Raw genomic sequence first — 57,671 nt, forward strand, 5'->3', positions numbered from 1 at the left:
CACCAGGTCCCGGCCGGGCACGGCTCCGCAGTGCAGGCGGAGCCCGGTGTCGGGCGTACGGTCGAGCCCGCAGCCGAAGCAGTCCACGGCCCCCTCCGGCGGTGCCGCGCGATAGGCCTCGGCCGCCTTCGCTCCGGGCGACTCGAACGCGGTGACCACGGCGTCGGCGTCCAGTCCGGCGTCCTCGGCGATCTTCCGGTAGGTCGCCGGGTCGGAGAGGCTGAGGCCGTCGACGTAGAACACGCGCTGGAGTTCGACGGCCAGTTCCGCCGCCCGGTCGGGGGCGGCGGTCCGCAGGGCGGCCAGACCGCGGGCGGCGGCCTCGGAGTCCATCACGAACGAGCCGTCCGCGATGAGCCGCTCGTACGCCTCGCCGAACTCGGCGCCGGTCAGCTCGGCGATCTGGGCGTTGGCCCCCTGGACGTAGCCGAACTGACGGATCGGCACCCGGCGCGATCCGGTGAACAGCCCGCCGGAGACGACCTCGGCCGGCAGCTCGGGGTGGCGGGCGACGACCTCGCTCAGGGTGCCGGAGAACCCGTGCGACCAGCCGCAGTAGGCATCGAAGACATAGACCAGCTTCATGGAGATCCTCGGCGAGGGTGTGGCGCCCGCCGGTTGCGAGCGACTCACCTGAGAGAACAGTAGCTGACGCGTCAGATATTTCTGGGGGCGCGTGACGCCCGCCACATCACCCCTTCCCTTCCCCTTTCGCCCTTCGCCCTTCGTCCTTCGTCCTTCGCCCAGGGCCGCGGGCGGGCCCGTGCGCGTGGCGCAAGGCGGCGCGTCCGCCAACTGCTCCGCGCAGCAGAGGTGTTGCCGTGTCACGGCCGCGCTACGGCGGTGTCCTGAGGGCGCGACGGGCGTGACCTGCGGGTTCCGCGGCTCCTCATAGTCAGCACAGAGCGGGAGACGAAGGACGCACGCACGCCGTCGGCTCCCCGCCACGCCACCCCGGAAGGAACCTCCCGTGATCAACCGCCACCTGCGCAAGGCCGTCGTCGTCACCGCCGCGCTCACCGCCGGACTGCTGATGACGGCGTGCCAGAACGGCACCGACGGCGCGTCCGGTTCCTCGGGCTCGTCCGGCACGTCCGGCACGGGCGGCTCGGACTCGGCGGCGGTCGCGGAGAAGTCGTCGGGCTCCAAGGGATCGAAGGGATCCAAGGACTCGCAGGGTTCCCAGGGCTCCCAGGGCTCCGAGAAGTCCAAGAACGGCGGAGGGGTCAGCGGCTCGTTCGAGAACGGCGAGGTCACCTATCTCGCCCCGGGCAAGTACGTCGTGTCCGTGCCGGGCAAGGGCGACCAGCAGTTCTGGGTCGCCGACGACACCGAGGTCTACGGCGCCGGCACGATCTGCGGCGCGGCCGGGGCCAAGGTGGACGCGCCCTGCACCCTCGACCAGCTGGAGGCGGCCACCAAGAAGGGCGCCGTCGACGCCGACGTGGAGATGAAGAACGGCGTGGCGACCCTGGTGACCGAGCGGCGCACCGCCCAGGACTCCGGCTCCGGGTCCCGTGAGACCGTCGTCGAGGGCCTCGGCAAGGGCAAGGGTGTCGACGGAACGTGGTTCGGCAACGTCTCGTACCTGGCGCCCGGCAAGTACACGGTCTCCGCCCAGAAGGGCACCGGACAGCAGTTCTTCGTCGCCGAGGACACCAAGATCTGGGGCTACGGCGACATCTGCGGGGACGAGAACACCGGTGAGGGCGGCCAGGGCGGCACCCAGTGCACCGAGGCGGAGCTGGAGGCGGCCGCCAAGAACGGTGTCAGCGCCGAGGTCGTCATCAGCAACGGCATCGCGACCACCATCCGCGACGACCACTGAGCCCTACGCGGCAGCGCCGGGTCTCCCGTCGGAGGGCGGGGGGCCTTCCCGGTCCCGGTCCGACGTCGGCCAGACGTACGGCAGGTCGTCCGGCTCGCCGGGGAAGGACAGGGCGTAGACGTCCGGGTCCTTGCGCAGCAGCGCCGACCGGTGGCTGCGGTGGAAGGCCTCGTCGCCGAGCCAGGGCGGGAGTTCTCCCGCGGCGGCCAGTCCTGCCTGGTCACGCGTCCGCGCGTCGGGGCGGAACGCGGCGAAGTCGGCGACCAGGGTGGCCGCGCAGCTGTCCGGACGGCCCTGCTCGCACCACACCGCGCAGACCTCCAGGCCGTACCGGACCAGCGCCTCCTCGTACCCCGCCCACATGCGCACGGCGGGATGCCGTCGCCACCCGTACCCCGGCACGATGAGGCCGCGGAGCACCTGCAGCGCCTCGACCCGCTGTTTGCCGAGGCGGCGACGGTCCAGGACCAGCGCGGAGGCCCGGAAGTCGGGATAGGGCAGGAAGGTCTGCATGCCGTCGCCCCCAGTGCGGATCGGAGACGCTCACGGGGTTCTCCCGGGCGCGGTCGTCGCGCCCGGCACCGGGTACCCCCGTTCCGCGGGGTGAAGACCACGGGTGCTGACGCCTCGGCGGCGGGCGAGGTACAGGACGACCGCCGCGTAGAGGACGACCAGCGGGACGTCGACGGCCAGCATCAGCCCGTCCATGTCGGCGGCCGTCTCGTCGCTTTCCAGGCCTCCGGCGATCGCGGCCATGAAACCCATGGCGAGGAGGTTGTTCAGGACGTGCAGGGCGATCGCGGCTTCGAGGCCGCCCGTGTGGATGGTCAGCAGGCCCGCGACGAGACCGAACACCACCAGGTCGACGAAGCCCCAGGGCGTCCCCCAGCCGTGCGCGGCGGCGAAGAGCACCGCCTGCGGGGTCACCGCGACCCACGGTGAGCGGAACCAGGCGCCGACCGCCTGGGACAGCCAGCCGCGGAAGACGTACTCCTCGGCCGCGGCCTGGAACGGCACGAGCAGACAGAGGGTCGCGAGGGCGATCAGGAACGGGGACAGCCCGGCCCAGGTCATCTCCTGCCCGCCGCCCTCGGGGGCGGGCAGGAGCAGGGAGCCGCCCAGGACCGCCCCGGACACGGGCAGCGCCACGGCGAGGCACAGCCCCAGCCAGCGCCACCGCAGCGCGCCCGTCACCGACGACACCGTGCCGGCGGGGCGGCGCTGCACCCATCGCGCGGCCAGCAGCACCACGGGGATGCACAGGGCGAGGGAGAGCAGGGCCAGGGCGGTGTCGCCGGTCCCGCCCCAGACGGGGTTTCCGGCGGCGTCGCGGGGACGGTCGAGGACCGCTCCGGCGATCTCGCCGCCGACGAGCACGGCCACGGCGGCGATGATCGCGCCGCCGAGCACCACGGCGGTCCCCAGCAGCGGCCGCCACCACCCGTCGGCCCCGGCCGCCCTCGCCATCCGGTGGTACGGGACGGGCCGCGCCGGGGGCGTGGGTGCCGGGGGCGGATACCAGAGTGAGGTGGGGAGCGGGGGCCCGTGCGGGGCGGGAGGCCGGGACGGATCGTCGACTCCGTAGGTGTGACTCGTCGTCATGTCCCTCAGCATCCCGGTGGGGAACGGCCCCCCGCGTCGGCCGTGGGCACGACCCCCGTCTCCAACCTGGGATAGGGGCCACCCCGACAGCGGGTCGAAAGTATGATCGACGCCATCATGGGGCACCTACGGAACTGGCTGCTGCCCGCGCTGTTGGCGGTCGCACAGCTGTCCTTCTGGCCGGGACACGCGCTCTCGCGCGGCCAGGCGGTGGAGGCGGCGTCGCTCGTCGTGGGCCCGGCCGTGACCGTGGTGGCCGTCGCCGTACTGGGGGTGCGCCGGCGTTTCCCGGTCGCCGCCGCGTTCATCATCGACTCCCTGCTGACCGCCGGGTTCGTCGTGCCGGACCGGGCGCTGGTGGCCACCGCGGTGGCGGGGGTGGTCGCGCTGTACTCGGTGGCGGTGCTGCGTCCCGCCCGCACGGCCGTCCTCGTCGCGTCCGCACTGGTCGCCACGGGAGTGGTCAGGGCCTTGCTGGAGTACGACTCCCCGGTCGACGTGGGCGGCGAGGGCCTGGCGAGTCTCGCGGTCTACGCCGGAACCGTGGGGGCCGGCCGCAGCCGCCGCCGGTGGCTCGCCGGGCGGCGGGCCGCCGAACGGGAGCTGGCGCGGGCCGAGGCCGTCCGGGTCACCGCGGCCACCACGGAACGCCACCGGCTCGCCCGTGAACTGCACGACGTCAGCGCGCACCACCTCACGTCCGTCGTGGTCACCGCGAACGCCGCCCGCCACGTCGGTGACCGCAACCCCCGACTGACCGCCGAGGCACTGCGGTTGGCGGCGGAGGCCGGGCGCGAGACCGTGGCCACGCTCCAGCGGCTGGTCACGATGATGCAGACCTCGGCGGCCGACGAGGAGAGCCCGCTCGCGGAGCGCGTCGCCGAACTCGCGGCGGGATGCGTACGCCTGGGCCAGCGCGTCGACGTGGACGTCGCCCCCGGCGCGGCCGACCTGACGGGTCCGGTGGCCGAGGCCGCCTTCGGCATCGCGCGCGAGGCCCTGACCAACACGCTGCGCTACGCCCCCGGCGCGGCCGTGCGCGTCGTGATCCGTGACGCGGGCGGAACACTGGACGTCCTCGTGGAGGACGACGGAACACCACCGACACACGCCGCCACGACGGCGGGCCCCGGCGCCACGGCGGCATCCGACACCACCACGGTTCCGGGCACGATCGCGGCCTCGGCCACGGTCGCGTCCCCCGGTGCGGGGACGCGGGCGGTGCGAGGGCTCGGGGGAGGGCGGGGCACCGCGGGTATGCGGGACCGGGCCGACGGGCTCGGTGGGACGCTCGTGGCGGGGCCCCGTGCGGACGTTCCCGGATGGTCGGTGCGGGCGCGGCTGCCGCGCCCTCCGTCGGGAGCCGGGGCCGACGCGTCGTCGCCGCACCGGAGCCGGGCCGACGTGGCGACCGTGCTGGCTCTGACGGCGCTCCCGGTCGTCGCCGTGCTCTTCGAGCGGCCCTCCGCCACCGCGATGGCCTGTCTGCCCGCCGTCCTGCACGCGCTGCCGTTGCTGTGGCGGCGCCGGGCCCCCTGGACCGTCCTCTTCGCGGTGCTGGCCACCGCCTGGATCCCGCCGGTCTCCCTGGCGTCGGGTCTGCTGCCGTCGGACGTGGCCTGGACGCTGACCGTGGCGGGGGTCTGCGCGGACGGTGTCGCCCTGCACGCGGTGGCGGTCTTCGCGGGGCCCGCCGGTCGCACCTGGCCGGCGATCGGGCTGGTGGCGGCCGGTCTCGCGTCGACGACGGTCGCACTGGGCGCGCTGGACGGCCCCGAAGCGGCCGGGGCGGACGACCCTGGCCCCTGGTTCCGCGTCTTCTTCGCCGTCTTCCTCACGCTGCCCCTGGCGCTGCTGACGGCCGGGGTATGGGGCTCGGGCGTGCTCGTCCGCAGGCGTCGCGAGTACGTCACCCGGCGGGAGGACAGCGCGTTGTCGGCGGTGGTGTGGTCCGCCGTCGTCGAGGCGCACGCCGAGCGGCAGCGGATCGCCGCCGAGTTGCGTCAGGCCGTGCTGCACCACGCGCACGAGGTGACGGCGCACGCCGAACGCCAGGACCTCGACGGCGCCGCGGACCAGGCCAGAGCGGGCCTGGCCGCCATGCGCGAGCTCCTGGCCGTACTGAAGGGGACGACCGGCCCCTGACGGGGAGCGAGGTGTCAGGGGCGCCCGGTTCAGCCGGCCTGTTCAGCCGGCCTGTTCGGCGAGCGTGTGGGCGACGAGCGCGTTGGCGTGGCCGTGCCCGAGGCCGTGTTCGCTCTTGAGCCAGGCGACGAGTTCCATGTGCCTGCTCAACGGCGACGACCGGATCAGTTCCTTCCACTCCGCTGTCGGACGGCCGTACTTCTTCTCGATCGAGGGGAAGTAACTGGCGGGGCCCTTCACAGATGCGGTCATGGCGGTCGCGTCCCTTCCTGTCCTGTCCTGGCCTGGCCTGTCCGGGCCAGGCCCGCGGTCGTTCTTCGTCCGTCATGACCGGCGCGGGCAGAGGAAGTCATCGACCCCCGAGAGTGATCCGGGCCACACCGGTCACTTCAGGTCTTCGGCCGTGTAGTAGTCGCTGCCGAGCAGGATGTACTCGTAGTTGGACTTGTCGACGCTGATCGGCTGGAGCAGGTAGGCGGGCACGGCCTTGACGCCGTTCTTGTAGGCGCGCCTGTTGTTCAGCTCGGGGGTCTCGTCGTTGAGGATGTCGTCGGCCATGGTCGCGGCCCTCTCGGCGAGTTGCCGGAGATCCTTGTAGACGGTCTGCGACTGCTCGCCCGCGATGATCGACTTCACCGAGGCCAGTTCCGCGTCCTGGCCCGTGATGACGGGCAAGGGGTTGCCGGCGGTGCCGTAGCCGTCCGCCTTCAGCGCGTTGAGGACACCGATGGAGATGCCGTCGTACGGCGACAGGACCGCGTCGACCTTCTCGCTCCCGTACGACTCGGCGAGGACCTTGGCCATCCGCTTCTGCGCGGTGGGCCCGTCCCAGCGCAGCGTGGTGATCTGGTCCATCTCGGTCTCGCCGGAGCGGACCACCAACTGCTTGTTGTCCAGGTACGGCTGGAGCAGGTGCATCGCGCCGTCGAAGAAGAACTTGGTGTTGTTGTCGTCGGGGGAGCCGGCGAACAGCTCGATGTTGAACGGGCCCTTGCCGTCCTCCAGGCCGAGCTTGTCGATGATGTGACGAGCCTGGAGCCGGCCGACCTGCTCGTTGTCGAAGGAGACGTAGTAGTCGACGTCCTTGGTGCCGAGGATGAGCCGGTCGTAGGAGATCACCGGGATGTCCGCGGCGGAGGCCTTCCTGAGCACGCCGTTGAGCGCCTTGTTGTCGATGGCCGCGACGATGAGCGCGTCGACCCGCTGCTCGACCAGCTTCTCGATCTGCGCGACCTGCTTCTTCGGGTCGTCGTCGCCGTAGACCAGTTCGGTCTTGTACCCCTTGGTCTTCAGGTCCTCGACGACGCTCTTGCCGTCGGTGAGCCAGCGCTCGGAGGCCCGGGTCGGCATCGCGATACCGATCGTGCCGCCCTCGTCAGCTGCCACGCCTTCCTCGCCGCCGCAGGCGGACACGGTGAGAGCGAGGGAGGTCGCTCCGGCGAGGGCCGCGAGGACGGCTCTTCGGTTGCGCATGGTGATCTTTTCCAGTTCTGGTCGTCGTGGGCGGGATGACGGCGCGCCGGATGACCGTGGAAGGGCGGCTGAGCGGACCTGGTGGCCCAGGGGGACATCCGCTCGGCTGCCTGGCGGACCGCGCGGGGCCGCCGAGGTCGTCGTGGCTCGCCGCGCACCGGCTTTTCCGACCCCGCCGCCGGAGCACGCCGCCCTGCGGGTCGGGCCGTGTCACGGCACGCCGACCACGTGGGGGGCTGATTCCGGTGATACGCGGGCACGTGCCTTTCAACCGTTCGAAATCTCGTCACATGGTCGGAATGTTGGCGAGACATTAGGAGGGGATGTGCGGGGTGTCAACGGAACGAACACGAATGGTTGCAGAGACGTGAGATGCGGGTGGTGCGGGAGTGCGGTGCGCCGTCGGGACGGCGCACCGGGGCCGTGCTGCTGCCCTGCTGTGAAGGCGCTGGTCAGGGGCGGTAGGCGGCACGGTTGTGGTAGGTGACCTTGCCGACGGGGAGCTTGGTGGGGGCGAAGAGCTGGTCGACCGTGACGAAGTGGAACCCGCGGGCCTTGAGGGCCTTGATGATGCCCGGCACCGCGTCGACCGTCGTCCGGTGGATGTCGTGCATGAGGACGATGTCTCCGGGCCTGGTCTCCGCGTTGACGTACTTGATGAGCCGGGCCGTGTCGCGGTACTTCCAGTCGAGGGTGTCGACGCTCCAGTGCACCAGCGGCCGCCCGGCGGCCGAGCGGACGGTGGCGTTGTGGGCGCCGTAGGGGGCGCGGAAGGTGGTGGGCTTCGTGCCGGTCGCCTGCTTGATCACCGTGTCCGTACGGGAGAGCTGCGACTTGACCTTCGCGGCGCTGAGCTTGGTCAGGTTCGCGTGGTCCCAGCTGTGGTTGCCTATCTGGTGGCCGGCCTGCGACGCGGCACGCACCGTCGCCGGGTTCTTCTGGACGTTCGTGCCGACGGCGTAGAACGTCGCTCTGACGTTCCGGTCGTTCAGGAGGCCCAGCAGCCGCTGGGTGTCCTTGACCGGTCCGTCGTCGAAGGTCAGGGCGACGCACTTCACCTTGCGGCAGTCGACGGCCTGCGGGGCGGCGGAGGCGGACGTGACGGTGCCGACGAGCGAGGTGGCGCACAGGGCTGTGGTGACGGCCGAGATGACGAGGCGACGTTGCATCGGGTCCTCCGGTGGCGGGTGATCTTCCCTCTGAACTCCCCTTGCGGGCAGCGGACTTCCCTGTAAGACGCATGTGGCGGGGGCTTGGATGTACGCGAGGGACAGCACGATTCGGAGGGGTTCGCACCGCTTCGGGCGGGCGGACTCCCGGCCCCTGATCCACCCCCTCGCGATCCGGCCCGGGGCCGCGCCCGCCGCCCCCGGCGCACCCGCCCGGGAGTGGGCCAACCGGCTCTGGTCCGGGGGGATTTGGCAGGGGGGCGAAAGGGTCGGGACAGGGGCGAGGCGGTCGCGCGAAGTGGCGCCGTCGGCCGAAGTCCGGCGCCTCTGCGAACGGTCGGCCGTGAGCCCCCCCAACCCGCGCACCGCACGGGCCCGGCCGCCGAGGACGCCGACGCCGATCTTCGAAGGCACGTGGGCGAGCTGTTCCCCGAGGCGCAGGCGCGGATGCCCGAAGGGCGGCCCGCCGAGGCCGTGCCGCTCCCGCAGGAGGCCCGGCGGATGCTCGGCACCCGCCGTACGGCCTGGGCAGCAGGGCCGCCGACCGGCGTACAGCGGCGCCGGGCCCCCTACGGCCGTACAGCGGGACGAGGCGGCCAGGGGGCGGCCCGCGCGGCACAGCCGTGCACGTGCGGTCGCCACGGCCGTGCACGTGCGGTCGCCACGTCCGTACACGTGCGGCCGGCACGTCCGTACACGTGCGGCCGGCACGTCCGTATACGTGCAGGGCACACCCTTGCCGGGAACTTAGGTAAGCCTTACTATGTTCAATCGCACCACTCAGGGCCTCGGCCGCCACACCGGTCCGCCCGCGGCGAGCGCTTCACCGACGCAGCCTGGCCGTTCCTCCTTCAGCGCCTCAAGGGCCTGGGAGGTACCCCCAGCCGGAACACGCTCATGGGACCCGCCCTTGAATCACGTACCTTCCTCACCCGTCGGTCTCCACGACCCCGCCCTCGACCACAGTGACTGCGGCGTCGGCTTCCTCACCCGCCTCGACGGGACGCCCAGCCACGACGTCATCCGCAAGGGCGACGAGGCGCTCCGCGCCATCCCGCACCGCGGCGGCACCTCCGCGGAGGGCGTCGGCGACGGCGCGGGCGTCAGCGTCGACCTGTCGGTGGAGTTCTTCGGCGCGCTCACCGGCGAGGACCTGCGCGCCGGGCACTTCGGCGTCGCCAACTGCTTCGTGCCGACCGACCCGGACCGCCGCGCCCCCGCGGTCGACCTCGTCGGCCGGTGCGTCGCCGAGCAGGGCTTCGAGACACTGCTCGTACGGGACGTGCCGGTCGATCACAGCGTGGCCCGGCCCGCCGCCGAGAAGTACCAACTGCCCATCGTGCAATGGGTGTTCCGGGCCCCCGAAGGATGGGAGCGGCGGGACGTCGACGCGGCCGCCCACCGCGCGCTGCTCGCCGTCGAGGCCGTCGCCTACGCCGACGACACCCACGCCGGGCTCTATCCCCTGTCGCTGAGCGCGCGCACCCAGGTCCTCAAGGGCCGCCTCAACTCCGGTGAACTGGTGGGGTACTTCCGGGACCTCACCGACCCCCGCCACTCCGTCCGGTCCCTGTACTTCCACACCCGGTTCTCCACGAACACCGAGCCCCACCCGACCATGGCGCAGCCGTTCCGGCTGATGGCGCACAACGGCGAGCTGAACACCGACCGCAAGAACCGGCTCAGCGACGAGGCCCTCGCGCGCGCCCGGACCCGCAGCATCGTGCGCCCGCCGGGGCAGTCCGACTCCAGCCGGCTCGACCAGACCCTGCAGAGCCGGGTGTTCGACGACGGCCTGGACCTCGTCGAGGCCGTCGTGTCGCTGATGCCGCCGGCCTGGGAGAACGACCGCACCCTGCCCGTCCCCGTCCGCGCCATGCTGGAGTACTTCTCGCTCTACGAGGAGAAGAACGACGGCCCCGCCGCCCTCATCTTCAGCGACGGCGACGTCGTCGGCGCCCGCCTCGACCGGCTCGGGCTGCGCCCGCTGCGCACGGTCGAGACCGCCGAGTACCTGATGGTGGCCTCGGAGGCCGGCCAGGTCGCGTTCCCGGACGACGAGGTCGTGCACCGCGGCCGGATCGAGGCCGGCGGCATGCTCGTCGTCGACCACCGCACCTCACGCGTGCTGCGCACCCGCGAGGTGCTCGACGCCCTCGCCGCGCGCCGCCCGTACGGCGAACTGCTCGACGCGGCCCGGGTGAACCTCGACGACCTGCCCGCCCCCGACTACTACCGGGGCACCACGACCCTCGGCTACGACGGCGACCTGAGCCTCGCCGGCCGGTACGTGGCCTACGCGCTGAACCAGGAGAGCTTCCGGTTCATGCTCGACCCGATGCTCGCCACCGGGTCGGAGCGGATCTCGGCGATGGGCTACGGCAACGCCATCAACGCGCTCAGCGACACCGAGGGCGGCATGGCGAAGTACTTCTCGCAGCGCTTCGCCCAGGTCACCAACCCGCCGCTGGACAGCATCCGCGAGGCCGACGGCATGAGCATGCGGGTGGCGCTCGGCCCGAAGCCCGACGGCACCCAGCGGACCAGCGGCCGCCAACTGGTCGTCTCCTCGCCGGTACTCGGCCATCTCGACATGGTGCGCCTGCGGGACCAGCGGATCGTGCCGCTGGAGCGGTTCGCCATGCTCTACGAGCCGGTGGCCGGGGACGAGACCGCCAACGCCGACGCCCTGCGGACCGCGCTCCGGCAGCTCTGCGACGACGTCGAACGGTTCGCCTCGCAAGGGGGCGGCATCGCCGTCCTCACCGACCGGGCCGTCTCCTCCACGCGCGCCCCGCTGCCCGTGATCCTCGCCGTCGCCGCCGTCAACCAGCGGCTCATCGAGACCGGGCTGCGGCTGCGCGTCTCGGTCGTCGCGGAGAGCGGCCAGCTGGCGTCCTCCCACCACGTCGCGACCGCGCTCGGCTTCGGCGCCTCCGCCGTCTACAGCCTGAGCGCGCGGCTGCGCGCCGAGGAGAAGTTCCCGAGCGCGCCCGCCCCCGCGGGTGAGGTGACCGAGACCGACCGGGCGCTCGCCAAGTTCCGCAAGGCGGCCGAGAAGTCCCTCGCCAAGACGATGGGCCGCGTCGGTCTGTGCACCGCGGAGAGCTACATCGGCGGCGAGTTCTTCGAGCCCAACTACCTCGACACCCGCGACGACGTCTTCGCGCGAACCTTCCCGCACATGGACGCCCCGGTCGGCGGTGTCGGGTTCGCCCGGATCGCCCAGGCCGCCACGGACTGGCACGAGCGGGCCCGTACGGTCGAGACGGAGCAGCAGATCCCGCTGCTCGGGCTGTTCAAGGAACGGTCGGACGGCGCCGGGCACTCCTTCGGTGTCACGGCCGTGCGCGGCTTCGGCGACATGGTCGAGGAACGGCCGGGGTTCGCGCGGCCCGACGACTCCGACGCCCTGCGCCTGCTCACCCTCGGCCAGCTCGACGACGCGTTCGGCATCACCGACGCCGCGTACCGGAACACCGGCTACGACGCGCTCAGCGACGCCGAGATCAACGCGTTCCGGATCACCCCCGGCTACCGCGCCTTCCTGCGGACCACGCACGAGGAGCGCTCGCGCCGCCCGGCCGCGCTGCGGGACGTGCTCGCGCTGCCCGCGGACGTCACCGGGCTGCGCACGGTGGAGGACTTCGCCCGGGAGCTGGGACGGTTCTCCACGGACGGGAACGCGAACGTCACGGTGCGCGGGGTGGTCACCACGGTCACGGCCGAGGGCATCCACCTGCGTCTCACCTCCCCGGGCGCCGACGCGGCCGAGCGGCACACCGCCCTCGCCGACGGCCTCGCCCTCGCGCACCCCGGCGAGGTCGGGACCCTCCGGGCGGACGCCGAGGGGGCCGTCGTCACCGCCACCGGCACCGCCGCCCGGCTCCTCGCCCTCCTCGACCAGGCCCCCGACAGCGTCCCGCTCGACGAGGTCCAGCCCGCGCACGAGATCACCCGCTCGCTCGCCTCCGGCGCGATGAGCCACGGCGCGCTCGTGGCGACCGCGCACGAGGCCGTCGCGCACGGCACCAACATGGTCGGCGCCCTGTCGAACAGCGGTGAGGGCGGCGAGCACCACACCCGGTACGGCACCATCCGGGGCTCCCGGATCAAGCAGTTCGCCTCCGGCCGGTTCGGCATCTGGGCGGGCTATCTCGCCGACCCGATGCTCCAGGAGCTGGAGATCAAGATCGGGCAGGGGGCGAAGCCCGGTGAGGGCGGCCAACTGCCCGCGCCGAAGGTCACCGTGGACATCGCGGCGGCGCGCGGCGGCACCCCCGGCATCGAGCTGATCTCCCCTCCCCCGCACCACGACACGTACTCCATCGAGGACCTCGCCCAGCTCATCCACGACTGCAAGGCCGCCCGCGTCCGCGTCATCGTCAAGCTGGTCTCCTCGGAGGGCATCGGCACCATCGCGGTCGGCGTCGCCAAGGCCGGAGCGGACGTCATCAACGTCGCCGGGAACACCGGCGGCACGGGCGCGGCGGCCGTCACCAGCCTGAAGTACGCCGGGCGTTCGGCGGAGATCGGCGTCGCCGAGGTCCACCAGGCGCTGGTCGCCAACGGGCTGCGGCAGAAGGTCGTCCTGCGCTGCTCCGGCGCCCACCAGACCGGCGGCGACGTCGTCACCTCGGCCCTGCTCGGCGCCGACAGCTTCGAGTTCGGCACGACCGCGCTGATGATGCTCGGCTGCGTCATGGCGAAGAACTGCAACGTCAAGTGTCCCGCGGGCCTCACCACCAACCCCGAGGTCTTCGAGGGCGACCCGCGCGCGCTGGCGCAGTACCTGCTCAACATCGCGCACGACGTCCGGCAGATCCTCGCCCGCCTCGGCCTCCGCTCGCTGCGCGAGGCCCGGGGCCGTACGGACCTGCTGCAGCTCCTCGACCACCCGGCGAGCGTCGGCCGCCTCGACGTGCGGCGCCTGCTGGCCCGCGTGCCCGAGAAGGTCGTCGAGAACCCGGAGTACCTGGAGAAGGACTTCACCACCGACGACGCCCTGATCGAGCGGGTCCGCGAGGCGCTCCTCGACCGGCGCGAGCCGTCGCTGCTCGTCGAGGGCGTCCGCCTCGGCAACAGCGACAAGTCGGTGGGCGGGCAGCTCGGCATCGACGTGGAACGCCTCCTGAACCATGAGCTGTCCGATCTCTCGGACGTGCCCTCCGTCACCACCGACGACCGGGGCCGCCGCCGGCTGGTCGACGGCGCCGTGACCGTCCGCACCACCGGCTCGGCCGGACAGTCGTACGGCGTCTTCTGCAACGACGGCATCATCCTCGAACACACCGGCACCGCCAACGACGGCGTCGGCAAGAGCCAGAGCGGCGGCCGGATCGTCGTCCGCGCACCCGGCGGCGGCAGCACCGAACGCGGCGGCAACGTCCTCGTCGGCAACTTCGCGCTGTTCGGCGCGACCGGCGGCCGGACCTTCGTGCAGGGCGAGGCGGGTGACCGCTTCGCCGTGCGCAACTCCGGTGCGACGGCGGTCGTCGAGGGCGTCGGCGACTTCGGCTGTGAGTACATGACCGGCGGCACGGTCCTCAACCTCGGCGGCTTCGGCAAGGGCCTCGGCAACGGCATGAGCGGCGGGTTCCTCTACCAGTACGACCCCTCCGGCGAGCTGCCGGGCCGGGTGAGCGCCGACTCGCTCCTCGTCTTCCCCGTGACCGACACCGCGCACGGCGCCTTCCACGAGGAGGCCGTACGGCTGCTGCTGACCTGGCACGTGGAGGCCACCGGCTCGCCGCTCGCGGCCCGGCTGCTGGAGAACTGGCCGAGCGAACGGGAACACATGTACTGCGGGATGCCCCGCGCGCTGCTCCTCTACCAGGACGCCGGCGAGATCCTCGCCGCGGCGACCCGAGGCGAACTCCTCGACGAGCTGGCCACCTCGATCGCGACGGACAAGCTGCGCGCGTTCAAGGTCGACTACCGTGACCGCCGCACCGTCCTCGGCGGCCGCGCCCCGGCCTTCGGCGACCAGGGCGGCGACGACATGTTCTCCCTGCTGTCGTCGTACACCGTGCTCGGTGTCGCGCAGGACCTCGCGCTCCAGCGGGTGCCCGGCGCGAGCGGCCCGGACGACCCGAAGGGCGCCGAGGCCGTCCGGAACCTGATCCTGACCGAGGACTTCTTCGTCAAGCAGCGGGTCGTGAAGTACCTGCGCGGCACGCTGGACCGCTTCGACGACGGCGAACTCGCCACGCTCATCGCGATCAAGCGGCTCGACGACTACAAGCGCGCACTGAAGCAGCGCAACAACCTCAGCGTGGACGCGCCCGGCACGTACGGCTGGATCGTCCACCAGACCACGAAGAACGCGGGCCGTGCGCGCGCCGCCCGGTTCGACGAACTGCTCGCGAACGCCGCGCTCGACGACCTCGCCGCGCGCCTCGCCCCGCAGGCCCCGACCGAGACGGTGACCGCGTGACCCTCATGCCCCCCGCGCCTCCCTCCGCGCTTCCCCCGGCACTCCCCCCGACCGGCTCCCTCATCCCGGCCGACGCGCCGTTCTCCGCCCAGCAGGAGGCCTGGCTCGCCGGGTTCCTCGCGGGCGTCGCCGCCGCCGGACGCCGGGACGGCGCGAAGAACGCGGCACCCGCCGCGACGATCGACGTGTTGATCGGCACCCAGACCGGCAACGCCGAGCTGGTGGCCGAGGACGTCGTCGCCGGCGCCCGCGCCCGCGGCCTCGGCGGGCGGACCACCGCGCTCGACGACGTCACCCCCGAGGCGCTCGCCGCGATGTCGCACGTCCTCGTCGTCACCTCGACGTACGGCGAGGGCGAGATGCCCGACAACGCCGGGCTGTTCTGGGAGGCGCTGCAGTCCGACACCGCCCCCCGCCTGGAGGGCGTGCGGTACGCGGTCCTCGGCCTCGGCGACCGGGGCTACGACGACTTCTGCCAGGCCGCGAAGGTCATCGACACGCGGCTGGAGCAGCTGGGGGCGACCCGGCTGCACGACCGCGTCGACTGCGACGTGGACTTCGAGGAGCCGGCGGCGCAGTGGACGGCGGCGGTACTGGAGCGCCTGGTCGCGGAGACCGGCGCGACGGGCGGCGCGGACACGGGCGCCCCCGTGTCGAAGGCGTCGGAGGCGCCGGTGGCACCCGCGCGCCCCCGCTCCCCGTGGAACAAGCGCACCCCGTACCCCTCCCGACTCACCACGAACCGGCTCCTGTCCTCCCCGCACAGCGCGAAGGAGATCCGCCACTACGAGTTCGACCTCGGCGACAGCGGCATCACCTACGAGGCGGGCGACGCGCTGGCGGTCGTACCGGTGAACGACGCGACGCTGGTGGGGGACCTCCTGACGTATCTGGACGCGGGCGGCGACGCGGAGACGGCCGAACTCCTGCGCACCGAGCGGGAGATCCGCACCCCGTCGAAGGAACTGATCGCCGACCTCGTGGAACGGGTCCCCACGAGCGAGCTGGCCTCGGTCGTCGCCCACGGCGACCGCTCTGACCTGGACTCCTGGCTCTGGGGCCGGGACGTACTGGACCTGCTGCGCGACGCCGGCCCCAAGGCACCGTCCCTGGCCGAACTCCTGCCCCTCCTCCGGCCGTTGCAGGCCCGCCAGTACTCGATCTCGTCGAGCCCGCTGGCGCACCCCGGCAGCGTCCACCTCACGGTCGCGTCGGTCCGCTACGACTCCGGGCAGCGGACGTACGGAGGCGTGGCGTCGACGTACCTGGCGGACCGGATCGGCGCGGACGCGACGGCGGGCGTCTACCTCCAGCCGAACGCCTCTTTCAGTGTCCCCTCCGACGACGACTCCCCCATGATCATGATCGGCCCCGGCACGGGCATCGCCCCCTTCCGCGGCTTCCTGCACGAGCGGGCCGCGCGGGGCGCCTCCGGCCGCAACTGGCTGTTCTTCGGCGACCGGCACCGCGAGACGGACTTCGTGTACGAGGACGAGCTGACGGAGCTGCGCCGACGCGGCACACTCACCGAACTCGACCTCGCGTTCTCCCGCGACCAGGCCGAGAAGGTCTACGTGCAGACGCGGATGCGGGAGCGGTCGCGGGAGCTGTACGCGTGGCTGGAGGACGGCGCGCACGTCTACGTCTGCGGCGACGCCTCCCGGATGGCGAAGGACGTCGAGGCGGCGCTGCTGGGCGTGATCGCCGAGCAGCGCGGCCGCGGCGACGACGACGCGGCGGAGTACCTGGCCGCGCTCCGCCGGGCGAAGCGCTACGTACGGGACGTGTACTGACGATGACCGACCACCACGGCTGCGGCTTCGAGGCGTGCCGCGGCCGGCGCACCGGCACCGCCCGCCTGATCGACCCCCGGATGCCGGAACTGGCCCGCAGCCTGACCCTCTTCCGCCACGTCCAGGCGCTCACCGGCGGCCCGGCCGCCCGCCTCGACCAGGCGGGCAGCTACGCGGTACCGAGCCTGCGCGGCGAGGCCTTCGCCGTCCGTCCGGGCTCGGGTTCGATCGCGCTGCGCCTGGACGCCGACGGGGTGGACGCGGCCGTGCTCGCCCGCGACGCCGAGGACGCGGTCTCCGTACGCCTGCTCGACCGGTCCGGCCGGACCGTGCACGAGGGCCGGCTCCTGTCGGAGGGCGACCGCCTGCTGGCGGGCCTGGCGGACACGGTCGAGGCGGGGGTGGGGGCGGGGGCCGCCGACGTACGGGAACGCCCCGAGGCCCCCTCCTGGGAGAACGGCGACCAACTGGCCCAGCTCGACGCGATCCTGGCGGACGGCGGGGCGGCCCGGCGCGCGGCGCTCACCCGTCACCGGGGCGAACACCGCGCGGTGGACGTCGCCGTCCTCCCGTCCGTCCTCGACCACGTCTGCTCGGTGGGCCTGCCCATCGGCGTGGCGGTCTTCGCCCCCTCGGCGATGCAGGCCTGCGCGGGCCCCGTCCACGTCACCGACCACACGGCCGGCGGCCGCGTGTACGCGGCGGTGGCGAACGCCTCCCTGGAGCTGGACCTCCCCGCCGTCCACTCCTGCCACCTGGTCCGCGCGCCCGCCGCCCACGGCCCCACCTCGTCCCTCGAACTCGACGACGAGAACGGCGACTGCGTCGCGGTCCTCACCCAGTTCGGCATCGTGGGGGAACGGGTGCACGGGGCGTGGGAGCACTTGGCGGCATCACTGCCGGGCGCATAAGGGCCCGGCAGTGATGATGGTGCTCAGTACAGCTTGTTGACGGCCGTGGTCGTGGTCTTCTTGAAGGCGGCCACGGGCACGCCGGTGAAGTCGCCCATCTGCTGCCACTGAACGACGGTGACGGTCCTGCCGTCCCGTCCGACCGACATCAGGGCGACGTCGTTGGCGCCCCCGGACGTCTCGGTGTTCAGACCACGGACATGGGCGCCCTCCTCGACCGCCAGCGTGCCGTAGTCCCGACCCTCGGCGTCGACGTCGGGCGAAGCCGCCTCGAGACGGTCGGCGCAGGTGCGGAACAGGTCGTCGTAGTGCTTCGCCAGGCCCTTGGCCAGAGCGGGTGTGCTCGCCACGACGGTCAGCTGCACGGCGCCAGTGTCCACGTCGGTCCGGAACTCCCGGTTCCGGTAGTCGTAGTCGGGCACGTTCTCTGTGTGGAAGCAGAGGTCGAGCGACGCCGGGACCCCCTCGGTGACCGGCCCGGCGGTCCAGGACGACGACGGGTGCGGCGGGAGCTGCGAGGCCGACAGGAACTTCGGCGCGGCGGCCTTCGGCGCGGCGCCCGCGGCCGGCGCCATGAAGACCGTGCCCGCCGCGAGGGCGGCGACCGTGAGTGCGGTGAGAGCGCTGGTTCGGATGCGCATGGACATGGGTGTTCCCCCGTGGATGAGTGCGTGGACATGGATGCCCCGACGAGGCGCCGGCTGGTCGGCCCGGCTCGGTCGGTGCGACACCAAGAGCATCAGCGGTCACCACGGCCGGAAGCAACAGCCGACGACCCATCGAGCACCCTGGAACCATCCCAGCCCATCTGACCTGCAGATACATGGGTGCCTGGGACACCGCACCGGGGCCGGGTCCGGCTCGTTACGAGGACGGGGAACCTGTGACCTGGGCAGCACATGCTTCCCACCAGCGGCACTGGACGGATGGACGCGACGACCCGCGCCCCCCGCGCAGAGGTGCGGCGGGACCGTTGCCGCAGTCGGCTGCCCGAGCGGCTGCAGGAGCCGGCCGGCCCTGTGGAGGGCACCGTCGGCCTGCCGCCGCGCATCGTCTGGTCCAGGCGGATGTCCCCGCGGCTGAGCCGCGGGACGGAGACGGGAATGTCGTGGCTCGGGACAGGGTCAGCCCGGGGCGATTCGGCTGAGGTGCTCCCAGGACCGGTACAGATCCGCTTGGGCCCGGTCCATCTCCAGGACGTGATCGAAGGACTGGCTGCCGACGATCAGTCGTCGGGGCGGGTCCGGCAGTGCGGCCAGCTCCATGATGACCGGAGCAGCCGTGCCGGGCTCCGGGGTGACGGCGTCGCCCCACATCGCCTCCATCTCGGTGCGCAGGGGCTGATACTGCGTCAGGGGTTCGGTGGTCGTGGTGCCGGTGGTGAACAGGCCGGTGTCATAGCCGCCCATCTGCACGATGGTGACCTTGATGCCGAACCCCTCGACCTCCATCGCCAGGGCCTCGCTCACCGAGTCCAGCGCGGCCTTGCCCGCGCCGTAGAAGCCGACGGTGGCCATGCCACCGCCGCTGCCCATCGAGGTGACCTGGAGGAGCCGTCCCCCGCCTTGGGCGCGCAAGTGGGGAAGGACCGCCTGAGCCACCCACACGGCGCCGAAGAAGTTCACATCCATATGTGCCCGGATCTGCTCCTCCGTGGCTTCCTCCACCATCCCGTAGAGCATTCCGCCGGCGTTGTTGACGACGACGTCCAGCCTGCCGAACGCGGCCGCCGCCCGCTCCACCCCGTCGAACACGGCCCGGCGGTCGGTGACATCCAACGCAAGCGGGACCAGGCGGTCGGGGTACTTCTCGGTCAGTTCCTCCAGAGGCTCGACGTTGCGGGCGGCAGCCACTACGCGGTCGCCGCCCGCCAAGGCGGCCTCGGCGAAAGCCCTGCCCAGGCCACGGGATGCGCCGGTGATGAGCCAGACCCTTGCGTGCGTCACGATTTCTCACTCTCAGTAAACGAAACGGTTCGTCTCGATTCCTTTGCAGCCTAGGACACACTCCTGGTTTAATCAATACGGAGCGTCTCGTTTCATTTCGGGATTAGGCTGACCGCATGTCCAACGAGAAGGGGCCGGACCACTCCCGGCGCAAGGAACGATCCCGGCAGGCAATCCTCGCGGCCACCCGCGCCCTGGTCGCGGAGGAGGCATACGAAAAGGTCACGGTCGAAGCCATCGCTGCCCGTGCCGGCGTCGGCAAGCAGACGATCTACCGGCGGTGGCCGTCGAAGAGCGCGGTCGTCTTCGCCGCCCTTCTGGCGCTGAGTGAGGATGCGGACGGGCAGTCGGTCACGCTGCCGGACACGGGCGACCTCGAGGCCGACCTCAAGCTCGTCATGCGTGCCACGGCGGAGGAGTTCGCCGACCCAGCCTTCGACAGGCTGATCCGGGCCCTCAACACCGAGATCGCCAACGATGCCGCGCTGGCGGCCGAGTACCGGGAGAAGCTGGCCCAGCCGCTGGAAGAAGCGAAGAGGGCGCGTTTGCGCAGCGCCCAGGAAGTCGGCCAGCTCGACGCCGACGCCGACCTCGACCTGGCCCTCGAAGTGCTCTACGCCCCCCTCTTCCAGCGGTGGCTGCACCGCAGCGGTCCGCTGACCGCCGCATACGCCGACTCACTTGTCGACGCGACCCTCAGAGCTTTCGGCCCCTGAACAAGAGCCGATCCACAACCGCAAAGCTCGGCCCGGCCGACTCCTGCTCCTGCCCCTGCCCCTGCCCCTGCCCCTGCCCCTGCCCCTGCATGACGTTGGCAGGGTTGGGATCTGTGTGGCAGAAGGCGTCTCCGGAGAAGAGCGCGAGAGCGGCGGCGGGTGCGTGGTCGCGCAACCGGTGCCCGGCCTCCTTCAGTTGCACACCGTCCGGCGCACGCGGCGCCGACAGCCCACCGAATGCCTGGCCGACGCCCTGCGCGTGGCCGAGTCACGCGGCATGCGGTTGTCCGAGCCGGACACGGACCCACCTGAACGGCATTCATCGCTCCGTTCCTGACCCTGACCTTGGCCGGTACCTCTCCCGACCCGCCCGCCCGTTCGTCAGTGCGTGCGGGCCGGTTCGGGGGCGGCGTCGGTCTGGGCGTCGGCCTCCGCCGCCGCCGCGATGTTCCGCGCCATCCCCCCGAAGACCGCCGCGTGGAAGGGAGCCACGCTCCACCAGTACGCGTGCCCGGCGAGACCGTGCGGGTGGAACAGGGCCCGTTGCCGGTAGACCGTGCGCCCCTCCTCGTCCCGGTCGACGGTCATCTCCAACCAGGCCAGACCCGGCAGTCGCATCTCCGCGCGCAGCCGGAGCAGCCGTCCCGGCTCGATCTCCTCGACCCGCCAGAAGTCGAGGCTGTCGCCGGTCCGCAGGCGGGTGGCGTCGCGGCGGCCCCGGCGCAGACCGACCCCGCCGACCAGCCGGTCCAGCCACCCCCGCAGGGACCAGGCAAGCGGCGAGGAGTACCAGCCGTTCTCGCCGCCGATCGACTCCACCACCCGCCACAGCGCCTGCGGCGACGCCCCCACGGCACGCTCCCGGCGGTCCTCGTACAGGCTGCCGCCCGCCCAGTCGGGGTCGGTCGGCAGCGGGTCGCTGGGCGCGCGGGGCGTCGAGGCCGACGACCACCGGGTCGCCACGTCCGCGTCCCGCACCCGCCGCAGGGCCAGCGCGATCGCCCGGTCCAGGCCGACCGGCCCCTCCGGCGGGTCGGGCACGTACCGGACGATGTCCCGCTCGCCGCACACCACCTCATGCTTCAGCGACTCGACGAGCGGGCGCGCGAGACCGCCCGGCACCGGGGTGACCAGCCCGACCCACAGACTGGACAGCCGAGGGGTGAGCGGCGGCACGGGCACGATCACCCGCTTCGGCAGCTCCGCGACGGCCGCGTACCGCCGCATCATCTGCTCGTACGTCACGACGTCCGGCCCGCCGATGTCGAAGGTCCGGTTCACGTCGTCCGGCAGACGCGCGCACCCCACGAGGAGTCGGAGCACGTCCCGGACGGCGATCGGCTGGATACGGGTGCGCACCCAGCTCGGGGTCACCATGACGGGGAGCCGCTCGGTGAGATGGCGCAGCATCTCGAACGAGGCCGAGCCGGACCCGATGATCACTGCGGCGCGGAGCACGGCGGTCGGCACACCCGAGGCCAGCAGCACGCGGCCCACCTCGGCGCGGGACCGCAGATGCGGCGAAAGCTCGCTCTCGGGCACCCCGACCGGGGTCAGCCCACCGAGATACACGATCCGCCGTACGCCCGCCGCCCGCGCCCGCGCCCCGAAGACCTCGGCCGCCCGCCGGTCGGTCTCCTCGAACCCCCGCCCGGTGCCCAGCGCGTGCACGAGGTAGTAAGCGACGTCCACGCCCTCCATGGCCGCCCCCACAGACTCCCCGTCGGTCACGTCACCCCGCACGACCTCCACCCGCCCGGCCCACGGATGATCCCGCAGCTTCCCGGGCGAACGAGCCAGACACCGCACCGCGTACCCGGCGTCCAGCAGCTCGGGCACCAGCCGGCCGCCGATGTACCCGGTGGCTCCGGTGACCAGACAGCGCAGGGGGCGGTCGTCGTCCGTCATGGGCGTGCCCCTTCGAGAACCGTGGTTGCCCCCGGCCCATGGTTGGACCCGACGCCCCCCACCGCAACCGCGCCGCCCCCCGGGCCACGGTCAGCGGGAGTGGTCCAGCACGTTGCCGTTCACGCAGTGGTTGACCGTGTCGCCTCTCCACGCCCCGCCCACGGGCACGACGGCCGGCTCCTGGAAGCACACGGCGGCGGCGCTGAAGTTCCAGTTGTCGGCGGCGTTGATCCCGGGTCCGAAGTTGCTGTCGCTGTCGGCGTGGGCGGGAGAGGCGAGGGCGAGGGCGGCGGCGGGCAGCAGAGCCAGAGTCATGATCTTCTTCATGCCGGCCCCAACGACCCCGTGGCCCTCAGGCACACGCCGTGCGTCTCCCACCTCGCCTCAGCCGCTGCGCCTGAATATGCCGAAGGGCCGCTTACGAGGAGCAGGCGGCGGTGGATCAGGGGCCCCACGGGAGACGACCGCGGCAACGGCGGCTCGGAGAGCGAGCACCTCCGCGAGAGGGCGGTGGTGCTCGGCACGGGCAAGAAGTTCCCCGGCCGCCTCAGTACGTCCTTCCCTGCGCAGCTCCGTCAGCACATGCCGGAGGACCGGCTCGTCCCGGTGGAGCGCGATGTGCGTCAACAGAACCACCCGCAACTGACTCGCGTCCTCGCGATCCAGCCGCCGCACCGCTTGCACAAGTGTGCCGTCGGGGCAACGGAGGCCGTACGCCTCGACGATCTCGCGCGCCTCCTTCTCCAGCCCGTATCGGAGCAGTCTGGTGGCGTAGTCGGGCAGACGCGCATAGTGCGGCGGACTCTCGACGACGAGCCGACGTGTCCGGTCGGCGAGATCGGTGAGTCCGCGCCGACTGAGTTCGGCGATCAGGGCCGGCTGTGGGAGGTTCGTGCAGGTCAGAGCGCTCAGGAACTGGTCCGTTTCGTCATGCGTCACGGAAGCGTGCATGTCGCTGACGAGCTCAGCCACTCCCCCGACAGTGGCGCGACGCACCAGGAGCGCGACGACCTCCTGCACCCTGTCCTGACGCCCCACCGCACGCAGCTCTCTCAAGAGGTGGGCCAGATCGCCGGCCCCACGGGTGGAACAGAACGCCGACAGCAGATTCTCGTCCAGTGCGGACCTTTTCCCGATCGCGTCGACCAGCGCCGGAATCAACTCCGCGGAGGGACATCCCCGCATCGCCCATTCGGTCCAGTTCGACGCCGGAGCCTCTGCGGCCAGGATCTGCAGCGGTACGCGCCCGATCGCCCTCCGCAACGCCGCTTCGTCCCCCGGGAACTCCGCCGTCCAGGCATCGGCCAGTACCTTCGGACCGCGTCGCAGGACCGCTTGTTCCAGCAGCTCTTGCTCGTCCTCCTCCCAGCGCACCCGTTGCGCCACCTCGAAGAGTCGCGCCAGTTCGGCCGCGGGTCGTGCGACGGCGTCGTGCAGAGCCGCTGCTGCGTCCGCGTCCAGTCCCGCCTCCGCCAGAGCTCGGGCCCAGCGGACGAGGACCGTGGGAAGGAAGTCACGCAACGCGAGAACGATGATCTTCCTCAGGTCTCTGACGGGACGGTAGCCCCGGCTTCGACGATCGGCCTCGGCGACGGCCTCGCCCCCGATGTCCGTCTGCCGCAGCAGCGCGGCCAGGTCATCGTGTCTGCCCTGCTCGAACGCGGCCTTGAGCAGGGCGAGGAGTTCGAGCCCGGAGGACCGCCAGGAGGTGAGTTCTGCTCCCACGATTCCCACCAGGGTCGGGAACGGGCTGTACGCCCCCACGCTCTCCAGCACCTGCTCGCGCATCGAAACGGGCACGCCTCCCACGACGGCCAGCAGATCGGTGCCCGACCGGTGCCGTGCGGCGGATTCGAGGACCAGCTCGCTGTCCCGCATCCGAGTACCGTGCCCGCGATCACGCCGCCCTTCCGTCAGGAACCGTGCGACGACGGCCGGATCACACACGATCCCGATGGCACCGATCGCCGTGTCGGCCTCGTGGGAGAATCCGGCCTGATGCAGGTCCTCGACGAGGTTCAGCGTCGCGTCGAGCGTCCCCAGCCGGGCGACGGCCCGCAGCACCTGCTGTACGACGTCGTCTCGGGCGTCCTCCCGCAGCAGCCGGATCACCTCCAGGGTCGGCCTGACGGGGTGATCGCGTGCCAGGTGCTCCAGCATGCGGTGGGCGGCTGTCTCCGCGCCCGCGTCCAGGAGGGCGACCGCCAGGCCGACCGTCTGGTCCCAGGGGCGGCACTCTGCGGCGAGGTCCGTCAGCGCCAGGGCGGTTTCGGTCTCGCCCTCGTCCGCGAGTTGCTTGACCAGGGCCGCCACCATGTCGATCCTGCGCTGCTCTCCCACGAGGGCGAACACGGACGCGACGTCCTCCGTGCGGGCGACACTTCGCAGCCAGCGGACGAACGCGGAGATGTCCTCGGCGTTTCGTGAGCGGGCCACCATGTTCCGCAGCACGGGCACCGCGTCCTCCGCTCCGCCTTCGTGGAGTGTGGTGATCAGCACTCCGAGGTCGGCGATCGATCGGCGCGCGCCGGCGAGCGCGGCCATTTCCCGCCAGTGCCCCGTGATTTCCGCGGCGTGCATGGCCAGGATCAGCCGGGCCAGTTCAACGACGGAACGCTCGTCCACCAGCACCCGCCACGGGACCAGCGCACCAGCCTGGTAGTCCCCGGGTAACCCTGTGAGAAGCCGGGCCACATCCTCCACATCGCGTTGGACGAAGACGGTCCGGATCGCCGACGCGGAGCCCGGGGCCGTGCCGTCGGCGCCCACCACCAGCATCGAACGCAGCAGCGCCTCCACCGGCCGACGGGGGTCGGCGAACGACGCCGACACCGCCTCCGCGATCTCACTCTCGGCCCCGGCCTCGCGCAGCGCGTCGAACACACCGGCCGTGGAGTCGGGCTGCCGGAGGTCGAGCACGAGTCTCACCAGGTCCCGCGCCCACGCCGACTGTCCGACGTCACGCAGTTCCGTGTACACCGCCCTCACCTCGGCCGGAGAGTGCTCCCGGGCGACGGTCTCCAGCAGGTATCGGCACTCCCTGTCATGGCCGCTTCCCGTCAGGGACGCCAGGAGCGCAGGGAGTTCGGCGTGGGAACGGTGCCGCGGCAACTGGGCGAGGACCGACCTCACCTCGGTGTCGAGCCACCGCGAGCAGAGCGCCCGGACGAGTTCGACGAGTTCCTGGCCGGAGCGGACCCGCACGAGATGGTCCCACGGCATGTGGAGGGTGAGGGACCTGCCCCGTGTGCCCTTCCACCACCGGACAGCCGACGAGGACATGGCGGAGTCCTCGCACTCCAGCCGTACGAGGTCGGCGAAGCATGACATGGACATACCCTCGGCCGCGGCGGACAGCAGCCCTGTCGCATCCTCCTCGTCACCGGCCCGGAGGAGGTCACGAGCCAGCCGGACGACCGCGTCCGGGGACTGGCTCGCGGCCGAGGACAGGGTCGCTGCGGCGACCGGGTCGCGCCCCGCCCCGCGCAAGGCCCGCAGGCACGGCGCGAGATCAGGGGCCGGACGGCGGGCGACGGCTTGCACCACCTGCTCGAGATCCGCCCGTCTCCCCACGCGCCCATCGCTCCCCACCGCGTCCACGAACGCGGGCAGATCGGCGGCCGGGCAGTGGCGGCCGTGGTGGACGAGGACGTGCGTCGCGGCTCGCATCAGCCCGGCCGCGCGCAACGCGCCGAGCAGAGCGGGCAGTTGATCGAAAGAGCGATGGGCCGCGCGGTACAACAGCCGTCCCGCCTCGCTCGCCATGCCGTCACGGTGCAAGGCCTCCAACAGCTCCACCACGTCCGGTGCCGGGCGTATTCGCGCCGTACTGTCCAGGATGTCGCGCGCCTCAGCGGGGTCGAGCGCCTGGAGCACCTCTCGCGGACGGGACGTCAATGCCCGGCCAAGCAGCGACTGTTCCAGCGCCGCGTCCCCGTCGGCCCGCAGCACCCGCCGCAGTTCGTGGAGGGCGACTGCCGGACGCCGTCGCACGCAGGTTTCCCAGATCCGCCCGCGCACATGCTCCGGTACGACGCCCACGAGCTGGACGACGTTCGTCGCCGGTCCGTCGGCGGCGAAGTCGAGCAGGGGCCCCATGTCTCCATGTGCCTGGAAGCGGTACAGCGCCCGGGCGAGCCGCAGCGTGGGCTCGGTCTCCGACCGGGTCCCCGCATAGGCATCGGTGAGGGTCGACATCACGCCGGACCCCGCGGCAGCAGGGGGCGCGGCCTCGTCCACGGACGGCACTGGGGCGGTGAGCACGCCGTCCGTCTCCTCGGTCGGCTCGATCGGAGGCGCGATCGGGAAGTCCGCGGGTTCGCCGCTCGCGTTCATCACCACCCGCATCTGCTGCAGGGCGTTCACCTTGCCGTAGGCCCGGTGGAGTTCCTCGACCCGGTCCTGAACGTGGTCTCGGAGATCCGCCAGATGCAGTGCGCCGGGATGGCTCAGAAACACATCCCGCAAGGCTCGGGAGAAGATGCTGAAGGACTCACCCTCGCGAATACCGCAGTCGAGGCCGTCCTGGATGCGGTCGGCCGGAGTGATGAAGCGGGCCACCTGGCCGGCGGAACAGGCATAGACGTAGGCCAGCTTCCGGCGCAGCTCCCGGTCGGCACGGCGGCGGCTCCAGCCGTTGATCGCGTTCAGGCTCTTGGAGTCCCGTTCGATGCCCTCGCGGCAGGCGTCGACGAGGATCACGATGTGCTCGGCGAGGGACCGTTCCACGTCGCGCTTCCAGTCGATGGCGACGCACCCCTCCTCGAACGGCTCGATCTCGGGGTGGGCGTCCTCGGGAACGAAGTAGTCCTGCCCCTCGGCGTGGACGCCATGACCGCTCAGACAGGCGAGCAGGGTGTCGCCGGAGCGGGCCTTCTTGAGGAACCGCCCCATCTCCACGTTGACGAAGTTGACCCCGACCTGCCGCTTAGCCGTCGGGATGGTCACCTCGAACCCACGACGCTCGAGCGCCTCCCCCAGCGCGGTCATGTCGGCCAGGACGAAGGGCAGGGAGGCGATCCCCGGTGCCTCGTAGTCACTCGCCCCGATCAGGAGCGCCCGTCTGTTCCCCATCCGCGTACGGCGCGGCTACTGCCTGAACACCAGGACGAGACCCCGCGTCCCCTGCATCTGAGTCGTACCGATGAGCTGGACTCCGCCGCTCGCGGTCACCTGGAACTGCAGTTGCGCCTCCTTCAGAGGCAGGGTTCCACTCTGAGCCGCCACATCGGCGAAGACCTGTTGGAGCGCCGCCACGGTCTCGGCGAGGTTCTTGCGCAGCGGGCCGAGGGGGACCTGGCGGAGCACGGCCTCGCTGTCCCGTCCGAAGAGACCCATTGTGCCGCCGTCGTCGTCCTCGTCGCCCAGTACCCAGAACGACAGCTGTCCGGCCTCCTCCCCTTCCGCGGTGACGAGCTCGCCGTGGGATTCGCTCAACTCTGCCTCCACGCTGGAGCTTTGGGGGTGATTACGGATTTCCTGCACTCAGAGTAGCGCCGCGAAGCCGGAGTGCGCCCGGACATGTCCGATCCAGACAGAGGGGACCGCCAGGGGGCCGCATCGGCTCATCCTCCGGAAGGGCACCGCTACGCTGGAGAAAAGACGCCCCAAAACGGATAAGATCGGTCAAATCTCCCTAAGGAACCGAACATGGGTCTCGGCGTCGGCCTTACGGCCGTGAAACGTAGGTCCCTCAGCCGGGCGGGCGCGGCGGTCGTGGTCGCCGTCGGCCTGGTCCTGACCGGGGCGTGTGGCGGGGGCGGGGACAGCGGGAGCGGAGGCGACAGCCTCAGCGTCGGCGTGCTGCTCCCGGGCGGCGGAGCCTCCCGCTTCGGACAGTTCGACCGGCCCCTGATCGAGAAGCGGCTGAAGGAGCTGTGCCCCGACTGCCCGGCGGCCACCGTCGCCGCCACGGCCGAGCCGGCGGTCCAGCGGCAACAGCTCGACGCCATGATCACCAGAGGTGTCGACGTCCTGATCGTCGCCGCCGTCGACCCCAAGGTGCTGCGCTCGTCGGTCGAGGCCGCCGAGCGGGCCGACATCCCCGTCGTCGCCTACGACCGGCTCGCCCAGGGCCCCATCTCCGGTTACGTCACCTTCGACGGCGATGTCGTCGGCAGGCTCCAGGCCGAGGAGCTCCTGAAGGCCATGGGCGACAAGGCGGACGGCGGCCAGATCGTCATGATGAACGGCGCCACCGCCGACCCCAACGCCGGCTGGTACAAGCGCGGAGCGCTCTCCGTCCTGGAGGGCGAGGTGAAGATCGGCAAGTCGTACGACACCGTCGGCTGGCGGCCGGAGAACGGCTACGTCAACATGAGCGGCGCCATCTCCGCCCTCGGCGCGGAGAACATCGACGGCGTGCTGGCCGCCAACGACAGCCTCGCCGGCGCCGTGGTCTCCGCCCTCAACGCCAGCGCGGTGCGGCCGTTGCCCCCGGTCACCGGCCAGGACGCCGACCTCGCGGCCATCCAGCGCATCGTCCAGGGCAGCCAGCACATGACCATCTACAAGCCGTTCGAGCCGGCGGCCGACGCCGCCGCCGAGATGGCCGTCGCGCTGGGGCGCGGCGAGTCGGTCGACTCCATCGCCACCGGCACCGTCGACAGCCCCACCGACGAGGACATCCCGGCGGTCCTCCTCCCGTCGGTCGCGGTGACGGTCGACAACATCGAGGACACTGTGGTCAAGGACGGTATGTACACGATCGACCAGATCTGCACCCCTAAGCTCCGGCCCGCGTGCGACCGGGCCGGGCTCGGCACATGAGCCTCGTCGGCCTCGTGAGCCGCATCAGGCTGATGGGCCGCATCAGGCTGATGAGCCGCACCAGGCTGATGAGCCCCCTCACCCGCGATCAGGAGGTGACCCGGTGGTTCAGCCGCTGCTGGCGTTGCGCGGCGTCTCGAAGCGTTTCGCCGCCGTCCACGCGCTGGTGGACGTCGAACTGGAGATCAGGGCCGGTGAGGTGGTCGCCCTGGTCGGGGACAACGCCGCCGGGAAGTCCACGCTGGTCAAGGTGATCTCGGGGGTCGGTCCCCCGGACAAGGGCGTCATCGAGTGGGAGGGCGAGCCGGTCCAGATCAAACGCCCCCAGGACGCCCAGGACCTCGGGATCGCGGCCGTGTACCAGGACCTCGCGATGTGCGGCCACCTCGACGTCGTCGGCAACCTCTTCCTCGGCCGGGAGATCCACCGCTTCGGCGTCCTCGACGAGGTGGAGATGGAGCGCCGGACCCGTGAGCTGCTGCGCACTCTCTCCATCCGCATCCCCGACGTACGCGTCCCGCTCGCCACGCTGTCCGGCGGGCAGCGGCAGGTCGTCGCGATCACCCGCTCGTTCGTGAGCGCGCCCAGGCTGCTGCTCCTCGACGAGCCGACCGCCTCGCTGGGCCTCGAACAGACCAACCAGCTCCTCGACCTCATCGAGGAACTGCGCGACCGGGGCACCGGAGTGCTTCTCATCAGCCACAACATGGGGGACATCAAGGCCGTCGCCGACCGGATCGCCGTCCTGCGCCTCGGCCGCAACAACGGCCTCTTCGACGTCAGCACGACCTCCCAGGAACAGATCATCTCCTCCGTCACCGGCGCGGTGGACAACACGGCGGGCCACCGCACGACCGACCCGGAGGAGACATGGCCGTGAGGTGGAGACGGTGGGGGAGAGGGGACGACAACGGGAACGGGACGGGGAACAGGACCGGGAGCGGGAGCGGACCGGGGAAGGAGCCGGGTCCGGAACAGCGCGGTAAGGAGGGCGGGCACCGGCGGAAGGACGGCCTCCGGCACAAGGGCGGCAGACCGGGGCGGGAGGGCCGGCCCGGGCGGGACGACGGGACGCGCCGCCGGGAGAACGGGACGCACCGCCGGGACGACGGACACCACTGGCTCGCCGAGTCCCCCCGGTCGTACGCGCACGCCGTGCGCCGCAGGGTGCACGAGGGCGAGCTCGGCCCGGTGCCGGCGCTCCTCGCCCTCGCCGTGACCTGGATCGTCTTCCAGAGCCTCAACGAGAACTTCCTCTCCCCGCGCAACCTCTCCGTCCTCAGCGTCGAGATCGTGGGGACCGGTCTGGTCGCCGTCGGCGTCGTCTTCGTGCTGCTGATCGGCGAGATCGACCTCTCGGTGGGTTCGCTGGCCGGCCTCTCCGGCGCCCTGTTCGCCGCGCTGAACGTGAACCACGGCATGCCGGAGGGGTTCGCCGTGCTCGTCGCGGTGGCCTGCGGCGCGGCGGCCGGGGCGTTCCACGGGTTCGTGTTCACCAAGATCGGCGTGCCCGCGTTCGTCGTCACCCTGGCGGGCCTGCTGGCCTGGAACGGCCTGATGCTCTACCTCCTGGGGCCGGAGAGTTCCATCAGCTTCAGCGACGACGGCATGGTCGCCCAGCTGACCAGCCGCTCCTTCGGCTCCGCCGCCGTCACCTACGGCCTGGCGGCGCTCGGCCCGCTCGCGTACCTCCTCCTCTGCCACCGCGACCGCAGCCGACGTGGCGCGGCGGGGATGCCGTACCGGGCGAGGGGAGAGATCTGGGTCCGGACGGCTCTGCTCGCGCTGGCCTCGTTCGCCACCGTCTACGTCCTGGACCGCTTCGAGGGCCTGCCGCTGGCGCTGCTGATCTTCCTCTGCGTCATCATCGCCTCGGACCTCTTCCTCCGGCGCACGGTCTACGGCCGTCAGGTCCTCGCGCTGGGCAGCGGCGTGGAGGCGGCCCGGCGGTCCGGCGTCGACGTGGCGCACGTACGGATCGCGGTGTTCGTGGTGTCGGGGACCCTGGCGGCGGTGGGCGGTCTGTTCGTCGCGTCCCGGCTCACCTCGGCGACCCAGGTCCCGGGCTCCGGAATGCTGCTGATCAACGCCGTCGCCGCCGCCGTCATCGGCGGCACCAGCCTCTTCGGCGGCCGGGGCTCGACCTGGTCCGCCCTGCTGGGGGTGCTGATCATCCAGTCGATCGCCTCGGGCATGGCCCTGCTGGGCGTCCAGCCCGCCGTCCAGTTCATGATCACCGGTGGGGTGCTGCTCGTCGCCGTGGTCTTCGACTCCCTCGCCCGCCGCGCGGCGGAGACACGGGGGCGGGCCTGACTCACTCCGCCGCCCGGTCACCCATCCGCAGCACGAGCCGCAGGGTCTCGGTCAGGACGGCCGTGGGGACGGTCGGGTCGGCGACGCGCTGGACGCCGAGCCCTATCCCCAGGCTGAGGAGGGCCATCGCGGCGCGGTCGGCGGGCATCGCCGGACGGACGCCCAGCTCCAGGGCCAGCGCGTCGAGCAGCTGGGAGAGGGCCCCGCGGATCACGGCCACGCGGGTCATGATCTCCCGCCGCAGCTCGTCGTCGTGCCGTGCGCTGGTGAGGAACTCGACCTCCAGCGTGGTCCAGGCCTCGTCTCCGATGTGCGCCTCGGCCCAGGTGGCGAAGGCCGCCAGCCGGTCCTCGATCCCGGCCTCGCCCATGACGGCGTCCGTGAGCAGCGCCAGCTGTTCGGCCCGGATGTCGTCGAGGGCCGCGAGGCACAGATGGTCCTTGCTGCGGAAGTTGGAGTAGACGGCGCCCTTGGAGTAGCCGGCCGTCTCGGCCACGTCGCTGAGCGAGGTGGCCGCGTAGCCGTGGGAGAGGAACAGCTGCCGCGCGGTGGCGACCAGCCGCTCACGCGTCCGTTCCTGACTCTCGACGCGGCTGAGGCGGGCCATGTCTCGCTCCCTCTCCAGGTGGTTCGGAGTCCCCGGATCTTATCCCTGCCGGAGGCTGTCCAAGGAATTCGGATACCAGTAGTATCCGGATCTCATCGGTATCTGAATCTGATCGGTATCTGGATCGGTATCCGGATTCTGGTAGTACCCGAGCCCTCGGACTGGATGTGAACGCGATGACCGCCCCGAGCCCGCGCCCCAGCGCTCGCGAGAACACGCCGCCTCCGGCACCCTCCCGAGGACTCGTACTGGGGTGCGGCGGCACGCTCGGCGCGGCCTGGACGGTCGCCGCCCTGCACGCGCTGCGGCAGGCCACCGACTGGGATCCGCGCGAGGCCGACGTCCTCGTGGGCACCTCCGCCGGGGCCGAGGTGGCGGCCCTGCTCGGCTCGGGCGTCGGCGTCGAGGACCTGCTGGCCGCGCAGCTGGGCCGCCCTGACGCCCACCCCGAAGTCCGCCGGCACTTCGCCACCCCGCCCCGGGCGATCCCGCCCCGGCCCGCGGCCTTCCTCGGATCCCCCCGGCTCGCCCGCCACGCCCTGCGCGGCACCGCCCCCGCCGTGGCCGCGCTGTCCGGCCTGCTGCCCCAGGGCCGCGGCGACAACCGCCGGCTGGCCGCCCTCGCCGACTCCCTCGCACCCGCCGGACAGTGGGTCCGGCACCCGGCGACCTGGCTGGTGGCGACCGACTTCGACACGGGCCGCCGTACGGTCTTCGGGCACCCCGACACCCGCCCGGCCGCCCTGCGGGACGCGCTCCGGGCGTCCTGGGCGGTGCCGGGCTGGTTCCCGCCCGTGCGCGTCGGGGGCCGGCGGTACGCCGACGGCGGCATCCTCTCCACCGCCTCCGCCGACCTGCTCGTCCCGAGCGGACTCGACGAGGTGTACGTCGTCGCACCGATGAGCTCCCGCTCCCCCGGCCGGCGCCGAGGGCTCGGCCGGGCGGAGGGGCTGCTGCGCCGGGTGATGACCCGCACGCTCGACGCGGAGTGCGCCGCGCTGCGGGCGACGGGCACCCGGGTCGTCCGGATCGAGCCCGACGCAGCCGACCTGGAGGTGATGGGCGGCAACTTCATGGACCCCCGACGCCGCCTGACGGTCCTGGAGACCGCCCTGCGCACCACACGCGCCCACGTCCGCGAGGCCCTCGGCGAAGCCGCCCGCGCCGCCGCCCCCACCGTCGACGCCCGGACGACAGGAGCCTGAGATGCCGCACTCCGAGAACCCCGAGAACCCTGAGAACCGCGAGAACGGCGAGAACCCCGAGAGCGGCGAGAACGGCGAGAACCGCGAGAACTGCGAGCGTCACGAGATCGCCGAACCGCTCGGGACCTCCGGGACCGCCGAGACCCCCGGGTCAGCCGCGACCGCCGACCGCCCGGCCGGGGCAGTGGTCCGGGAGACCCGCCACGTAGAGGCGCTGATCATCGGCAGCGGCCTCTCCGGCATCGGCGCGGCCGTCAAGCTGCGCGAGGCGGGAGTGCGGGACCTGGTCCTTCTCGAGAAGGCGGACGACCTGGGCGGCACCTGGCGGGACAACACCTACCCGGGCTGCGCCTGCGACGTGCCCTCCGCCCTCTACTCGTACTCCTTCGCCCCCAACCCGGAGTGGACCCGGGCCTTCGCCGGGCAGCCCGAGATCCGCTCCTACCTCCGCGACACCGCCGCCGCGTACGGCATCACACCACTGATCCGCTACGGCACCGAGGTCACCCGGGCGCAGTGGCACCCCGGTGAGGCCCGCTGGCACGTCGAGACCGGCCGCGACACCTATACGGCCCGCTTCCTGATCTCGGCGGCCGGGCCCTGGCACGAACCGCTGCTCCCCGAGATACCCGGCCTCGCCGACTTCCCCGGCGAGGTCTTCCACTCCTCACGCTGGCGCCACGACGTCGACCTCACCGGCGCCCGCGTGGCCGTCGTCGGCAGCGGCGCCTCGGCCGTGCAGTTCGTGCCGGCGATCCAGCCGCGCGTCGGCCGGCTGCACCTGTTCCAGCGCACCGCCCAGTGGGTGCTGCCCAAGCCCGACCACGCGGTGCCACGGGCCGAACGCCGGTTCCTGCGCAGCGTCCCCGGGGCCCAACGGGCGCTGCGCGGGGCGGAGTACGCGGCGCTGGAGGCCCTCGGCATCGGCTTCCGCCACCCGGCTCTCCTGCGCGCGGTGCAGAAGGTGGGCACGCTGCACCTCCGGGCCACCGTCAAGGACCCCCACCTGCGGCGGGCGCTGACCCCCGACTACACCCTGGGCTGCAAGCGGCTCCTCCTCTCCAACACCTACTATCCGGCCCTGACCAGGCCCAACGTCACCGTGCACGCGACGGCGGTGAAGGCCGTCGAGGGCCGCCGCGTCCTCGGCGCCGACGGCAGCCGCGCGGACGTCGACACGATCGTCCTGGGCACCGGCTTCCACATTCTCGACATGCCCATCGGCCGACGGGTGTTCGACGCCGACGGCGCCAGCCTCGACGACCACTGGAAGGGCAGCCCGGACGCCTATCTCGGCACCACCGTCAGCGGCTTCCCCAACGCGTTCGTCCTCCTCGGACCGCACCTCGGCACCGGGCACTCCTCCGCGTACGCGGTCCTCGAAGCCCAACTGGCGTATGTGGCGGGCGCGGTACGGCACTTCCGCGCGGCGGGCTGGACCAGCATGGACGTACGCCCCGAGGTGCAGGCCGCGTTCGGCGCCGAGGTCCGCCAGGCCCTGCCGTCCACCGTCTACAACGCGGGCGGCTGCTCCAGCTACTACCTCGACGTCAACGGCGTGAACAGCTTCAGCTGGCCCTGGTCCACGGGCCGGATGCGCCGACGCCTGGCACGGTTCGACCCCGAGGCCTACGACGCCTTGGACGCCTAGGACGCCAGGACGCCAGGAAGTCTGTGCCGCCCCCGTCGCCTACGACCTCACGGGCCCCGTAGGCCGAGGCCGCGAGCCGATGGCCGCGATCAGGAAGGACACCCCGGTGGTCACGGCGATCGTCCCCAGCATCACCATCGTGACGCCGATGCCGTAGAGGCCGCTGGCGTCGTCGGACCAGTCGTGGAAGGAGGCCACGGTCAGACCGGCCGTGGTGCCGGCCACCGCGCCCGCGATGTGCCGCCGGGACGCCGCCCAGTACACCGGCACCAGCAGGGTCAGCACCAGACCGAGCACCTGCCACGCCTCGTACGGGCCGGTCGACGAACCGTCAGGACGCAGATCCCGCCGCTGGTCCCAGCCCAGCCAGAGCGCCCAGAGGGTCAGGGCGGACACAGCCGTCACGAGGGTCGGCAGCAGCTGGGACGGGCGCTCGCGCAGGTGCTGGAGTCGTTGGCTCATGTGCCCAGCCTCCCGGCGCGGCCCCGCGCCCGGCAGAGCGCAAGTACTCAGCCGCACCCGAGTACATGAGCGACCGGGGGCCCACCGCACCGCCGCCGAGCGCCCCCTAAGCGGGTGAAGCCCGGTCCCGTTCTCCCGGTGCGGGGCATGGATGAAGCCCCCGGCCCCACCCGGCCGAGTCGGCGGACACGAGCGCTGGAGTTGAGCGATGAACGCGATGAAGCAGAGCCCGAAGACGCGGCACAGGTCCGATCGGACCGACGCCACCGGCAACCCCACCCACCACGTTCCGGTCCTCGTCGTCGGGGGTTCCCTCGTCGGCCTGTCGACCTCGGTGTTCCTGGGCCGCCTGGGGGTGCCGCACACCCTGGTGGAGCGGCACGCCGGCACCTCCATCCATCCGCGCGGCCGGGGCAACAACGTCCGCACGATGGAGCTGTTCCGGACGGCCGGTGTCGAGCAGGGCATCCGCCGGGCCGCCGCCACCCTCTCCGGCAACCACGGCATCCTCCAGACGCCCACCCTCGTCGGCGACGCGGGCGAATGGCTCTTCAAGGAGATCGACGCGGGCGGCGGACTCGCCCGCTTCAGCCCCAGTTCCTGGTGCCTGTGCAGCCAGAACGACCTGGAGCCGGTGCTGTTCGAGCACGCCCAGCGGCTCGGCGGCGACCTGCGCTACAACACCGAACTGCTGTCGTTCGACAGCGACTCCTCCGGTGTCACGGCGATCGTCAAGAGCCGCGAGACCGGCGAGCACACCACCGTCCGGGCCGACTACCTCGTCGCCGCCGACGGCCCCCGCAGCCCGATCCGCGAGCAGCTCGGCATCGGCCACAGCGGCCCCGGCGACCTGTTCCACAACGTCAGTGTCACCTTCCGCTCCCGCGGCCTCGCCGAGGTCGTCGGCGACCGTCTCTTCATCGTCTGCTACCTGACGCACCCCGAGGCCGACGGGGCGCTGCTGCCCGTGGACAACCGGGAGAACTGGGTCTTCCACCTGCCCTGGCACCCCGAACACGGCGAATCCCTGGAGGAGTTCACCGAGGAGCGGTGCGTCGAGCACATCCGCCGCGCGATCGGGGTGCCGGATCTCGACGTCGAGATCACCGGCAAGGCCCCCTGGCACGCCGCCCAGCGCGTCGCCCGCGGCTACCGATCGGGACGGGTCTTCCTGGCCGGCGACTCGGCCCACGAGATGTCCCCCACCGGTGCCTTCGGCTCCAACACCGGTATCCAGGACGCCCACAACCTCGCCTGGAAGCTGGCGGCGGTGCTCGGCGGCTGGGCCGGGGAGGGCCTGCTGGACACCTACGACGCCGAGCGCCGCCCGGTGGCGGAGGCGACCAGCGCCCGTGCCGCCGCCCGGTCCGTGGAGCACAGCCACCCCGGCTTCGCACCGGCCCCCGGCGTCGGCGGTGGCGGCGGCCCGCAGCGCGGCATCCTCAACGTGGCCCTCGGCTACCGCTATCCGCAGGGCGCCGTCCTCGGCACCGACCCCGCGTCCCCGGTCGTCCCGGAACGCCTCGACCTGTCCGGCGCACCGGGCACCAGGGCGCCCCACATGGCGGTACGGCACCGGGGTGAACACATCTCCACGCTGGACCTCTACGAGCGCTCGCTCGTCCTGCTCAGCGGCACCGGTGCCGAGGCCGCCGCCGGCACCGACGAAGGGGGCTGGCACGAGGCCGCCCTCCGGCTGGCCGAGGAGATGTCCGTCCCCCTGACCTCGTACCGGGTCGGCGACGGCCCCGCGGCCGACCTGACGCCCGCGGGTGACGCGGACTGGGCGGCGGTCCACGGGACGGCCCCCGGCGGCGCCGTCCTCGTCCGGCCCGACGGATTCGTGGCCTGGCGGGCGCCCGGTCCGGTCCCGGACACCGAGGCGGCGCTGCGGGAGGTCCTGACCACGCTGCTGGCGAAGGCCTGAGCCCCTCCCCCGTGAACTCGCCCGACGGACGGGCGGGTTCACCCGAGTGATCGTCTTGAGTGGTGGGGTCGCGGCGACTGTCTGACGGTGGATCACGTCGGGGGCGGGTCACCACAGCTGACGAGGTGTCGGCTGCCCGCCCCGTCGGCGGAAGGATCGTCAGATGCGCTCTGTTCGTATGCTCATGGCCACCGCGGCGGCCTCGGCCCTCCTCGCGCTCGGCGCGCCCGTCGCGTACGCCTCCGGGGGCTGGGACGGCACGGACTCCTCCTACAGCGGGGAGCACGACAAGGGGCAGGACAAGGCGGCCTCCGGGAACGCCGGGCAGGACGAGGGGTCCTGGAGCGGGAAGCAGGACGGCGGTTCCTGGAGCGGCAAGCAGGAGGACGGCTCCCGCAGCGGTGGCCAGGACGAGGGGTCCTGGAGCGGCAAGCACGAGAAGCCCAGCGGTGGGATGCACACCGGCGGTGGCGGTCTCGCCGCTCCGGCCGTGACCGCGGGCGGGCTGGCCGTCCTGGCCGTCGCCGGGACCGGCCTGTACGCGGCGCGCCGCAAGAAGTCCGCCGCGGGCGTGGCCTGACCCGTGGCCGGCGCGATAGCCGCCGTGACCGGCCGCGCCGCACGGCGGCCCGGCCGGTCACCCGCCCGGGGCACCGGTCACCCGCGCAGTGCATACGAGTCGCGCGCCCGCAGGGCCGGGCTCAGGATCGAGGCACGCCGACGTCACGCCGATCCGGCCGACGTTCGTCCTTCTCTGCCCCCCACCGAGGAGATGTGCGCAGGATGACCACCACGTCCGAACGTGTTTCCGAGTCACTGAAGCGACAGGTGTCGCAGCGTGTCTCGCAGTCCGTCTTCGACGGCTCCCGGCTCCGTGTCGTCCTCCTCGTGGACGTCTACGACGGTGCCCAGCAGCAGTTCCTTGAGGCGTACGAGCAGCTGTGCAACCAGGTCGCGTCCGTCCCCGGGCACGTCAGCGACCAGCTGTGCCAGTCCATCGAGAACCCCTCCCAATGGCTCATCACCAGCGAGTGGGAGAGCGCCCCGCCCTTCCTCACCTGGGTGAACAGCGAGGAACACGTGCAGATGGTGCGGCCGCTGCACGACTGCGTGCGCGACACCCGCTCGCTGCGCTTCCACATCGTCCGCGAGACCGGCGGCCCGGCGGTGGAGGCCGAGGCGGGCGAGCGCCGCCTGCAGACCTCGCCCCGCATCGGCGACGGCCTGATCCGGCACGCGCTCACCTTCACCGTCAAGCCGGGCAGCGAGGAGAAGGTCGCCAGGATCCTCGCCGACTACGCCGCCCCGGAGCCCCGGGTCGACGACACCACCCGGCTGTGCCGGACCTCCCTGTTCATGCACGGCAACCGGGTGGTCCGCGCCGTCGAGGTGCGGGGCGACCTGCTGGCCGCGCTGCGGCACGTCGCCCGGCAGCCCGAGGTACGGGCGGTCGAGGAGGCCCTCAACCCCTATCTGGAGCAGGACCGGGACCTCGACGACCCCGACTCGGCCCGGGTCTTCTTCACCCGTGCGGCGCTGCCCGCCGTCCACCATGTGACGGCCGGCCAGGAGAGCCCGGACGCCGTACGGCACGCGCTGTACTACCCGGCCCGGGAGGGCTGCGGGCTGCGGCTGGCCGAGTTGCTCGCCCGGCAGGACGAGGCGGCGGACGACCCGCAGGGCCCGGTGCTGCGCAGCACGATCTTCCAGCGCGACGACATCGTGGTGCGGCTGGTCGACGTACGCGGCGGTCTCGACGCCGACCCGGGCCCCGTGCTCGGGCTCACCGACCGCGCCCGCGCGGCCGAACTGACGGCGCTCCTGGACGGCGACGCCCTCGGCACGGACGGCTCGCCGCGGGACGCCGCCCCCGCCCGGCTGCTCACGGTCGCCCGCATGGACCTCGTCACCGACCGCCGGGCACCCGACGCCTGATCCCCCTTGCCGCACTGCGCCCTGTCGCACTGCTCCTTGCCGATACAGCCCCTGTCCGACGCAGCTCACGTTCGGAGGAACGTCGTGATCAATCGCCATCCCAGAGTGGTGGATGTCAGCGAGGTCGAGCCCAACACCCGGCGCGGCGGTGATCTGCGCGCCATGCTCACCCCCACCACCGTCGGCTCCACCAGCGGTTTCATGGGCGTGGCCATCGTGGCGCCCGGCGACCGCATCGCCGAGCACTACCACCCTTACTCCGAGGAGTTCATCTACGTCATCTGCGGACAGCTGGAGGTGGACCTCGACGGCGAGGCCCACGAACTCCGGCCCGAGCAGGGGCTGTTGATCCCCGCCCACATGCGCCACCGCTTCCGCAACGTCGGCAACGTGGAGGCCCGCATGGTCTTCCACCTCGGCCCGCTGGCCCCGAGCCCGCCGCTCGGGCACGTCGACACCGAGGACGCGAACGGCGTGCCGATCCCGGTGGAGGCGGCGCACGCCGCACGGGCCGAGCGCTCCCAGGTCCGCTCATGACCAGGCGCGTGGCGGTCACCGGCATAGGCATCGTCGCCCCCGGCGGCATCGGCGTCCCGGCGTTCTGGGACCTCCTGGCGGGCGGCCGTACGGCGACGCGCGGCATCACCTTCTTCGACCCGTCCGGGCTGCGTTCGCGGATCGCCGCCGAGTGCGACTTCGACCCGGCGGCCCACGGACTGGACGCGGACCAGATCGCCCGCTGCGACCGGTACATCCAGTTCGCCCTGGTCGCCGGCGAGGAGGCGATCGCGGACTCCGGCCTCGACCTCGCCACGGAGAACCCCTGGCGCGTCGGGGTGTCCCTGGGCACCGCGGTCGGCGGCACCACCCGTCTGGAGCACGACTACGTGCTGGTCAGCCACAGCGGCCGGCGCTGGGACGTGGACCACCGGGAGGCCGGTCCGCATCTGCACCGGGCGTTCGCGCCCAGCACCCTCGCCTCCACCGTCGCGGAACGCTTCGAGGCGCGCGGGCCGGTGCAGACCGTCTCCACGGGCTGCACCTCGGGTCTCGACGCCGTCGGGTACGCCTTCCACACCATCGAGGAGGGCCGGGCCGACATCTGCATAGCCGGAGCGTCGGACTCGCCGATCTCCCCGATCACCATGGCCTGCTTCGACGCGATCAAGGCCACCTCCCCCAACAACGACGACCCGGCCCACGCCTCCCGCCCCTTCGACGCCGACCGCAACGGGTTCGTCATGGGCGAGGGTGGAGCCGTACTCGTCCTGGAGGAGCTGGAACACGCCCGGGCCCGGGGCGCGCACGTGTACTGCGAGATCGGGGGCTACGCCACCTTCGGCAACGCCTACCACATGACCGGTCTCACCACGGAGGGCCTGGAGATGGCGCGGGCCATCGAGGACGCCCTCGACCACGCCCGGATCGACCGCACGGCCGTCGACTACGTCAACGCGCACGGCTCGGGCACCAAGCAGAACGACCGGCACGAGACGGCCGCCGTCAAACGCACGCTCGGCGCGCACGCCTACGACACGCCCATGAGCTCCATCAAGTCCATGGTGGGCCACTCGCTGGGCGCGATCGGCGCCATCGAGGTCGTCGCCTGCGCACTGGCCCTGGCCCACCAGGTCGTCCCGCCCACCGCGAACTACGAGACCCCGGACCCCGAGTGCGACCTGGACTACGTCCCGCGCGTCGCCCGCGAGCGGAAGCTGACCCATGTGCTCTCCGTGGGCAGCGGGTTCGGCGGCTTCCAGTCCGCGGTGGTCATGAGTCTGCCGAGGGAGAAGACACGATGAGCAAGCGGCGTCCTCGGCGCGCGGCCGTCACCGGAATCGGCGTGGTCGCGCCCAACGGAACGAGCACCGAGACGTTCTGGAAGTCGACCCGGGAGGGCATCAGCGTCCTGGACCGGGTCACCCGCGAGGGCTGCGAGCACCTGCCGCTCAAGGTGGCCGGCGAGGTCCGGAACTTCGACCCGCCCTCGGCGGTCGAGGAGCGCTACCTCGTCCAGACCGACCGGTTCACGCACTTCGCGATGGCCGCCGCCGACCAGGCGCTCGACGACGCCCGCCTCGACCGGCCCGCGACGGACGCGGCCCCGTTCTCGGTGGGCGTGGTCACCGCGGCCGGCTCCGGCGGCGGCGAGTTCGGGCAGCGGGAACTGCAACAGCTGTGGTCCAAGGGCAGCCGCTTCGTCGGCCCGTACCAGTCCATCGCCTGGTTCTACGCCGCGAGCACCGGTCAGATCTCCATCCGCCGGGGCTTCAAGGGCCCCTGCGGGGTGATCGCCTCCGACGAGGCCGGCGGCCTCGACGCCGTGGCGCACGCGGCGTGGGCCGTGCGGCGCGGCACCGACGTGATGGTGACCGGCGCGACCGAGGCGCCGCTCGCCCCCTACTCGATGGTCTGCCAGCTCGGCTACCCGGAGCTGAGCACCGTGGCCGACCCGGACCGTGCCTACCGTCCCTTCACCGCGGCGGCCTGCGGATTCGTGCCCGCCGAGGGCGGCGCCATGCTCGTGGTGGAGGCCGAGGACACCGCCCGGGAACGCGGCGCCCCCGTACGGGCGTACCTGGCGGGCCACACGGCGACGTTCACCGGCGCCTCCCGCTGGGAGGAGTCCCGGGCGGGCCTGGCCGAGGCGATCCGGGGCGCCCTGGAGGAGGCCGGCTGCGCCCCCGAGGAGATCGACGTGGTCTTCGCCGACGCCCTCGGCACCCCGGCGGCGGACCGTGCCGAGGCGCTGGCCATCACGGACGCCCTCGGCGCGCACGGCGGCAGAGTCCCCGTCACGGCGCCGAAGACCGCCGTGGGCCGGGGCAACGGCGCGGCGGCCGTCCTGGACGTGGCCGCGGCGGTGCTCGCGATGGAGCACGGCGTCATCCCGCCCACCCCCAACGTCCACGACGTCTGCCACGACCTCGACCTCGTCACCGCCCGCGCCCGCGCCGCCGAGCCCCGCACGGCGCTGGTCCTCAGCCGGGGGCTCATGGGGTCGAACTCGGCGCTGGTGCTGCGGCTCGGCCCCGGCGACACCTCCTGACCGTCCCCCGTCCCTCCCGACGCACCACCTCGCACCGACGCACCACCTCTGCACCAAGGAGAACCGCATGAGTGACCGCATCACCGTGGAAGAACTGTCCGAGCTGATGAAGAAGGCCGCCGGGGTCACCGTCACCCCGGAGGAGCTCCAGCAGCGCTACGAGTCCGGCTTCGACGCCCTCGGCATCGACTCGCTCGGCCTCCTCGGCATCGTGGGCGAGCTGGAGAACCGGTACGGCACGCCGATGCCGCCGGACGCGGAGAAGGCCAAGAGCCCGAGGCAGTTCCTCGACCAGGTCAACAGCGCGCTGATGGCAGGAGCCTGACATGGCCGGACACACGCACAACGAGATCACCATCGCCGCGCCCGTCGACCTGGTCTGGGACATGACCAACGACGTCGCGAACTGGCCCCGGCTGTTCAGCGAGTACGCCAGCGCCGAGATCCTCTCCGAGGAGGGGGACCGGGTGACGTTCCGGCTGACCATGCACCCCGACGAGAACGGCAAGGTCTGGAGCTGGGTCTCGGAGCGGGAGACGGACCGCGAGACGCTCACCGTGGAGGCCCGCCGCGTCGAGACGGGCCCCTTCGCCTACATGAACATCCTGTGGGAGTACGAGAAGGTCCCGGGCGGCACCCGGATGGCGTGGACGCAGGACTTCGCGATGAAGCCGGACGCGCCCGTCGACGACGACTGGATGACCGAGAACATCAACCGCAACTCCAAGGTCCAGATGGCCCTGATCCGGGACCGCATCGAGAAGGCCGCCGCCGAACAGGGCGCCGCGCCGGGCCTGACCGACTGAGCGCCGAGCGATCGAGCGCCGACCGACCGAGCCGGACGGAGAACACCCCATGCACCAGTCCCTGATCGTCGCCCGGATGGCCCCGGGCTCCGCCCCGGACATCGCCAAGATCTTCGAGGAGTCCGACCGGGGGGAGCTGCCGCACCTCATCGGGGTCTCCCGGCGCAGCCTCTTCCAGTTCGACGACGTGTACATGCACCTCGTCGAGTCCGAGCGGGACCCCACCCCCGCCATCACCAAGATGGCCGGACACCCCGAGTTCCGGGCCATCAGCGAACAGCTGTCGGCGTACGTCACCGCGTACGACCCGGCGACCTGGCGTTCGCCGAAGGACGCGATGGCGACGTGCTTCTACCGCTGGGAGCGGGAGGGCCGCTCCTGAACGCACCGACAGGCCGCCGGGCACGCGCGTCGCGCGTGCCCGGCGGCCTGCGTGGTGTCACCGGGGCACGTGGCAGTCGAACGCGTGCAGATAGGCGTTGACCGGCCGTACGTCGTCGATGACCAGCCCCGCGGCCGTCAACCGGGACGTCATGCTCTCGGTGGTGTGCTTGGCCCCGCCGACGTTGAGGAGCAGCAGCAGGTCCATGGCGGTGCTGAACCGCATCGACGGCGAGTCGTCGACGAGGTTCTCGATGACGACGACCCGGGTGCCGGGGCCGCCCGCCCCGATGACGTTGCGCAGCAGCCGGGCGGTGCTGTCGTCGTCCCACTCCAGGATGTTCTTGATGACGTACACGTCGGCCCGGACCGGGACGGCCTCACGGCAGTCGCCGGGGACGATCCGGGTGCGGTCGGCGAGGGCGCCGCCCGGACGCAGCCGGGGGTCGGCGTTCTCCACCACGCGCGGCAGGTCGAGCAGGGTGCCCCGCAGCGCCGGGTGCTTCTCCAGGAGGCTCGCCACCACGTGGCCCTGCCCGCCGCCGATGTCGGCGACGGACGAACTCCCCGACAGGTCGAGGAAATCGGCGACGTCGCGCGCGGACTGCGTGCTGGACGTCGTCATGGCCCGGTTGAAGACGTCCGCCGACTCCGGGGCGTCCTCGTTGAGGTAGACGAAGAACTCCTTGCCGTACAGGTCCTCGACGACGTTGTGGCCGGAGCGCACCGCCTCGTCCAGCTTCGGCCAGGAGTCCCAGGTCCATGGTTCGGTGCACCACAGGGCGATGGCGCGCAGGCTGTGCGGGTCGTCCTCCCGCAGCAGCCGGGACATGTCGGTGTGCGCGAACGTCCCGTCCGGCCGTTCGGTGAAGACGCCGTGGCAGGACAGGGCCCGCAACAGCCGTCGCAGCGGCTTCGGTTCGGCCTTCACCGCGGCCGCGAGGTCCTCCGCGGACAGCGGGGTGTCGCCGAGGGCGTCGGCGATCCCCAGCCGGGCCGCCGCGCGCAGGGCGGCGGCGACCGCCGCCCCGAACACGAGCTCCCTGAACCGCATGGGCGGCGGCGGGGCGGCCTGGGTGTCCTGCGCGGACGGGTGGACGGCCTGGGTCCGCGTGGTGCCGGCGGGGGGTGCCGGCTCCCCCGCCGGCCTGGTCTGAGCGGTCGTCATGCGACGCCTTCCTTCTTCGAGTTCATGGCCGGCCCCGGCCGGTCAGCACAGTCCGGCGGGCTTGGACGCCGCGCAGGTGTTGCCCGAGAAGGTGTTGCCCTTGCCGGCGGTGTCGGTGTTGACGATGTCCGCCGGGGCGTTGTTCTCCAGGACGTTCTCGGTGATCCGGTTCCGCTCGCTGGTGGTGCCCACGAAGCTCTTCCACACGACGATGCCGCCCGACAGCGGAGAGGCACCGGCGTTCCCCGTGATCCGGTTGCGCGTCACCAGGGTGTCCTCGGCGCCGGTCAGCACGATGCCGGTGCCCTGGAGGGCGTCCAGGCGCGCGGTCTTCGGGCAGGACTTGTTGTTGCGGTCGATGAGGTTGTCGCGCACGGTCAGCGCGCCGGCCCTCGGCATGTTCTCGTCGCCGACGACGAAGACGCCCGCACAGTTGCCGGTGATGTGGTTGTCCGCGACGGTGAGGTTGCGCAGACGCCGGACGGTGAGGCCGATCCGGTTGCCCTCCAGGCGGTTGTGGGCGACGACGGTGCCGCCGCTGTCCGTGGCGCCCTGCTCGGCCTTGACGGTGTTCGCGAGGAACAGACCGGCGTCGCCGTTGTCCCGGGCGGTGTTCTTGCGGAACACACCGCGGACCGAGCGCTCCTGGGCGATGCCCCACACGCCGTTCTTCACGGCGGTCACGTGCCGCACGGTCAGCCGGTCGGTGTCCTGCGCGAACACTCCGGACCCGGTGAAGCCGGTCACGGTCAGGTTGGCGACGGTGACGTCCTCGACCTTGTGGTTCTTCGTCCCGATCACGCAGATGCCGTTGCCGGCGTCGCCGCACCCGTCGGCGGCCTTCTTCACGGCCGGTTCGACGACGGTGCGGGGGCCCATGCCCCGCAGGGTGATGCCGTGGGTGCTCACCCGGACGCTCTCGCGGTAGGTGCCGGAGGCCACGAGGACGGTGTCCCCGGGCGCCGCCGCGTCGACCGCCTGCTGGATGGACTCCCCGGGGAAGACCACATGGGTCGGATGGTGGGCGACGGCCTGCGGGGCGGCCCCGAGCCCCATCCCGATGACCGCCGCCACGCACGCCAGATTGCCAATATGCGATTTCGTCATATTCCGCAAGATATGACCAAGAACACGCAAACCGGCCCGATGGTCCGTCCGAGGGCGTGTCTCGCCGACGTCCCCGCTCCGGCTGTCGGTGGCCGTCAGCGACCGTCGGCCGCCGGGTCACCGAGCCGCCGTCGGTCCTCCTCGTCCCACTTGCGGGTGTCGCGCGGTTCGACGTACGGCTCCTCGTGGGGCGGATGGCCGCCCGCCAGGGCGCGCTGACGCGCCAGTTCGGCGTCGAACTCCAGGCCGAGGAGGATCGCCAGATTGGTGATCCACAGCCACACCAGGAAGATGATCACACCCGCGATGGCGCCGTAGGTCCTGTTGTACGAGCCGAAGTTGGCCACGTAGAAGGCGAAGCCGGCCGAGGCGGCCATCCAGATCAGCAGGGCGAGCAGACTGCCCGGGGTGATCCAGCGGAAGCCGCGGACCTTGGCGTTCGGGGTGGCCCAGTACAGGACCGCGATCATGATCGTGACCAGCAGGACCAGCACGGGCCACTTCGCGATCGACCACACGGTGAGCGCCGTGTCACCGACCCCGAGCGTGGTGCCGACCTCCTTGGCCAGGGCGCCGGTGAACACCACGATCAGGGCGCTGATCACGGCCATCACCATCAGCACCACGGTCACACCGACCCGGACGGGCAGCACCTTCCACACCGGACGGCCCTCGGGGACGTCGTACACCGCGTTCGCGCTCCTGATGAACGCCGCGACATAGCCGGAGGCCGACCACACCGCGAGCACCAGACCCACGATCGCCATGATCGAGCCGAGCCCGGCGTTGCCCTGCATCTGCCGGACGGCATTGGTCAGGACGTCCCGCGCGGCGCCGGGGGCGAGCTGCTGGATGTTGTCCAGCACCTGCTGCGTCGCCGAGCGCCCGACGATCCCCAGCAGGGAGACGAGCGCCAGCAGTGCCGGGAACAGGGCGAGGATCCCGTAGTAGGTCAGCGCCGCCGCCCGGTCGGTCAGCTCGTCCTTCTTGAACTCCTTCAGGGTGCCCTTCAGCACCGCCCACCAGGAGCGTTTCGGCAGGTCGGTGGGGCTGTCCGGGGCCCGCCGCTCCACCTCCTCGTCGGGCCCGGCCGCCGGCGCCCGCGCGGTCTCGCCTTCCACGGGCCGCCCGGCCTCCTCGCCACGTCCGTCGTACTCGCCGCGCCCGGCCTCCTCGCCGCGTTCGGCCTGCTCGTCGCGCTCGAACCGGTCGGTGTGCCCGCCGTAGCCGGGGTGCCCACCGTGCCGTCCCTGTCCTCTGTGCCGCTTCAGCGTTCGCATCATGCTGTGCGAGTAGCCGACCCGACACGGCTTATACGTACATATTCATGGCAAATCGGTCAGCGCGGAGGCGCCGGGCGGTCGTAGACGTTGTCCGGGGTGACGACCTCCGTGACCGCGCGGGCGAGCAGCGAGGACGGCTCCTGGCCCTCGTGGGTCACGTCGGTGTTGAGCAGCAGCACCAGGGTGGCCTTCCGGGCCGACAGGTGGACGGTCACGCTCTGGTAGCCCGGGATGGAGCCGTTGTGGCCGATCCAGCCGCCGGTCTCGAAGACGCCGAGGCCGTAGCCGGCGCCGGGGAAGCCGGTCGGCAGCGTCTTCAGCCGTTCGCGCTGGGTCCGCGGGCCGAGGAGGGTGCCCGCGGCGACGACCCTGGCCCAGCGGCGCAGGTCGCGCAGGTCCGAGATCATCGCGCCGGCCGCCCAGGCCCAGCTGGGGTTCCAGTCCGTGGCGTCCTCGATCTCGCCGCTGAGCGTCTGGTCCGTGTAGCCGCGCGCGTGCGGCTCGGGGAACTCGCGGCCCTCGGGGAACAGCGTGTGCGGCGCAGCCCCGCCGGACGGAGCACCCGCTGGTGGAGGTAGTCGGCGAAGCGCTTGCCGCTGACCTGCTCGACCACCAGGCCGAGCAGGACGAAGTTGGTGTTGGAGTACTGGAACTCTTCACCCGGCGCGAAGGTGTTCGGGTTCCGGAAGGCGTAGGCGAGCAGCTCACGCGGCGTGAACGAGCGGCTCGGGTAGCTCAACAGGGCCTGGACGAAGTCCGGGGCGGCGCTGTACGGGAAGAGGCCGCTGCGCATCTGCGCGAGATGACGCAACGTGATCCGGTGGCCGTCCGGCACGCCCCGGACGTAGCGGGAGATCGGGTCGTCCAGGCGGACCCGGCGGTCGTCGACGAGCTGGAGCAGCGCGGTGGCCGTGAAGGTCTTCGTCTCGCTGCCGATCCGCGTGAACAGGTCGCTGGTCATGGTCGGCCGGTGACGGTGTCGGCGACGCCGGTGGACCGGACGTAGCACCCCTGGCCCGGGAGCCACAGGCCGACGGTGACGCCGGGGACGCCGGCCTCCCGGCGGACGCCCGCGACGGCTTCGTCCAGACGGGCGGTCAGTTCGGGGCCGAGACCGCCGCGCGGACAGTCGTTCTTGTCGTACCGGTCCTTGTCGTATCGGCCTTTGTCGTACCGGCCTTCGTCATACCGGTCGGCCGCCGCGTGCACGGTCGTCGCGGGTGCCATCGCCATCGGGGCCAGTACGGACGCCACCAGCAGCGCGGCGGCGAGCGGACGCCGGGAGGGGGTGCGTCGCATGTCGGGCGCCTTTTCCGGAGCAGGGTCTCGAAGGCGCGAGCGTCACCGTCCGAGCCATGGGCAAAGGCTTCTGCCCCGAACACGCGCCAGCGAGTCCACTCGTTCGGAGCCGGCCGTGACTTCACCGTTTCAACGGCCATCCACGTGGTTCGCTCCTCGCGGAAATCACCGCGGATCGCTATTCTCCCGAATGCCCAAAATCAGGCTCGGCCTCCCTCGCGCCGGTCGGAAAAGCGGATCCCTCATGGAGCAGGATTCAGAATGAGAACCGATTATGATTCGGTGGATCAAAACCCTGACGGGGTTCAGCAGATCGACACCCAGCCCATCTGGCTCCCCGGCCCGCGGGCCGCTTCGGACGTATGGGACCCGGACGCCGAGCTGATCCAGATGGCCTATGCGGCGCACGGGCTGGCTCCCGAACCGACCCTGTCGGAGATCCATGACCTCCCGCGCCGCCCGGTCAGCCGGCGTCGACCCCGCCCGGGGGCCAACTTCTTCGCCAAGAACCCGAGGATCGTCCCCGTCGCGTTCTTAATTACGACTATCGCCGTGTGCGCACTGACCATGCTTTATTGGTCCGTCTCCTATTCATACATTCAACTGCGCGACATCGCGCTGCTGGTGGTGTCGGAGCATCTCGCGCGCTGGTGGCCGCTGACCGTGTACGGGCCGTGGCTCCTGGCAGGTTTGTCCATTGTCCGGGCGGCAGTGCAACAGCGCACCGCCCGGCGGTCCTGGGCGGTGATGCTGCTCTCGTCCGCCACGGCGGTGGCATTGTGCATCGGCCAGTCACCCAGTTCCTCCCTGCTGGCCATGGTGATCGTCGGAATTCCACCGATCACCGCGCTGGTCTGTTTCCGTGAACTCGTCGGCCAGTTCTCGTCCGCCCCCGGCCCCCGGCACGCCGCCGACGCCCTCGGCGGCCCCAAGCAGGGCGGGCGGTAGGACGGCCGCGCACGTCATCCGAGGGTCTGTTCCGTCCAGATCGTCTTGCCCGTCGGCGTGGGGCGGGTGCCCCAGCGCTGGGTGAGCTGGGCGACCAGGAGCAGACCCCGGCCGCCTTCGTCGAAGCTGCGGGCGCGGCGCATGTGGGGTGCCGTGCTGCTGGCGTCCGAGACCTCGCAGATCAGGCTCTCGTCGTGGATGAGCCGCAGCCGGACGGGGGGCTCGGCGTGCCGGATGGCGTTGGTGACCAGTTCGCTGACGACCAGCTCGGTGACGAAGGCCGCGTCGTTCAGGCCCCAGGCGTCCAGTCGGCCGAGCGCGTTCTTGCGGGCCTCGGCGACGGCCGAGGGATCGGCGGCCACGTCCCAGGTGGCGACCCGGCCGGGGTCGAGGGGGCGGGGGCGGGCGAGGAGCAGGGCCACGTCGTCGGTGGGCCGCTCGGGCAGTACGGAGCCGAGGACCCGGTCGCACAGCGCGTCCAGGGAGGTCGTGGCGGGGGTGGCGAGGGTCTGGCACAGGCGGGTGATGCCGACGTCGATGTCGACGCGGGCGCCGTCGTCCTCACCGCTGCGGGACCCGATCAGGCCGTCGGTGTAGAGGGCCAGCAGGCCGCCCTCGGGCAGCTCGGTCTCCAGCGACTCGAAGGGCAGACCGCCCAGGCCCAGCGGGGGCCCCGCCGGGACGTCGAGCAGGGCGGCGGTGCCGTCCGGACCCACCACCACCGGCGGCGGATGCCCGGCCCGTGCCAGGGTGCACCGCCGCGACACGGGGTCGTACACGACGTACAGACACGTCGCTCCGACGACTCCGGTGGTCACGCCGGCCGTGCCGCCCCCGGTGCCGCCGCCCCGCCCGCGGTCGGTCGTCCCGGCGGATTCCTCCGCGGCCTCCGCCTCGGTCGCCAGGCGGGCCACCAGGTCGTCGAGGTGGGTGAGGAGTTCGTCGGGGGGCAGCTCGATGTCGGCGAGCGTGCGGACGGCGGTGCGCAGCCGGCCCATGGTCGCGGAGGCGTGGATGCCGTGGCCGACGACGTCGCCGACGACCAGCGCCACCCTGGCCCCGGAGAGCGGGATCACGTCGAACCAGTCGCCGCCCACCCCGGCGCGGGCGCCGGCCGGGAGATAGCGGGAGGCGATCTCGACCCCGGCCTGCTCGGGCAGGCTCTGCGGCAGCAGGCTGCGCTGGAGGGTGACGGCGGTGCCGCGTTCGCGCGTGTAGCGCAGCGCGTTGTCGATGCTGACCGCCGTCCGGGCCGCCAGTTCCTCGGCGAGGACGAGGTCGTCCCGCTCGAAGGGGTCGGGGTGCCGGTGGCGGGCGAAGACGGCGACGCCCAGGGTGGTGCCGCGTGCGGAGAGCGGCACGGTCATCGCCGAGTGGAACCCGAACTCCCTGATGCGGGAGGCCCTCAGCGGGTCCTCGGCCACCCAGTCGGCGATCGCGGGCTCGGTCACCCGGTGCAGCACGGCACGCCCCGACCGCAGACTCCGCACCGGCGGCGACCCGTCCGGGTACTCGTCGACCTCGCCGGGCGCGACGACCGCCTCGGGCGTCCCCGGGTGGACGGACCGGTGGGCGATCCGCCGCAGGGCGAGGGCGCGGCCCGCGGCGGGCAGCCGCGGGGCCGGGCCGTACTCCCCCGCCGCGGAGAAGGGGGTGACGCCGTCGTCGAGGGAGGCCAGCAGGTCGACGCTGATGAAGTCGGCGAGGTCCGGGACCGCGATGTCCGCCAGTTCCTGGGCCGTCCGCGTCACGTCGAGGGTGCTGCCGATGCGCCGGCCGGCCTCCGCGATCAGCTGGAGGCGTTTGCGGGCCCAGTACTGCTCGGTCATGTCGTGCCCGGTGGAGGCCACGCCCAGGACGCGGCCGTTCTCGTCCTGCAGCCGGTAGAGGTCGACCGACCAGGCGTGCTCGCGGGTCTCCCCGGGGGCCCGCGCGTGGTTCTCCATGTACTGCGGTTCGCCGGTCTCCAGGGCCAGCCGCATCAGCCGCTCGACCTCCTCGACGGCGGGATCGTCCACGGCCTCCGACATGCGCAGCCCACGCAGGTCGTCGTCGCTCAGTCCCAGCGCTCCGCGCGAGCCCCGGTTGGACGCGCGGAACCGCAGGTCCGTGTCGTGCACCGAGGTCGCGCAGCACGGGGAGTCGAGGAAGCCGCGCAGCGCGAGCGTGTCGTCGCCGGGGCGGGGCCGCTCGTCCGTCAGGGCGGAGACCAGGAACCAGTCGCGGACCCCGCCGTACGACGTGCGGTGGTGCGCCAGGACCTTGACCTCCAGTCGGCGGCCGTCACGGTGCCTGAGGACCAGGGTGCCGTGCCAGCGCGGCAGGTCGGAGAAGTGCGGGAGCGCGTCCGGCGGAGGCTCCTCGGCGAGCAGGAGGGCCGCGGGCAGGCCCAGGATCTGCGTCGGGGTGTACCCGAGCAGGCGTTCGGCGCCGGCGCTCCAGCCGGTGACGATGCCTTCTTCGTCGACGGTGGCCCGTGCGGTGAGTGCCTCACCCACGGTGTACGGGCCGTGGCCCGCTCCGGATTCGTCGACGACACGCCGGTCCATGTCCGCTCATCTCGCTCTCACCGAGATCCGCACCCAGCCAGGCCGCTCCCCGCCGGGCCCGCTCCCCCACCCGTGATATGTCCCACAACAACCTTTTCACACTATTACGTGGCCGCCGGGTGGGCGACAGCTCCGCGCCGTGCGGACGGTCAGCGGCGGCGGCGCAGCGACGGGTCGAGGAGCGACGGCGGGGTGTCGTACTTCTCGTGCGGGGCCAGGTCGGTACCGGGGGCCACCACGGCGTCGATCGCGTCGAGCACGTCGGCGGGGAGGACCGTGTCGGCGGCGGCGAGCTGCGCGTGCAGGTGCTCCGGGGTGCGGGGGCCGATCAGCGCGGCGGTCACGGCCGGGTGTGCGGTCACGAACCCGAGGGCGAGCTGGATCAGGCTGAGGCCGGCCTCGTCGGCGATCGCGGCGAGCCGTTCCACGGCGGTGAGCCGGGCCCGGTTGTACGGGAGGGTCATGTCGAAGCGGTCCGGCATGAACGCGGAGCGGCTCGTGGCGACGGCCCTGCCCTCGCGGACCGCGCCCGACAACCAGCCGGAGGCCAGCGGACTCCACACCAGGACACCGAGCCCGTACTCCTCGGCGACGGGCAGGACGTGGGCCTCGACGCCCCGCTGGAGGACGGAGTAGCCGGGCTGCTCGGTGACGTAGCGGCTCAGGCGGTGCCGGCGGGCGGACCACTGGGCCTGGACGATGCGGTGGGCGGGGAAGGTGGAGGAGCCGAAGTAGCGGATCTTTCCCGCGCGCTGCAGGTCGGTGAGGGCCGACAGGGTCTCCTCGTCGCCGGTGGCCGGGTCCCAGCGGTGGAGCTGGTAGAGGTCCACGTGGTCGACGCCGAGCCGGCGCAGGCTGTCGTCGAGCGCGGTGACCAGCCAGCGGCGCGAACCGCCCCGGTGATTGCGCTCCTCGCCCATCGGCATGCCCGCCTTCGTGGCCAGCACGATGTCGTCGCGACGGCCGGCGATGGCCTTGCCGACCATCTCCTCCGACTCCCCGTCGCCGTACATGTCGGCCGTGTCGACGAGGTTGATCCCCGCCTCCAGGGCGGCGTCGACGAGGGCGGTGGCCTCGTCCTGCGTGGTGCGTCCGATCCGGCCGAAGTTCATCGCGCCGAGCGCGAGCGAGCTGACCTGCACGCCGGTGCGGCCCAAGGTGCGGTACTGCATGACTGCGTCTCCTTCACGTCCCCAACAAACGGAACGACGTCCCGTTTCCGTGGCCGACGATACGGAACGCTGTCCCGTTTAACAACCCCGGTAGATTTGGCACGCCCGGCGGCGAGGAGGCGAAGTGACGGACGACAGCGGGAACGGCGAGGGCGGCGAGAACGGCGGCCTCGACGGCGGGGGCGTCACACGGCAGGTGCCGCGGGCGGCCAGGCCCCGGCGGGCCGACGCCCGGCGCAACCAGGAGACGCTGCTCGACGCGGCCGCCGCCGTGTTCGTCGAGGCGGGCGTCGAGGCGCCGGTGCGCGACATCGCGGCCAGGGCGGGCGTCGGCACCGCCACGATCTACCGGCACTTCCCGACCCGCGCGGACCTCGTCGTCGCCGTCTACCGGCACCAGGTGGAGGCCTGCGCCGAGGCAGGGCCCGCGCTGCTGGCGGCCGGGCCCACGCCGTACGCCGCCCTGGGCCACTGGATCGACGTCTTCGTGAAGTTCCTGGTCACCAAGCACGGCCTCGCCGCCGCGCTGCAGTCCGACGAGGCCGGGTTCCGGACCCTGCACGCCCACTTCCTCGACCGGCTCGTCCCCGTCTGCGCCCGGTTGCTCGACGCCGCCGCCGCATCCGGCGAGATCCGGTCCGATCTCACGCCCCTGGAACTCATGCGCGGCGTCGGCAACCTGTGCATCGGCGCCGAGAACGACCCCGACTACGACGCCGGCCGACTCGTCGCCGTCCTCGTCGCGGGCCTGCGCCGACCGGACTGACCCCGGGGCGGGCCGGGCCCGTGCCGTCAGCCGAGCGGCGGCCGTGTCGTCAACTCTCCTGTGCGCGCCCGGAGTCGCGCTCGGCCCCGGTGGGGACGCTCACTCGCCGACGGTGCCCGAGCACCAGGCCCACGCGGCGATCTCGACACGGTTGCGGGCCGGGAGTTGCCCAGGATGTCGCCGACGCGGGTCTACACCGTCCCGACGGAGAGGGAGAGCCGCGCGGCGCCACGCACCGCTTCGGCCACGCCCCTCAGGACCTGCCGGTCGTCCCGGCCCCCGCCCCCGCGCCGCGCCCCCGAGGCGCCCGCCCGCCGGGTGCGCACGGAACGTCGTACGTACCCGAACAATCTGTGGCCCTACACGTGTCACTCCCTTGCCAGTCAGGCGCGTTGAGGCAAACATGGGGCAGCTCGTTTGAGCCGAAACAAACTTCTTCCCCTCCGCTCGACAGGTGAAGCATGTCTACAAGTGCGTCCAGAATGCGGCACGCGGCCGGTGACGGTTACGCGTCCACCGGCTCCCTCAAACAGAACGCGCTCGGCGTCCTGGGCATCCTCTTCTTCGTGCTCTCCGCACAGGCACCGCTGACCGGTGTCGCCGGGGCGGCGCCGGTGGCGATAGCCATCGGCAACGGCCCGGGCGTCCCCGCGATGTACCTCGTGGCCGGGGTGGTCGTCCTGCTCTTCTCCGTCGGCTACGTCGCGATGGGCCGCCACGTCGTCGACGCGGGCGCCTTCTACTCGTACGTCGGCAAGGGCCTCGGCGGGACGGCCGCCGCCGGCAGCGCGGGCGTGGCGCTGCTCGCGTACCACGCCATCCAGGCGGCGGTGTACGGCCTGTTCGGCGCGGTGATGAACGGGCTGGCCCTGCAGTACCTGGAGACGGACGTGCCCTGGTGGCTGTTCGCGCTCGGCACGATGGTGGTCGTGCAGGTGCTCGGCGCCACCGGTGTCGACGTGGGTGCCAAGGTGCTCGCCGTGTTCGTGCTGGCCGAGATCAGTCTGCTGCTGGTCTTCGGCGTGGTGATGCTCCTCAAGGGCGGCGGCCCCGAGGGACTGGCCCCCGGCTCCTCCTTCTCCCTGTCGGCGGCGCTCGACGGCGCCCCCGGGGTGGCGCTGATGTTCGCCGTGGCATCGATGTTCGGTTTCGAGGCGACCGCGATCTACGGCGAGGAGGCGCGCGAGCCGCACCGCACGGTCCCCCGGGCCACCTACCTCGCGGTCGTCCTCGTCACCGTCTTCTTCGCCTTCACGTCCTGGATGCTGATCTCGGCGCACGGCCCCTCCTCCAGCGCGGCCGCCGCGGGCAAGGCGCTGGAGGCCGGCGACGGGGCCGGGTTCGTCGCCGCGCCGGTCTCCGCCGAACTCGGCGCGTGGGCGGGCGACGCGCTGCCGATCCTGCTGGCCACCTCGCTCTTCGCCAGCATCCTGGCGTTCCACAACTCCGCCAACCGCTATCTCTTCTCCCTCGGCCGGGAGGGCCTGCTGCCGCGCGGGCTGAGCACGCTCAACGGCCGCCAGTCGCCGTGGCTCGCGGGCGTCGTGCAGACCGGCGTCGCCGCCCTGCTCGTCTTCCCCTTCGCCCTGGCGGGCAAGGACCCCGTCCTGACCCTGTTCTCCTGGCTCAGCGGTCTCGCCGTCCTGGCGATCATGCTGCTGTACCTGTTGACCTCCGTGTCGGTCATCGTCTACTTCCGCCACGAGCGGTCCGGCGACACCCGGCTGTGGAACACACTGATCGCCCCCGCCCTGGGCGCCGGCGGCATCGCCGGGGCGATCTGGCTGATCATCGCCAACTTCACCACCCTCATCGGCGGCGACACCACCACGGCGGTGTGGCTGGCCCTGGCCGTGCCGGGGGCGCTGCTGGCGGGCATGACGATGCCGTTGCTGGCGGGGGCGCCGGGCCGGAGGTAGGGGGCCAAAGGGTTGAGGGGGGTGCGGGTGCGTGGGGGCTGGTCGCACAGTTCCCCGCGCCCCTGAAAGCCCAGGCCCTGCTCTTCAGGGGCGCGGGGAACTGCGCGAGAAGCCCCACCGGGCCGCACCCGCACACCCCCACACGGCAACGCGCCCCGTCACCCCGCCGCGCGCACCTGCCAGGCCCCGAACGTCGCCACCGGATCCCCGCTCTCCAGCGCCCACGGGTACACCGTGACCAGCCCCCCGATCGCCCGGAACACCTCCCCCGCCTCCCCGGCCCGCTTCGCCTGCACCAGCGCGTACGCCAGCAGGTTGAGATCGGCGACGGCCGCCGCGTGGGTCAGATACCCGGCACGCGGCCAGTCGGCCGTGGCCCGGTCCAGGGCCGCCACCGCGTTCGGGCGGCTCCACAGGTGGACGGCGGTGAGGGCCTCCAGACCACCCTGGTCGAGGGTGCCCTGGTAGAGGTCGATGAGGGCGGCGATCTCCAGACCCGCCGTCGGGGCCGTGGGCGCCGTCCCCGCGCGCACCCGGTCGAGGAAGTCGACGGTCTGCGCGTGCGAGCCGCACTCCCACGGCGAGAGGTAGCCGAGCATCTGGAAGTGCGCCTCGCGATGCCAGGGATCCCGCCGGACGATCTCGTCCCAGAGCGGGAAGACCTCCTGACTCGGCCGGCGCCACAGCCGCAGCAGGCCGAGACGCACCACCCAGGGAGTGGGGTCCTCCGGCCGCAGCGCGGCGGCGTGCTCGCAGGCGTCGAGCGCCTCCCGGGTCTCCCCCGGCACCGGTTGCTCCTCGTACCGCGCCCGCAGCAGGACACCCCACGCGAACAGCAACTGCGCGTCCGGGTCCTGTGCCTGCTCCTCCGCCCAGGAACGCTGGAGGGCCGGGGAGGTCGACTCCGCGAGAACGCTCAGCCGGTGGGCCCTGCGGTCCCAGTCACGGCCGGTGTCGCGCAACAGCTGCTCGATCATGGCCACCGCGAGACTGCGACCACCCGAACTCCCCCTCTCGACCAGGCGCTTGCGTACCTTCCCGAGGTCCGCGTCGTCGAGTTCGGGGGCGAGTCTGGTCGTGCCGCGCCGGCGACCGAGGAGAGCCATGGCCGGAGAGTAACGAATTTTGGTCGCACAGTGATGATTCGAGATGGACGTATGTCGATCCGATATCCCCACCGTCAGGCAAGGGCAGGGATTCTATCCCCAACTCGCCTTTTCCGATGGGCAGTTCACCTTATGCGCACGATCTTCTCTCCCTATCATCGGAAGATGACGGAACCGACACAGTCCGGCCCGTACGCGGGTCAGCCCGCCCCTCCGCCCCAGCCGCCGGCTCCCGCGCCCGGCTGGGCACCGCCCCCGCAGCAAGGGGGCCCCTATCCGTACGCGACCACGCCGCCCGTGGGCCACGGCAGACCCGCCGCGCCGCCGGGGAACCCGGCGGCGGTCTCCGACCGGGTGTCCGGCGCGCTGCTGATGCTCGGCGCCGCCCTCACCATCGGCGCCTCGTTCACCACGCTGGACACCTCGATCCAGTACGTCGACGAGGAGCGGGAGCAACCGGCTTTCCGGATGGTCGCGAAGGCGTGGTCCTACACCAGCGGCGCGACGGGCGGGGAGATGGAGTCGGTCACCCGGTTCACCGGGGTGCCGCTGCTCATCGGCGCCCTGGTCGCCGTCACGGCCGCCGCGCTCCTCCTGACCGGCCGCGCCCGCCGGCTCAGGCCGGGCCCCGCGCTCGGCGTCGGCGGCGCGGTGCTGCTCCTCGGCACGACGCTGTCGGCGCTGACGGAGGTGGTCAACGACGGACAGTGGGACGGGGACGACCGGGCCACCACCCTCGGCGTCGGCGCCTATCTGCTGGCGCTGGCCTTCCTGTCGGCGCTCGGCGCGACCGTGACGACCGTCCTCGCGACCGGCCGCCCCACCACCGCCCTCCCCGGACCCGCCCCGACGGCGTACCCGGTCCCGACGGCATACCCGGCCCCAGCCGCTTTCCCGGCCCCCCAGGCACCCCAGGCACCCCAGGCACCGCAGTCTCCACAAGCTCCGCAGCAGGCAGCCCCACAGCCGCCGCAGGCCGCACAGCCCTGGCCGGCCGCGCCCGTCGCACAGCCCACTCCAACGGACCAGTCCTCCCCGCCCACGGCTCCGCCGACGCCCTCTCAGGGCTGACTCCTCGCGGGTGCCGGCTGTCCTCGGCAGGGGGTGTTCCTCGGATTGGGTCGCGCGTCACACAGCGGACGTCCCACGACTGTGCTACATTGACCTGAAGTGGCAGTTTTGGTTACCAGAGGCTTCTGAGTGCTCTTCGACCTTCCGTCGACGAGCACTCTTTGTTGTTTCCGGGGCTTTCCGGGACTTTCTTCATCTTCCCGTCGGGTCGAACCGTTGCTGCGACACCGGGTCCGCAAAGTGTGGACTCCG

The 57,671-nt window shown here is 72.2% G+C and carries 47 protein-coding genes; 24 read left to right on the top strand and 23 right to left on the bottom strand.

Annotation, left to right across the window (positions count from 1 at the left end):
• On the bottom strand, positions 1–585 hold a 585-nt coding region (locus RM704_RS40290; RefSeq protein ID WP_311592831.1), incomplete at its 3' end, for a DsbA family protein.
• 385 nt (positions 586–970) lie between these two features.
• Between RM704_RS40290 and RM704_RS40295 the strand changes: the two genes are divergently transcribed.
• Entirely contained in the window at positions 971–1,828 is an 858-nt protein-coding gene (locus RM704_RS40295; protein ID WP_033530412.1) for a hypothetical protein, read from the top strand.
• 3 nt (positions 1,829–1,831) lie between these two features.
• Here the strand turns inward: RM704_RS40295 and RM704_RS40300 are convergent, their stop codons facing one another.
• Together RM704_RS40300 and RM704_RS40305 are read right to left on the bottom strand one after the other, a co-directional pair.
• The gene (locus RM704_RS40300; RefSeq protein ID WP_052146337.1) at positions 1,832–2,341 is read right to left on the bottom strand and encodes an MSMEG_6728 family protein; all 510 of its coding nucleotides are present in this window, start codon (positions 2,339–2,341) and stop codon (positions 1,832–1,834) included.
• 30 nt (positions 2,342–2,371) lie between these two features.
• Positions 2,372–3,430: a CPBP family intramembrane glutamic endopeptidase gene (locus RM704_RS40305; RefSeq protein WP_311592836.1), complete on the bottom strand. Its 1,059-nt coding sequence runs from the start codon at positions 3,428–3,430 to the stop codon at positions 2,372–2,374.
• Between the two features lie 117 nt (positions 3,431–3,547).
• Here RM704_RS40305 and RM704_RS40310 point away from each other — a divergent pair, with 117 nt between their 5' ends.
• Positions 3,548–5,575 carry a sensor histidine kinase gene (locus tag RM704_RS40310; protein ID WP_063774518.1) on the top strand — a complete coding sequence of 676 codons (2,028 nt, stop codon included), beginning with the start codon at positions 3,548–3,550 and terminating at the stop codon, positions 5,573–5,575.
• A 42-nt stretch (positions 5,576–5,617) separates the two neighbouring features.
• On the opposite strand, the gene RM704_RS40315 is transcribed toward RM704_RS40310, so the two are convergent.
• From RM704_RS40315 to RM704_RS40325, 3 genes are all read right to left on the bottom strand, one after another.
• On the bottom strand, positions 5,618–5,827 hold the full coding sequence (locus tag RM704_RS40315) for a DUF4287 domain-containing protein (protein ID WP_033530413.1): 210 nt from the start codon (positions 5,825–5,827) through the stop codon (positions 5,618–5,620).
• Positions 5,828–5,959: 132 nt separating this feature from the next.
• Complete coding sequence (gene chvE / locus RM704_RS40320) at positions 5,960–7,048, bottom strand: multiple monosaccharide ABC transporter substrate-binding protein (RefSeq protein WP_033530414.1); 1,089 nt, start codon at positions 7,046–7,048, stop codon at positions 5,960–5,962.
• Positions 7,049–7,500: 452 nt separating this feature from the next.
• Complete coding sequence (locus RM704_RS40325) at positions 7,501–8,217, bottom strand: polysaccharide deacetylase family protein (RefSeq protein ID WP_033530415.1); 717 nt, start codon at positions 8,215–8,217, stop codon at positions 7,501–7,503.
• Between the two features lie 910 nt (positions 8,218–9,127).
• Between RM704_RS40325 and RM704_RS40330 the strand changes: the two genes are divergently transcribed.
• From RM704_RS40330 to RM704_RS40340, 3 genes are read left to right on the top strand one after another with little or no spacing between them, the layout of a single operon-like run.
• Positions 9,128–14,653: a glutamate synthase-related protein gene (locus tag RM704_RS40330; protein WP_033530416.1), complete on the top strand. Its 5,526-nt coding sequence runs from the start codon at positions 9,128–9,130 to the stop codon at positions 14,651–14,653.
• Between the two features lie 5 nt (positions 14,654–14,658).
• Positions 14,659–16,446, top strand: coding sequence for a diflavin oxidoreductase (locus RM704_RS40335; RefSeq protein WP_052146376.1), 1,788 nt, complete (start codon positions 14,659–14,661; stop codon positions 16,444–16,446).
• 2 nt (positions 16,447–16,448) lie between these two features.
• Complete coding sequence (locus RM704_RS40340) at positions 16,449–17,357, top strand: hypothetical protein (RefSeq protein WP_033530417.1); 909 nt, start codon at positions 16,449–16,451, stop codon at positions 17,355–17,357.
• Positions 17,358–17,380: 23 nt separating this feature from the next.
• On the opposite strand, the gene RM704_RS40345 is transcribed toward RM704_RS40340, so the two are convergent.
• Together RM704_RS40345 and RM704_RS40350 are read right to left on the bottom strand one after the other, a co-directional pair.
• Positions 17,381–18,004, bottom strand: coding sequence for a hypothetical protein (locus tag RM704_RS40345; RefSeq protein ID WP_033530418.1), 624 nt, complete (start codon positions 18,002–18,004; stop codon positions 17,381–17,383).
• A 477-nt stretch (positions 18,005–18,481) separates the two neighbouring features.
• Positions 18,482–19,303, bottom strand: coding sequence for an SDR family NAD(P)-dependent oxidoreductase (locus RM704_RS40350; protein ID WP_033530419.1), 822 nt, complete (start codon positions 19,301–19,303; stop codon positions 18,482–18,484).
• Between the two features lie 116 nt (positions 19,304–19,419).
• Between RM704_RS40350 and RM704_RS40355 the strand changes: the two genes are divergently transcribed.
• A complete protein-coding gene (locus RM704_RS40355) occupies positions 19,420–20,019 on the top strand; it encodes a TetR/AcrR family transcriptional regulator (protein ID WP_033530420.1) in 600 nt (199 codons plus the stop codon).
• A gap of 381 nt (positions 20,020–20,400) precedes the next feature.
• Here RM704_RS40355 and RM704_RS40360 read toward each other — a convergent pair whose 3' ends face one another.
• The 4 genes from RM704_RS40360 to RM704_RS40375 form a co-directional block, all read right to left on the bottom strand.
• Positions 20,401–21,927, bottom strand: a complete 1,527-nt coding sequence (locus RM704_RS40360) for an SDR family oxidoreductase (RefSeq protein WP_033530422.1) — start codon at positions 21,925–21,927, stop codon at positions 20,401–20,403.
• 90 nt (positions 21,928–22,017) lie between these two features.
• Positions 22,018–22,254: a hypothetical protein gene (locus RM704_RS40365; RefSeq protein WP_033530423.1), complete on the bottom strand. Its 237-nt coding sequence runs from the start codon at positions 22,252–22,254 to the stop codon at positions 22,018–22,020.
• Between the two features lie 57 nt (positions 22,255–22,311).
• The gene (locus tag RM704_RS40370; RefSeq protein ID WP_033530424.1) at positions 22,312–27,000 is read right to left on the bottom strand and encodes a caspase family protein; all 4,689 of its coding nucleotides are present in this window, start codon (positions 26,998–27,000) and stop codon (positions 22,312–22,314) included.
• 15 nt (positions 27,001–27,015) lie between these two features.
• Complete coding sequence (locus RM704_RS40375; RefSeq protein ID WP_157856770.1) at positions 27,016–27,363, bottom strand: Pepco domain-containing protein; 348 nt, start codon at positions 27,361–27,363, stop codon at positions 27,016–27,018.
• A gap of 213 nt (positions 27,364–27,576) precedes the next feature.
• Here RM704_RS40375 and RM704_RS40380 point away from each other — a divergent pair, with 213 nt between their 5' ends.
• The 3 genes from RM704_RS40380 to RM704_RS40390 all read left to right on the top strand — a co-directional run bounded on the left by RM704_RS40380 (position 27,577) and on the right by RM704_RS40390 (position 31,008).
• Positions 27,577–28,695 (top strand): sugar ABC transporter substrate-binding protein, encoded by a 1,119-nt coding sequence (locus RM704_RS40380; RefSeq protein WP_033530426.1) that lies wholly within the window; start codon positions 27,577–27,579, stop codon positions 28,693–28,695.
• 103 nt (positions 28,696–28,798) lie between these two features.
• Positions 28,799–29,575 (top strand): ATP-binding cassette domain-containing protein, encoded by a 777-nt coding sequence (locus RM704_RS40385; RefSeq protein WP_311592847.1) that lies wholly within the window; start codon positions 28,799–28,801, stop codon positions 29,573–29,575.
• 275 nt (positions 29,576–29,850) lie between these two features.
• Complete coding sequence (locus RM704_RS40390) at positions 29,851–31,008, top strand: sugar ABC transporter permease (protein ID WP_033530757.1); 1,158 nt, start codon at positions 29,851–29,853, stop codon at positions 31,006–31,008.
• A 1-nt stretch (position 31,009) separates the two neighbouring features.
• Here the strand turns inward: RM704_RS40390 and RM704_RS40395 are convergent, their stop codons facing one another.
• Positions 31,010–31,615 (bottom strand): TetR/AcrR family transcriptional regulator, encoded by a 606-nt coding sequence (locus RM704_RS40395; protein ID WP_033530427.1) that lies wholly within the window; start codon positions 31,613–31,615, stop codon positions 31,010–31,012.
• Positions 31,616–31,791: 176 nt separating this feature from the next.
• On the opposite strand from RM704_RS40395, the gene RM704_RS40400 reads away from it, so the two are divergent.
• Together RM704_RS40400 and RM704_RS40405 are read left to right on the top strand one after the other, a co-directional pair.
• Positions 31,792–32,820, top strand: a complete 1,029-nt coding sequence (locus RM704_RS40400; protein ID WP_052146339.1) for a patatin-like phospholipase family protein — start codon at positions 31,792–31,794, stop codon at positions 32,818–32,820.
• 1 nt (position 32,821) lies between these two features.
• Entirely contained in the window at positions 32,822–34,471 is a 1,650-nt protein-coding gene (locus RM704_RS40405) for a flavin-containing monooxygenase (protein ID WP_311592851.1), read from the top strand.
• A 39-nt stretch (positions 34,472–34,510) separates the two neighbouring features.
• Here the strand turns inward: RM704_RS40405 and RM704_RS40410 are convergent, their stop codons facing one another.
• Entirely contained in the window at positions 34,511–34,933 is a 423-nt protein-coding gene (locus RM704_RS40410) for a hypothetical protein (RefSeq protein ID WP_033530428.1), read from the bottom strand.
• A gap of 208 nt (positions 34,934–35,141) precedes the next feature.
• On the opposite strand from RM704_RS40410, the gene RM704_RS40415 reads away from it, so the two are divergent.
• The 9 genes from RM704_RS40415 (at position 35,142) to RM704_RS40455 (ending at position 43,032) form a co-directional block, all read left to right on the top strand.
• A complete protein-coding gene (locus RM704_RS40415; RefSeq protein WP_033530429.1) occupies positions 35,142–36,860 on the top strand; it encodes an FAD-dependent oxidoreductase in 1,719 nt (572 codons plus the stop codon).
• A 163-nt stretch (positions 36,861–37,023) separates the two neighbouring features.
• Positions 37,024–37,440, top strand: coding sequence for a hypothetical protein (locus RM704_RS40420; RefSeq protein ID WP_033530430.1), 417 nt, complete (start codon positions 37,024–37,026; stop codon positions 37,438–37,440).
• Positions 37,441–37,643: 203 nt separating this feature from the next.
• Positions 37,644–38,795, top strand: coding sequence for a SchA/CurD-like domain-containing protein (locus RM704_RS40425; RefSeq protein ID WP_033530431.1), 1,152 nt, complete (start codon positions 37,644–37,646; stop codon positions 38,793–38,795).
• Positions 38,796–38,879: 84 nt separating this feature from the next.
• Entirely contained in the window at positions 38,880–39,332 is a 453-nt protein-coding gene (locus RM704_RS40430; protein ID WP_033530432.1) for a cupin domain-containing protein, read from the top strand.
• The gene (locus RM704_RS40435; protein WP_033530433.1) at positions 39,329–40,597 is read left to right on the top strand and encodes a beta-ketoacyl-[acyl-carrier-protein] synthase family protein; all 1,269 of its coding nucleotides are present in this window, start codon (positions 39,329–39,331) and stop codon (positions 40,595–40,597) included. Before RM704_RS40430 ends, RM704_RS40435 begins: the two co-directional genes overlap by 4 nt.
• Positions 40,594–41,844: a beta-ketoacyl synthase N-terminal-like domain-containing protein gene (locus RM704_RS40440; RefSeq protein ID WP_033530434.1), complete on the top strand. Its 1,251-nt coding sequence runs from the start codon at positions 40,594–40,596 to the stop codon at positions 41,842–41,844. The genes RM704_RS40435 and RM704_RS40440 overlap by 4 nt, the downstream gene beginning before the upstream one ends.
• Positions 41,845–41,911: 67 nt before the next feature.
• On the top strand, positions 41,912–42,169 hold the full coding sequence (locus tag RM704_RS40445) for an acyl carrier protein (RefSeq protein WP_033530435.1): 258 nt from the start codon (positions 41,912–41,914) through the stop codon (positions 42,167–42,169).
• A gap of 1 nt (position 42,170) precedes the next feature.
• On the top strand, positions 42,171–42,650 hold the full coding sequence (locus tag RM704_RS40450; protein WP_033530436.1) for an SRPBCC family protein: 480 nt from the start codon (positions 42,171–42,173) through the stop codon (positions 42,648–42,650).
• Positions 42,651–42,699: 49 nt separating this feature from the next.
• Positions 42,700–43,032, top strand: a complete 333-nt coding sequence (locus tag RM704_RS40455; RefSeq protein WP_033530437.1) for a TcmI family type II polyketide cyclase — start codon at positions 42,700–42,702, stop codon at positions 43,030–43,032.
• A 57-nt stretch (positions 43,033–43,089) separates the two neighbouring features.
• Here RM704_RS40455 and RM704_RS40460 read toward each other — a convergent pair whose 3' ends face one another.
• The 6 genes from RM704_RS40460 to RM704_RS40485 all read right to left on the bottom strand — a co-directional run bounded on the left by RM704_RS40460 (position 43,090) and on the right by RM704_RS40485 (position 47,888).
• Positions 43,090–44,199 carry a methyltransferase gene (locus tag RM704_RS40460; protein WP_078937354.1) on the bottom strand — a complete coding sequence of 370 codons (1,110 nt, stop codon included), beginning with the start codon at positions 44,197–44,199 and terminating at the stop codon, positions 43,090–43,092.
• Positions 44,200–44,241: 42 nt separating this feature from the next.
• Positions 44,242–45,306, bottom strand: a complete 1,065-nt coding sequence (locus RM704_RS40465) for a right-handed parallel beta-helix repeat-containing protein (protein ID WP_033530438.1) — start codon at positions 45,304–45,306, stop codon at positions 44,242–44,244.
• A gap of 95 nt (positions 45,307–45,401) precedes the next feature.
• Positions 45,402–46,589: a YihY/virulence factor BrkB family protein gene (locus RM704_RS40470; RefSeq protein WP_311592861.1), complete on the bottom strand. Its 1,188-nt coding sequence runs from the start codon at positions 46,587–46,589 to the stop codon at positions 45,402–45,404.
• A 56-nt stretch (positions 46,590–46,645) separates the two neighbouring features.
• Positions 46,646–46,996 (bottom strand): serine hydrolase, encoded by a 351-nt coding sequence (locus tag RM704_RS40475; protein WP_369015712.1) that lies wholly within the window; start codon positions 46,994–46,996, stop codon positions 46,646–46,648.
• Positions 46,993–47,550: a serine hydrolase domain-containing protein gene (locus RM704_RS40480; RefSeq protein ID WP_369015713.1), complete on the bottom strand. Its 558-nt coding sequence runs from the start codon at positions 47,548–47,550 to the stop codon at positions 46,993–46,995. The genes RM704_RS40475 and RM704_RS40480 overlap by 4 nt, the downstream gene beginning before the upstream one ends.
• Positions 47,547–47,888 carry a hypothetical protein gene (locus tag RM704_RS40485; protein WP_311592864.1) on the bottom strand — a complete coding sequence of 114 codons (342 nt, stop codon included), beginning with the start codon at positions 47,886–47,888 and terminating at the stop codon, positions 47,547–47,549. The genes RM704_RS40480 and RM704_RS40485 overlap by 4 nt, the downstream gene beginning before the upstream one ends.
• A 282-nt stretch (positions 47,889–48,170) precedes the next feature.
• Here RM704_RS40485 and RM704_RS40490 point away from each other — a divergent pair, with 282 nt between their 5' ends.
• Positions 48,171–48,836, top strand: a complete 666-nt coding sequence (locus RM704_RS40490; RefSeq protein WP_311592866.1) for a DUF2637 domain-containing protein — start codon at positions 48,171–48,173, stop codon at positions 48,834–48,836.
• A gap of 14 nt (positions 48,837–48,850) precedes the next feature.
• Here RM704_RS40490 and RM704_RS40495 read toward each other — a convergent pair whose 3' ends face one another.
• Entirely contained in the window at positions 48,851–51,385 is a 2,535-nt protein-coding gene (locus tag RM704_RS40495; RefSeq protein WP_033530440.1) for a SpoIIE family protein phosphatase, read from the bottom strand.
• A gap of 149 nt (positions 51,386–51,534) precedes the next feature.
• The gene (locus RM704_RS40500) at positions 51,535–52,557 is read right to left on the bottom strand and encodes an aldo/keto reductase (protein ID WP_033530441.1); all 1,023 of its coding nucleotides are present in this window, start codon (positions 52,555–52,557) and stop codon (positions 51,535–51,537) included.
• 196 nt (positions 52,558–52,753) lie between these two features.
• On the opposite strand from RM704_RS40500, the gene RM704_RS40505 reads away from it, so the two are divergent.
• Both RM704_RS40505 and RM704_RS40510 read left to right on the top strand, forming a co-directional pair.
• Positions 52,754–53,323: a TetR/AcrR family transcriptional regulator gene (locus RM704_RS40505; protein WP_033530762.1), complete on the top strand. Its 570-nt coding sequence runs from the start codon at positions 52,754–52,756 to the stop codon at positions 53,321–53,323.
• A 482-nt stretch (positions 53,324–53,805) separates the two neighbouring features.
• Positions 53,806–55,242, top strand: coding sequence for an APC family permease (locus tag RM704_RS40510; RefSeq protein ID WP_033530442.1), 1,437 nt, complete (start codon positions 53,806–53,808; stop codon positions 55,240–55,242).
• Positions 55,243–55,400: 158 nt separating this feature from the next.
• Here RM704_RS40510 and RM704_RS40515 read toward each other — a convergent pair whose 3' ends face one another.
• Positions 55,401–56,348 (bottom strand): hypothetical protein, encoded by a 948-nt coding sequence (locus RM704_RS40515; RefSeq protein ID WP_033530443.1) that lies wholly within the window; start codon positions 56,346–56,348, stop codon positions 55,401–55,403.
• 165 nt (positions 56,349–56,513) lie between these two features.
• Here RM704_RS40515 and RM704_RS40520 point away from each other — a divergent pair, with 165 nt between their 5' ends.
• Positions 56,514–57,419: a hypothetical protein gene (locus RM704_RS40520; protein ID WP_192829788.1), complete on the top strand. Its 906-nt coding sequence runs from the start codon at positions 56,514–56,516 to the stop codon at positions 57,417–57,419.
• Positions 57,420–57,671: the final 252 nt, after the last annotated feature.

The sequence above is a fragment of the Streptomyces gottesmaniae genome (genome assembly GCF_031845845.1).
In the GTDB taxonomy this organism is placed as follows: Bacteria; Actinomycetota; Actinomycetes; order Streptomycetales; family Streptomycetaceae; genus Streptomyces; species Streptomyces akebiae.

What these genes read in the sequence shown, in the direction of transcription:
- RM704_RS40300 (WP_052146337.1), bottom strand. Translation starts at nt 2,341, where the DNA reads ATGCAGACCTTCCTGCCCTATCCCGACTTCCGGGCCTCCGCGCTGGTC.
- RM704_RS40305 (WP_311592836.1), bottom strand. Translation starts at nt 3,430, where the DNA reads ATGACGACGAGTCACACCTACGGAGTCGACGATCCGTCCCGGCCTCCC.
- RM704_RS40310 (WP_063774518.1), top strand. Translation starts at nt 3,548, where the DNA reads ATGGGGCACCTACGGAACTGGCTGCTGCCCGCGCTGTTGGCGGTCGCA.
- RM704_RS40315 (WP_033530413.1), bottom strand. Translation starts at nt 5,827, where the DNA reads ATGACCGCATCTGTGAAGGGCCCCGCCAGTTACTTCCCCTCGATCGAG.
- chvE (WP_033530414.1), bottom strand. Translation starts at nt 7,048, where the DNA reads ATGCGCAACCGAAGAGCCGTCCTCGCGGCCCTCGCCGGAGCGACCTCC.
- RM704_RS40325 (WP_033530415.1), bottom strand. Translation starts at nt 8,217, where the DNA reads ATGCAACGTCGCCTCGTCATCTCGGCCGTCACCACAGCCCTGTGCGCC.
- RM704_RS40335 (WP_052146376.1), top strand. Translation starts at nt 14,659, where the DNA reads ATGCCCCCCGCGCCTCCCTCCGCGCTTCCCCCGGCACTCCCCCCGACC.
- RM704_RS40340 (WP_033530417.1), top strand. Translation starts at nt 16,449, where the DNA reads ATGACCGACCACCACGGCTGCGGCTTCGAGGCGTGCCGCGGCCGGCGC.
- RM704_RS40345 (WP_033530418.1), bottom strand. Translation starts at nt 18,004, where the DNA reads ATGTCCATGCGCATCCGAACCAGCGCTCTCACCGCACTCACGGTCGCC.
- RM704_RS40355 (WP_033530420.1), top strand. Translation starts at nt 19,420, where the DNA reads ATGTCCAACGAGAAGGGGCCGGACCACTCCCGGCGCAAGGAACGATCC.
- RM704_RS40360 (WP_033530422.1), bottom strand. Translation starts at nt 21,927, where the DNA reads ATGACGGACGACGACCGCCCCCTGCGCTGTCTGGTCACCGGAGCCACC.
- RM704_RS40365 (WP_033530423.1), bottom strand. Translation starts at nt 22,254, where the DNA reads ATGAAGAAGATCATGACTCTGGCTCTGCTGCCCGCCGCCGCCCTCGCC.
- RM704_RS40370 (WP_033530424.1), bottom strand. Translation starts at nt 27,000, where the DNA reads ATGGGGAACAGACGGGCGCTCCTGATCGGGGCGAGTGACTACGAGGCA.
- RM704_RS40380 (WP_033530426.1), top strand. Translation starts at nt 27,577, where the DNA reads ATGGGTCTCGGCGTCGGCCTTACGGCCGTGAAACGTAGGTCCCTCAGC.
- RM704_RS40395 (WP_033530427.1), bottom strand. Translation starts at nt 31,615, where the DNA reads ATGGCCCGCCTCAGCCGCGTCGAGAGTCAGGAACGGACGCGTGAGCGG.
- RM704_RS40400 (WP_052146339.1), top strand. Translation starts at nt 31,792, where the DNA reads ATGACCGCCCCGAGCCCGCGCCCCAGCGCTCGCGAGAACACGCCGCCT.
- RM704_RS40405 (WP_311592851.1), top strand. Translation starts at nt 32,822, where the DNA reads ATGCCGCACTCCGAGAACCCCGAGAACCCTGAGAACCGCGAGAACGGC.
- RM704_RS40410 (WP_033530428.1), bottom strand. Translation starts at nt 34,933, where the DNA reads ATGAGCCAACGACTCCAGCACCTGCGCGAGCGCCCGTCCCAGCTGCTG.
- RM704_RS40415 (WP_033530429.1), top strand. Translation starts at nt 35,142, where the DNA reads ATGAACGCGATGAAGCAGAGCCCGAAGACGCGGCACAGGTCCGATCGG.
- RM704_RS40420 (WP_033530430.1), top strand. Translation starts at nt 37,024, where the DNA reads ATGCGCTCTGTTCGTATGCTCATGGCCACCGCGGCGGCCTCGGCCCTC.
- RM704_RS40425 (WP_033530431.1), top strand. Translation starts at nt 37,644, where the DNA reads ATGACCACCACGTCCGAACGTGTTTCCGAGTCACTGAAGCGACAGGTG.
- RM704_RS40435 (WP_033530433.1), top strand. Translation starts at nt 39,329, where the DNA reads ATGACCAGGCGCGTGGCGGTCACCGGCATAGGCATCGTCGCCCCCGGC.
- RM704_RS40440 (WP_033530434.1), top strand. Translation starts at nt 40,594, where the DNA reads ATGAGCAAGCGGCGTCCTCGGCGCGCGGCCGTCACCGGAATCGGCGTG.
- RM704_RS40445 (WP_033530435.1), top strand. Translation starts at nt 41,912, where the DNA reads ATGAGTGACCGCATCACCGTGGAAGAACTGTCCGAGCTGATGAAGAAG.
- RM704_RS40450 (WP_033530436.1), top strand. Translation starts at nt 42,171, where the DNA reads ATGGCCGGACACACGCACAACGAGATCACCATCGCCGCGCCCGTCGAC.
- RM704_RS40455 (WP_033530437.1), top strand. Translation starts at nt 42,700, where the DNA reads ATGCACCAGTCCCTGATCGTCGCCCGGATGGCCCCGGGCTCCGCCCCG.
- RM704_RS40460 (WP_078937354.1), bottom strand. Translation starts at nt 44,199, where the DNA reads ATGACGACCGCTCAGACCAGGCCGGCGGGGGAGCCGGCACCCCCCGCC.
- RM704_RS40465 (WP_033530438.1), bottom strand. Translation starts at nt 45,306, where the DNA reads ATGACGAAATCGCATATTGGCAATCTGGCGTGCGTGGCGGCGGTCATC.
- RM704_RS40470 (WP_311592861.1), bottom strand. Translation starts at nt 46,589, where the DNA reads ATGATGCGAACGCTGAAGCGGCACAGAGGACAGGGACGGCACGGTGGG.
- RM704_RS40475 (WP_369015712.1), bottom strand. Translation starts at nt 46,996, where the DNA reads ATGATCTCGGACCTGCGCGACCTGCGCCGCTGGGCCAGGGTCGTCGCC.
- RM704_RS40480 (WP_369015713.1), bottom strand. Translation starts at nt 47,550, where the DNA reads ATGACCAGCGACCTGTTCACGCGGATCGGCAGCGAGACGAAGACCTTC.
- RM704_RS40485 (WP_311592864.1), bottom strand. Translation starts at nt 47,888, where the DNA reads ATGCGACGCACCCCCTCCCGGCGTCCGCTCGCCGCCGCGCTGCTGGTG.
- RM704_RS40495 (WP_033530440.1), bottom strand. Translation starts at nt 51,385, where the DNA reads ATGGACCGGCGTGTCGTCGACGAATCCGGAGCGGGCCACGGCCCGTAC.
- RM704_RS40500 (WP_033530441.1), bottom strand. Translation starts at nt 52,557, where the DNA reads ATGCAGTACCGCACCTTGGGCCGCACCGGCGTGCAGGTCAGCTCGCTC.
- RM704_RS40510 (WP_033530442.1), top strand. Translation starts at nt 53,806, where the DNA reads ATGCGGCACGCGGCCGGTGACGGTTACGCGTCCACCGGCTCCCTCAAA.
- RM704_RS40515 (WP_033530443.1), bottom strand. Translation starts at nt 56,348, where the DNA reads ATGGCTCTCCTCGGTCGCCGGCGCGGCACGACCAGACTCGCCCCCGAA.
- RM704_RS40520 (WP_192829788.1), top strand. Translation starts at nt 56,514, where the DNA reads ATGACGGAACCGACACAGTCCGGCCCGTACGCGGGTCAGCCCGCCCCT.